Annotated in this window: 49 protein-coding genes and 3 pseudogenes (1 of these 52 cut by a window edge); 21 read left to right on the top strand and 31 right to left on the bottom strand. The window is 71.2% G+C overall.

What is annotated here, in order from left to right; all coding sequences use genetic code 11:
- Nucleotides 1-110: pseudogene (locus ACLBXO_RS20355) on the top strand (IS5/IS1182 family transposase); the annotation flags it as partial.
- A gap of 11 nt (nt 111-121) precedes the next feature.
- Here ACLBXO_RS20355 and ACLBXO_RS20350 read toward each other — a convergent pair.
- From ACLBXO_RS20350 to ACLBXO_RS20340, 3 genes and pseudogenes are all read right to left on the bottom strand, one after another.
- A pseudogene (locus ACLBXO_RS20350) lies at nt 122-703 on the bottom strand (IS3 family transposase); the annotation flags it as partial.
- A 251-nt stretch (nt 704-954) separates the two neighbouring features.
- Entirely contained in the window at nt 955-1,983 is a 1,029-nt protein-coding gene (locus ACLBXO_RS20345) for an IS110 family transposase (RefSeq protein WP_447686486.1), read from the bottom strand.
- Nucleotides 1,984-2,055: 72 nt separating this feature from the next.
- Nucleotides 2,056-2,331, bottom strand: a pseudogene (locus ACLBXO_RS20340) (transposase); the annotation flags it as partial.
- A 235-nt stretch (nt 2,332-2,566) separates the two neighbouring features.
- Between ACLBXO_RS20340 and ACLBXO_RS20335 the strand changes: the two are divergent.
- Nucleotides 2,567-2,848 carry a hypothetical protein gene (locus tag ACLBXO_RS20335; RefSeq protein ID WP_447686485.1) on the top strand — a complete coding sequence of 94 codons (282 nt, stop codon included), beginning with the start codon at nt 2,567-2,569 and terminating at the stop codon, nt 2,846-2,848.
- A 23-nt stretch (nt 2,849-2,871) separates the two neighbouring features.
- On the top strand, nt 2,872-4,296 hold the full coding sequence (locus ACLBXO_RS20330) for a TAXI family TRAP transporter solute-binding subunit (RefSeq protein WP_447686484.1): 1,425 nt from the start codon (nt 2,872-2,874) through the stop codon (nt 4,294-4,296).
- Between the two features lie 31 nt (nt 4,297-4,327).
- Here the strand turns inward: ACLBXO_RS20330 and ACLBXO_RS20325 are convergent, their stop codons facing one another.
- Together ACLBXO_RS20325 and ACLBXO_RS20320 are read right to left on the bottom strand one after the other, a co-directional pair.
- The gene (locus tag ACLBXO_RS20325; protein ID WP_447686483.1) at nt 4,328-4,960 is read right to left on the bottom strand and encodes a hypothetical protein; all 633 of its coding nucleotides are present in this window, start codon (nt 4,958-4,960) and stop codon (nt 4,328-4,330) included.
- A gap of 103 nt (nt 4,961-5,063) precedes the next feature.
- Nucleotides 5,064-5,567, bottom strand: coding sequence for a DUF892 family protein (locus ACLBXO_RS20320; RefSeq protein ID WP_447686482.1), 504 nt, complete (start codon nt 5,565-5,567; stop codon nt 5,064-5,066).
- A 412-nt stretch (nt 5,568-5,979) separates the two neighbouring features.
- Here ACLBXO_RS20320 and ACLBXO_RS20315 point away from each other — a divergent pair, with 412 nt between their 5' ends.
- Complete coding sequence (locus tag ACLBXO_RS20315) at nt 5,980-6,405, top strand: hypothetical protein (protein ID WP_331315803.1); 426 nt, start codon at nt 5,980-5,982, stop codon at nt 6,403-6,405.
- A gap of 115 nt (nt 6,406-6,520) precedes the next feature.
- Nucleotides 6,521-6,916 (top strand): hypothetical protein, encoded by a 396-nt coding sequence (locus tag ACLBXO_RS20310; RefSeq protein ID WP_331315801.1) that lies wholly within the window; start codon nt 6,521-6,523, stop codon nt 6,914-6,916.
- A 117-nt stretch (nt 6,917-7,033) separates the two neighbouring features.
- Here ACLBXO_RS20310 and ACLBXO_RS20305 read toward each other — a convergent pair whose 3' ends face one another.
- From ACLBXO_RS20305 to ACLBXO_RS20275, 7 genes are all read right to left on the bottom strand, one after another.
- A complete protein-coding gene (locus tag ACLBXO_RS20305) occupies nt 7,034-7,387 on the bottom strand; it encodes a GCG_CRPN prefix-to-repeats domain-containing protein (protein ID WP_419539358.1) in 354 nt (117 codons plus the stop codon).
- A gap of 119 nt (nt 7,388-7,506) precedes the next feature.
- Nucleotides 7,507-8,676 carry an AraC family transcriptional regulator ligand-binding domain-containing protein gene (locus ACLBXO_RS20300; protein WP_447686481.1) on the bottom strand — a complete coding sequence of 390 codons (1,170 nt, stop codon included), beginning with the start codon at nt 8,674-8,676 and terminating at the stop codon, nt 7,507-7,509.
- A 369-nt stretch (nt 8,677-9,045) separates the two neighbouring features.
- Complete coding sequence (locus tag ACLBXO_RS20295; RefSeq protein WP_447686480.1) at nt 9,046-9,837, bottom strand: DUF4344 domain-containing metallopeptidase; 792 nt, start codon at nt 9,835-9,837, stop codon at nt 9,046-9,048.
- 57 nt (nt 9,838-9,894) lie between these two features.
- Entirely contained in the window at nt 9,895-10,257 is a 363-nt protein-coding gene (locus tag ACLBXO_RS20290) for a hypothetical protein (RefSeq protein ID WP_447686479.1), read from the bottom strand.
- Between the two features lie 611 nt (nt 10,258-10,868).
- On the bottom strand, nt 10,869-11,429 hold the full coding sequence (locus ACLBXO_RS20285; protein WP_331315794.1) for a hypothetical protein: 561 nt from the start codon (nt 11,427-11,429) through the stop codon (nt 10,869-10,871).
- A 108-nt stretch (nt 11,430-11,537) separates the two neighbouring features.
- A complete protein-coding gene (locus tag ACLBXO_RS20280; protein WP_447686478.1) occupies nt 11,538-11,882 on the bottom strand; it encodes a hypothetical protein in 345 nt (114 codons plus the stop codon).
- Between the two features lie 346 nt (nt 11,883-12,228).
- Nucleotides 12,229-12,390: a hypothetical protein gene (locus ACLBXO_RS20275; protein ID WP_331315791.1), complete on the bottom strand. Its 162-nt coding sequence runs from the start codon at nt 12,388-12,390 to the stop codon at nt 12,229-12,231.
- A gap of 211 nt (nt 12,391-12,601) precedes the next feature.
- Between ACLBXO_RS20275 and ACLBXO_RS20270 the strand changes: the two genes are divergently transcribed.
- The 5 genes from ACLBXO_RS20270 to ACLBXO_RS20250 all read left to right on the top strand — a co-directional run bounded on the left by ACLBXO_RS20270 (nt 12,602) and on the right by ACLBXO_RS20250 (nt 15,758).
- Nucleotides 12,602-12,802 carry a hypothetical protein gene (locus ACLBXO_RS20270; RefSeq protein WP_447686477.1) on the top strand — a complete coding sequence of 67 codons (201 nt, stop codon included), beginning with the start codon at nt 12,602-12,604 and terminating at the stop codon, nt 12,800-12,802.
- 30 nt (nt 12,803-12,832) lie between these two features.
- Nucleotides 12,833-13,477: a BON domain-containing protein gene (locus tag ACLBXO_RS20265; protein WP_331312262.1), complete on the top strand. Its 645-nt coding sequence runs from the start codon at nt 12,833-12,835 to the stop codon at nt 13,475-13,477.
- 260 nt (nt 13,478-13,737) lie between these two features.
- The gene (locus ACLBXO_RS20260) at nt 13,738-14,553 is read left to right on the top strand and encodes a universal stress protein (protein WP_331312261.1); all 816 of its coding nucleotides are present in this window, start codon (nt 13,738-13,740) and stop codon (nt 14,551-14,553) included.
- Nucleotides 14,553-14,885, top strand: coding sequence for a c-type cytochrome (locus ACLBXO_RS20255; RefSeq protein WP_331312260.1), 333 nt, complete (start codon nt 14,553-14,555; stop codon nt 14,883-14,885). The genes ACLBXO_RS20260 and ACLBXO_RS20255 overlap by 1 nt, the downstream gene beginning before the upstream one ends.
- 12 nt (nt 14,886-14,897) lie before the next feature.
- The gene (locus tag ACLBXO_RS20250) at nt 14,898-15,758 is read left to right on the top strand and encodes a universal stress protein (RefSeq protein ID WP_331312259.1); all 861 of its coding nucleotides are present in this window, start codon (nt 14,898-14,900) and stop codon (nt 15,756-15,758) included.
- Between the two features lie 188 nt (nt 15,759-15,946).
- Here ACLBXO_RS20250 and ACLBXO_RS20245 read toward each other — a convergent pair whose 3' ends face one another.
- Both ACLBXO_RS20245 and ACLBXO_RS20240 read right to left on the bottom strand, forming a co-directional pair.
- On the bottom strand, nt 15,947-16,861 hold the full coding sequence (locus ACLBXO_RS20245) for a LysR family transcriptional regulator (RefSeq protein WP_447686476.1): 915 nt from the start codon (nt 16,859-16,861) through the stop codon (nt 15,947-15,949).
- Nucleotides 16,862-17,028: 167 nt separating this feature from the next.
- Nucleotides 17,029-17,928, bottom strand: a complete 900-nt coding sequence (locus ACLBXO_RS20240) for a LysR family transcriptional regulator (protein WP_447686475.1) — start codon at nt 17,926-17,928, stop codon at nt 17,029-17,031.
- A gap of 90 nt (nt 17,929-18,018) precedes the next feature.
- On the opposite strand from ACLBXO_RS20240, the gene ACLBXO_RS20235 reads away from it, so the two are divergent.
- A complete protein-coding gene (locus tag ACLBXO_RS20235; RefSeq protein ID WP_447686474.1) occupies nt 18,019-18,462 on the top strand; it encodes a PACE efflux transporter in 444 nt (147 codons plus the stop codon).
- A 109-nt stretch (nt 18,463-18,571) separates the two neighbouring features.
- Here the strand turns inward: ACLBXO_RS20235 and ACLBXO_RS20230 are convergent, their stop codons facing one another.
- From ACLBXO_RS20230 to ACLBXO_RS20175, 12 genes are all read right to left on the bottom strand, one after another.
- A complete protein-coding gene (locus tag ACLBXO_RS20230) occupies nt 18,572-18,715 on the bottom strand; it encodes a hypothetical protein (RefSeq protein ID WP_447686473.1) in 144 nt (47 codons plus the stop codon).
- A gap of 133 nt (nt 18,716-18,848) precedes the next feature.
- Nucleotides 18,849-19,262 (bottom strand): Rieske (2Fe-2S) protein, encoded by a 414-nt coding sequence (locus ACLBXO_RS20225; protein WP_447686472.1) that lies wholly within the window; start codon nt 19,260-19,262, stop codon nt 18,849-18,851.
- A complete protein-coding gene (locus ACLBXO_RS20220; protein ID WP_447686471.1) occupies nt 19,255-19,959 on the bottom strand; it encodes an ABC transporter ATP-binding protein in 705 nt (234 codons plus the stop codon). The genes ACLBXO_RS20225 and ACLBXO_RS20220 overlap by 8 nt, the downstream gene beginning before the upstream one ends.
- Nucleotides 19,952-20,767 (bottom strand): ABC transporter ATP-binding protein, encoded by an 816-nt coding sequence (locus ACLBXO_RS20215; protein WP_447686470.1) that lies wholly within the window; start codon nt 20,765-20,767, stop codon nt 19,952-19,954. The genes ACLBXO_RS20220 and ACLBXO_RS20215 overlap by 8 nt, the downstream gene beginning before the upstream one ends.
- Nucleotides 20,764-21,801: a branched-chain amino acid ABC transporter permease gene (locus ACLBXO_RS20210; protein ID WP_447686469.1), complete on the bottom strand. Its 1,038-nt coding sequence runs from the start codon at nt 21,799-21,801 to the stop codon at nt 20,764-20,766. Before ACLBXO_RS20210 ends, ACLBXO_RS20215 begins: the two co-directional genes overlap by 4 nt.
- Nucleotides 21,798-22,670, bottom strand: a complete 873-nt coding sequence (locus tag ACLBXO_RS20205) for a branched-chain amino acid ABC transporter permease (RefSeq protein ID WP_331312250.1) — start codon at nt 22,668-22,670, stop codon at nt 21,798-21,800. Before ACLBXO_RS20205 ends, ACLBXO_RS20210 begins: the two co-directional genes overlap by 4 nt.
- Before the next feature lie 324 nt (nt 22,671-22,994).
- The gene (locus ACLBXO_RS20200; protein ID WP_447686468.1) at nt 22,995-24,143 is read right to left on the bottom strand and encodes an ABC transporter substrate-binding protein; all 1,149 of its coding nucleotides are present in this window, start codon (nt 24,141-24,143) and stop codon (nt 22,995-22,997) included.
- 34 nt (nt 24,144-24,177) lie between these two features.
- Nucleotides 24,178-25,383: a xanthine dehydrogenase family Fe-S subunit gene (locus ACLBXO_RS20195; protein WP_447686467.1), complete on the bottom strand. Its 1,206-nt coding sequence runs from the start codon at nt 25,381-25,383 to the stop codon at nt 24,178-24,180.
- Nucleotides 25,380-26,252 (bottom strand): FAD binding domain-containing protein, encoded by an 873-nt coding sequence (locus tag ACLBXO_RS20190; protein WP_447686466.1) that lies wholly within the window; start codon nt 26,250-26,252, stop codon nt 25,380-25,382. The genes ACLBXO_RS20195 and ACLBXO_RS20190 overlap by 4 nt, the downstream gene beginning before the upstream one ends.
- The gene (locus tag ACLBXO_RS20185) at nt 26,249-28,603 is read right to left on the bottom strand and encodes a xanthine dehydrogenase family protein molybdopterin-binding subunit (protein ID WP_447686465.1); all 2,355 of its coding nucleotides are present in this window, start codon (nt 28,601-28,603) and stop codon (nt 26,249-26,251) included. The genes ACLBXO_RS20190 and ACLBXO_RS20185 overlap by 4 nt, the downstream gene beginning before the upstream one ends.
- Nucleotides 28,600-29,469 (bottom strand): alpha/beta hydrolase, encoded by an 870-nt coding sequence (locus ACLBXO_RS20180; RefSeq protein ID WP_447686464.1) that lies wholly within the window; start codon nt 29,467-29,469, stop codon nt 28,600-28,602. The genes ACLBXO_RS20185 and ACLBXO_RS20180 overlap by 4 nt, the downstream gene beginning before the upstream one ends.
- 10 nt (nt 29,470-29,479) lie before the next feature.
- A complete protein-coding gene (locus ACLBXO_RS20175) occupies nt 29,480-30,763 on the bottom strand; it encodes an amidohydrolase/deacetylase family metallohydrolase (protein ID WP_447686463.1) in 1,284 nt (427 codons plus the stop codon).
- Between the two features lie 121 nt (nt 30,764-30,884).
- Between ACLBXO_RS20175 and ACLBXO_RS20170 the strand changes: the two genes are divergently transcribed.
- The 10 genes from ACLBXO_RS20170 (at nt 30,885) to ACLBXO_RS20125 (ending at nt 40,750) form a co-directional block, all read left to right on the top strand.
- Nucleotides 30,885-31,412: a MarR family winged helix-turn-helix transcriptional regulator gene (locus tag ACLBXO_RS20170; RefSeq protein WP_331312244.1), complete on the top strand. Its 528-nt coding sequence runs from the start codon at nt 30,885-30,887 to the stop codon at nt 31,410-31,412.
- 365 nt (nt 31,413-31,777) lie between these two features.
- Nucleotides 31,778-32,542, top strand: coding sequence for a GntR family transcriptional regulator (locus ACLBXO_RS20165; RefSeq protein ID WP_447686462.1), 765 nt, complete (start codon nt 31,778-31,780; stop codon nt 32,540-32,542).
- Nucleotides 32,539-33,309: an ABC transporter ATP-binding protein gene (locus ACLBXO_RS20160; protein ID WP_331312242.1), complete on the top strand. Its 771-nt coding sequence runs from the start codon at nt 32,539-32,541 to the stop codon at nt 33,307-33,309. The genes ACLBXO_RS20165 and ACLBXO_RS20160 overlap by 4 nt, the downstream gene beginning before the upstream one ends.
- Nucleotides 33,300-34,115, top strand: a complete 816-nt coding sequence (locus ACLBXO_RS20155) for an ABC transporter permease (protein WP_447686461.1) — start codon at nt 33,300-33,302, stop codon at nt 34,113-34,115. The genes ACLBXO_RS20160 and ACLBXO_RS20155 overlap by 10 nt, the downstream gene beginning before the upstream one ends.
- A 64-nt stretch (nt 34,116-34,179) precedes the next feature.
- Nucleotides 34,180-35,160 carry an ABC transporter substrate-binding protein gene (locus ACLBXO_RS20150; RefSeq protein WP_331312240.1) on the top strand — a complete coding sequence of 327 codons (981 nt, stop codon included), beginning with the start codon at nt 34,180-34,182 and terminating at the stop codon, nt 35,158-35,160.
- A gap of 33 nt (nt 35,161-35,193) precedes the next feature.
- Nucleotides 35,194-36,210 (top strand): quinone oxidoreductase family protein, encoded by a 1,017-nt coding sequence (locus ACLBXO_RS20145; protein WP_447686460.1) that lies wholly within the window; start codon nt 35,194-35,196, stop codon nt 36,208-36,210.
- A gap of 61 nt (nt 36,211-36,271) precedes the next feature.
- The gene (locus tag ACLBXO_RS20140) at nt 36,272-36,691 is read left to right on the top strand and encodes a PaaI family thioesterase (RefSeq protein ID WP_447686459.1); all 420 of its coding nucleotides are present in this window, start codon (nt 36,272-36,274) and stop codon (nt 36,689-36,691) included.
- Nucleotides 36,688-37,500: a VOC family protein gene (locus tag ACLBXO_RS20135; RefSeq protein ID WP_447686458.1), complete on the top strand. Its 813-nt coding sequence runs from the start codon at nt 36,688-36,690 to the stop codon at nt 37,498-37,500. The genes ACLBXO_RS20140 and ACLBXO_RS20135 overlap by 4 nt, the downstream gene beginning before the upstream one ends.
- Nucleotides 37,497-39,149, top strand: a complete 1,653-nt coding sequence (locus ACLBXO_RS20130; RefSeq protein WP_447686457.1) for a class I adenylate-forming enzyme family protein — start codon at nt 37,497-37,499, stop codon at nt 39,147-39,149. Before ACLBXO_RS20135 ends, ACLBXO_RS20130 begins: the two co-directional genes overlap by 4 nt.
- 5 nt (nt 39,150-39,154) lie before the next feature.
- Nucleotides 39,155-40,750: an ABC transporter substrate-binding protein gene (locus tag ACLBXO_RS20125; protein WP_447686456.1), complete on the top strand. Its 1,596-nt coding sequence runs from the start codon at nt 39,155-39,157 to the stop codon at nt 40,748-40,750.
- Nucleotides 40,751-40,798: 48 nt separating this feature from the next.
- On the opposite strand, the gene ACLBXO_RS20120 is transcribed toward ACLBXO_RS20125, so the two are convergent.
- The 5 genes in view from ACLBXO_RS20120 to ACLBXO_RS20100 are tightly spaced (at most 38 nt apart) and all read right to left on the bottom strand, a layout consistent with a single transcriptional unit that may run on beyond the window.
- Entirely contained in the window at nt 40,799-41,212 is a 414-nt protein-coding gene (locus ACLBXO_RS20120; protein ID WP_331312235.1) for a VOC family protein, read from the bottom strand.
- A gap of 38 nt (nt 41,213-41,250) precedes the next feature.
- Nucleotides 41,251-42,285: a 5-oxoprolinase subunit C family protein gene (locus ACLBXO_RS20115; protein ID WP_447686455.1), complete on the bottom strand. Its 1,035-nt coding sequence runs from the start codon at nt 42,283-42,285 to the stop codon at nt 41,251-41,253.
- The gene (gene pxpB / locus ACLBXO_RS20110; RefSeq protein WP_447686454.1) at nt 42,278-43,012 is read right to left on the bottom strand and encodes a 5-oxoprolinase subunit PxpB; all 735 of its coding nucleotides are present in this window, start codon (nt 43,010-43,012) and stop codon (nt 42,278-42,280) included. Before pxpB ends, ACLBXO_RS20115 begins: the two co-directional genes overlap by 8 nt.
- Nucleotides 43,005-43,778, bottom strand: coding sequence for a LamB/YcsF family protein (locus tag ACLBXO_RS20105; RefSeq protein ID WP_331312232.1), 774 nt, complete (start codon nt 43,776-43,778; stop codon nt 43,005-43,007). Before ACLBXO_RS20105 ends, pxpB begins: the two co-directional genes overlap by 8 nt.
- A 26-nt stretch (nt 43,779-43,804) precedes the next feature.
- Nucleotides 43,805-44,630 carry the 3' portion of a Zn-dependent hydrolase gene (locus tag ACLBXO_RS20100; protein WP_447686453.1) on the bottom strand. It continues 431 nt past the right edge of the window, so only the last 826 of its 1,257 coding nucleotides appear in the window; the start codon falls outside the window, past its right edge; its stop codon occupies nt 43,805-43,807.

The following is a 44,630-nucleotide window of genomic DNA, read 5'->3' as shown; positions in this document are numbered from 1 at the left end:
CCTTCAACCGCCTCAAGGACTTTCGCCGGATCGCCACCCGCTACGACAAGCTCGCACGCAACTACGCCTCGGCCCTCGCTCTGGCCGCCGTCATCGCCTTCTGGTGCTGATCGAGTCCAAACCCTAGTCCGGGCGGTCGGACGACAACGGCACGTCGCAGCGCGGTCAGCGCGAATTCCTTGTGAAGCCGGTCGCCCGCCGCCCAGCCCACGACCCGTCGGGAGTACAGATCGAGGACCACCGCCAGGTACAACCAGCCCTCCCGCGTCCAGATGTAGGAGATGTCGCTTCCCCACTTGCGATCCGGCCCGGCCGCCGTGAAGTCCTGGTCGAGGTGGTTGGGCGCGACTGGAAAGGCGTGGCCGCTGTCCGTCGTGCGCCGGAAGCGGCGCGGCTGGCGGGCTTTGAGCCCGTTCTCCCGCATCAGCCGGGCCACGCGCCGCCGGCCTACCGCCAGGCCCTGCTCGCGCAGCTCGCGCGTCATGCGCGGGCTGCCATATGTCTCGTGCGAGAGCGTGAAGGCGGATCGGACGTGGGCAAGCAGCACCAAATCCTCGCGCTGCCGCGTCGAGGCCGGGCGGTTCTTCCAGGCGAAATAGCCGCTCGGAATGACGTCGAGGACCTTGCACAGGCGCGCGACCGGGAAGTCCTTCTTCGCCGCGTCGATGAGGCGGAACCTCATCGACTTCCCCCCTTGGCGAAACGTATGGCCCGCCCCGTCCGCAAGTGGCTCTGGATCCGCTGGTCTGAGCAGTCTGCATAAACGTATCCGGCCTTCCGGGCGCGCCGTTGGCCAAGATGGAGATCCGCGCGTTCAGGGCCTCATAAAAAGTTCGGCGTCGTACGCCATTTTCGCCAGGAGGCTGCCGGAACACCGGTCGACTGTCAGGCCATCTTCCTCTCACCGCTCGCAGACATCGGAAGGTCGGCGCACGTCTCGCCGGCCGAATTGCATTAAACAGCGACGGCGGCTGCCTCGTAGGTGCGTCCGTGACGCAGCAGGGCCCACACAATGCGCGCCAGCTTGGCTGCTAGCGCGACGACCGCTGTGTTGATGTGCGCCCGCGACAGCAGCCCGCGCAACCACTGACCGAGACGCGTCTCGCTCTGTCGCAGCGTCGGCAGCGCAGCCCGTGCACCCTGAATCAACGACTTGCGCAGATATTTGCTGCCGCGTTTGGTGATGCCGACAAGTTTGGGCCGGCCCCCGGTCGTCAACTGCCGGGGCACGAGGCCGAGCCAAGCTGCAAGGTCACGCCCCCGTGCAAAGGTAGCGACATCGCCGATGGCCGCCACGAGAGCCGTGGCGTTGAGCGCGCCGATCCCGGGGATCGTAGTCAGCCGACGCGCGTGTTCGTCCGATCGAGCCGTTTCGGCAAACTCGGCATCCAGCGCGGCGATGCGCTTGTCGAGATCCTGCCAGCGCTCCCGCACTTCGGCGACGAGAATACGCATGCGTGCTGAAAGCGCAGGCACGGCGGCCTCATCCATCAGAGAGGCAAGACAAGCTGCGAGCTTCGCACGACCTTGCGGCACGATGTGGCCACGCTCCAGGAGAACAGCACGGATCTGGTTCATCAGCGCCGTTCGCTCGCCGACGAGTTGGTCGCGCACCCGGTGCAGGGTCTGCATGTCGAGCTGAGCTTGCGACTTGAGGGTGACGAATCGCATGGTCGGCCGGGTCGCCGCCTCGGCGATGGCCTCGGCATCCCGGTCATCGTTCTTCTGCGCCTTGACGTAAGGCCGGACATACTCGGGCGACATCAGCCGAACGGTGTGACCCTGAGCCGCCAACGTGCGGCCCATGTGATGAGCACCGCAACACGCCTCCATGGCGACTACGCAGGCGGGTAGTTTCTCTCCGAAAGCAAGCACCGTCTCACGACGCATGCGTCGCCGCAGCACGACGCGGCCGTCGAGATCCAGCCCAACCACGCTGCAGCTGTTTTTGCCCAGATCGATACCGAGAACCGCGATGCTCATCGTCTTGCTCCATCCCTCGTGTCGGCGGCACTACAAAACTAGCAGTGCCGCTCGGTGAGGGGCGGGCCATCCATAAAAAGCCGTGGCCCGCTTCAGGATCTCCCGCTCCTGGCGCAGCACCTCGTTCTCGCGGCGCAGACGCTTGAGCTCGGCGGCCATGTCCTCCTGCCGGTCGGTCGGTGGGTTGTCCATCTCCCGCTCACGCCGACCGTCGATCCAGTTGCGCAGCGTCGAGAGCCCGACGCCGAGATCGGCGGCGACCTCCCGGCGGGACCGCCCACTCGTCTGCGCCAATCGCACCGCCTCAGCACGAAACTCAGGGGTAAAGGTCTGCTTCCGGTCTGCAATCGGAACCCTCCTCCTTCAGGAAAAGAGCTCTCCACTTTCTCGAGGCAAGTCCATCTGTCGCCTGTGCTTCATCGCGCGAGACAGCCCGCCGTAAAACGGGCCGTGCGCGGCGCGAGGCTTGCCGCCCTGCGGATCCCGGTGCGGCCCCTCCTGTCCAGTTCGGTCAAGCGGCACGCCGCGTCACCGGCTAGGTTGACAGGCCTCCCTCCGTTTAGCGGCTGCCGCGAAGGCCGTCATGACACGCTCCCGACCTTCCATCGCCGCCCTGATCCTGTCCTTGCTCGCCGGGCTATCAGGCGGGTTCACCAGCCTTGAGGCGCGTGAGCGTCCCGCGCAGGGCACCGTCACCATCCCCAGCGACGCAGAACTCAACCGGCTCGAACGCGAGGCGATCACCATGCCCCCGCTCGACGTGACCGGAACGCCGCCGGGCAGTGGAGACGGGACACGGGAACGGCGCGAGCGCCGCATCAAGCGGACATCGCCGGAGCGCGGCGGCGCCTGCGACGATTGCTGAACGGATTCGGGCGCGAGGCAGGGATGCAGGACGCCGAGCCCCTCATCGCCGATCACGACCTGACGAAGATGCGTGGTCCGGCGAATCCTGCACCGCGGCGCAGACGATGGAGCTGGGCCCTGCCGGCGGTCGGCTTGCTGCTGGTAGCCGCCGCCGGTTTTGCACTTGCCCATCTCTGGTCACCGCACGCCAATCTGCGCATCACGCTCGGGCCCCCCGGCAGCACGGCCGAACGCTTCATCACGGCCTTCGCGGCCGTCTCAAAGGTGCAGCATCCGCGCGTGAACCTCGAACTCGTCCGGGTCGACGATCTCGCGGGCAGCGCCAAGGCGCTGGAAGAGCGACGGACGGACCTTGCCATCGTGCGCAGCGACGCGGCGGTGCCGGCCAACGCCCAGACCATCGTGCTCCTGCGGCGGGACGTCGTCGCCTTTGTCCTGCCCCCGCACAGCCCCGTGACGTCGGTCGCCAATCTGGCGGGCAAGTCCGTCGGCATCGTGGCCGGGCCTCTGCAGGCCGCCAATGCGCGCCTCCTCGACATGGTGCTAAGCTTCTTCAACATCCCCGCAAAGGACGTCGAAAAGGTCGTTCTGCCGGTCGACGGGCTGGCTCAGTCCGTCCGGCAGAAGAAGCTGGCCGCCGTCCTGGCGGTCGGTCCGATGGCGCCCGGCGAGGTCGTCGACGTGGTCGCCGCGGTCGCACGCGCAACGAAGGGCACTCCCGGCGTCCTCGCGCTCGACGAGGCAGAGGCGATCGGCAAGCGGTTCCCCGGCCTCGACTCGATCGACGTGCCCAAGGGCGAGTTTCGGGCACGTCCCGCGACGCCGAGCGACTCCGTCACGACGCTGGCGGTCACTTTCCGGTTCGCTGCCTCGGAGTTGATGCCCAATGTCGTTGCGGCGGCGATCGCCCGGTCGATCCTGACGACCAAAGCCAAGCTCGCAGCGGTGACTCCGCTGGCCGCGCAGATCGAGGCGCCCGATCCGGACGACAAGAGCCCGATCCTGCCGGTCCATCCGGGCGTGGCCGCCTACCTGAGCAACGGAGACCAGAGCTTCTTCGACCAAGTCCAACAGTATTTCTACCTCGGCGGCCTCGTGATCAGCCTCGCCGGATCGCTCCTCGCCGCCGCCTCGGCGGGCTGGAACCGTCGCCGGTCGGAGGCGGAGTGGCGCCCCGTCCGACGGCTCGTGGAGATCGCCGACGCGGCGCCGGGGGTCGATCGCGCCGGGCTCGCCGCGCTGGAGGGCGAATATCGGGCGATCGTGTCGGGCATGCTGGGCTGTTCGTCCGGGGCTGTCAGCACTGACTGCCTGTCGGCCTTCTCGACGGCCCTGGCCCATGCCCGCCACGCCCTCGATCGCCGCGGCGCCAGTATCGATCCCGCAAGCCTCGGTTCGGAGACGGTGGCGGTCCCCCCCGCGCCGACGCTCGTCGTCGGGCGGTGACGGCGGGCGACGAGGGTGCGCCCGGCGCCGGTCAGCCGCTTCCTTCCCGAGCGGCGCCAACCTGTCCCTGCGCACGGAGCAGCAGGTCGCGCAGGCGTCCGGCGCCTAGCACGTGGCCGATCTCCTGGTAGGCGAAGTACGGGAGCAGCACCACGAACATGACCCAGGCGAAGGTTAGCACGCCCCGCGGGCCACCGGCCACCTCTGGCAGGACGGCGCCCGGTGCCTGTCCGTGCCAAGCCCCGAGCAGCACCTCCTCCAGTCCGTAGGCAGCCACCAGGACAGCCGTGAACAGGAGGGCGCGGTACAGCACCACGTAGACGAGGGGCCTGCGGCTGATGCGCCGGCCGAAGCTCAGCGATCCGAGCTTCGTCGCCTCGGCGATCAGCATGAACTTGGCCAGGACCAGGGCATTGATCAGCCCGAGCGCGTAGAAGTGGTAGCCTGGATAGTGCGGTATGTCGCGATCGATCCGGGCGTAGATGTTGATACTGAACACGATCAGGGTGCCGAAGACCACGATCAGGTAGGTGGCGAAGACGAGATATCGCTTCGCTTCGTCGGCAACCCGTTGCCACAGGGATACGGGCGGCTCGTGCGTGTCGGCGCCCGACCTCTCCCCGGGATCAGGAATGGCGGCCTCCCGAGAAGAGGCAGGGGGCATGGCTCGTCCTCCACGGGTTCCGTCCGCGCCATGCGGCACAGGTCCCGATTGCGCCTGTGAGGCCGCGGATCGGTTGACCGATCCGGGGCCTCACAGGGCTGAGTCAGGCCGCCAGCTTGACGGCGTGCTTGCTCTCGATCGTGCGCCGGATCAGGCGGCGGGTCCGCTCCGTGAAGGCGAGCTTGTCCGCCAGGCAGCTCTCCAGCAGGACGCCGACCCCGAAGTGCCCGCTCACGTCGGCCATGGCGACCAGGGCCACGTATTCGGCGATGCGCAGATGCATCAGGTGATTGGCCTTGATCAGAATGAACAGGGCCTTGGCGGCCGGGGCCTGGATCTCGGCCAGTTCGCGCCGAAAATCTTCGAGGAAGACTTCCTGCAATCGGCCGTTCCCCGTTATCGGTTTTTCGCCGATCAGCTGAAAGCAGCGGTCGAGCGACTTGATCATCTTGTCCTGGATAAAGGCGCGTGATTGAAGCGCCTCCTGGATCGCCGGATCCTGCGCGACCTGCCCAAGTTCCTCGTAGATCTTCGTCGCGCGTTCAGCGTGATGCCGCGCATCGCTCAGCATGCGCACGAAAAGCTCCTTCGGTGTCTTGACCGGCATGGCAATCTCCTCACCCTTCATGGCTGTCGATAGAGGCATCTCTCGAATGCCAGGATCGCTTCGTGCGCCATTGGCGCGACCGGAAGCAGCGTTCTGCCGGTCGCCGGGGCGAGCCCCTCGCTCACCGCGCTGAAGCGTGGGGCATTATGCATCCGCGCCGGGTCCCTGCTTGATCGGGCGAGACAGGAGCCGAGCCGGGCATCGGTCGCGCCCGGCGATTCAACCGCAGCAGGGAAAGACTACGCTCCTCAAGCGGGGTGCGCGTCACCGCGGATCAAGCGGCGTTGCCGGCTCGGCCTTACTCTGCGGTCGGTGCGTATCCGAGGCGGTCGGTGCGTATCCGAGGGGCAGAAGGCTTGATGCCGCGTTCAGCCCATCTCGGCAGATCCTTCTCCAGAGCGGAGATCATCCCATGAGGCTTGTACGGATTGCGTCCTTGGCCAGTGCTGCCCTGATCCTGAGCGGTCTGGCCGCCGAGGCGCGTGGTTTCCACGGCGGGGGCGGCTTCCGCGGCGGCGGAGTCCGTGCCGGCGGCTTCCATGGCGTCCGGGTCGGTGGGGTCGGCGGCTATCGCGGGGCGGCGGGTTACCGGGGCCGCTACGGCGCCGTCGGTCGCTATGGCGGGGTCGGTCGCTACGGCGCGGTGGGCCGATACGGTGGCGTCGGCCGTTACGGGTATGGCTATGGCCGCTACGGTTACGGCGCCCGACCCTACGGCTACGGCCTGGGTGCGGCGGCCGTCGGAGCTGCGGCTGCCGCCGGCTACGGCGCCACCTACGGCCGCTGCGGGCCTTACGCATATTACGATGCCTATGCGGGCGTCTGCCGTCCGTATTGAGGCCGTTGAACAAGGCCGGGGCCGTGCGGTCCCGGCTCCCGCTCCTCCGGCCTGAACCGGTGGCCCACTCGGCCCGATCCGGCAGACGGCCTCAGAACAGGTTGGGTCGAATGCCATGACCTTCCGATCTGTCGCCTCCCTCCTCGTAATCTTCTCAGGCGCGCCCGCTCTGGCCCAATCGTACGGCCTGCAGCAGCCGGCAGCCCTGTTTCACGGCAATTACTGCGGCCTCGGCAACAACGCCCCATTGCCGCCCATCGACGCGCTCGATGCCGCCTGCGCCCGCCACGACGCCTGCACCCCCGTGGGCCGGTTGCCGTCGCCGGCGTGCAATGCACGTCTCTATTGGGAAACGGACCGGATCTCGCGCGATCCGCGGCAACCGGACGACATTCGAGCGCTGGCGGGCTTCGTCGCCGCGGGCGCCGCCCTTCTGCCGTTCGACCCGAATGCGCCGGCCGTCGCCGTCAGGATTCCTGTCACCGCTCGCCCGATCTATCATGCCTACTGAAGTTCGCTTCGATGAAGTGGGCAGCGGTTCGAGGCGGGGGAGCGCGTCAGGGGTTCAGGAGCCGTACCCGAGTGCAGCGCGATCGAGTACGGCTCTAGAGCAGGCCTTCCGAGGCGGTCAGCGGCGGAATTTCCCCCGGTACCCGCCGACGTGACGTCCGTAGACGGCCCGGCCGCCATAGGCCCGACCGCCCCGATACACGCGCCCACCGCGGTAAACGGCCCCGCCCCGATAACCATACCGGGCACCGCCGGGGTAACCGTAGATCCCACCGCCCCGGTACCCATAAGCACCCGGCGCTCCGTAGACGTTGGGTCGACAGGCGCCATACGGCCCCCGGTGGAAGCCGGGGCCGCACCCGCCGGCGGCTTGCGCGGCCGCGATGCCGAAGCCGCCCGGTCCGGGCCCGTTCAGGCCCAGCAGTACACCGAGCGCGAGAGCTGAAAGCGATATGATCCGTGTCGAGCGCATGTGTCTCTCCTCCGTCACGATTTGCAACAATATCAAGCTAATTCATAAATTTGTCCGGCAAGAATGGCGAAAAATCTGATAATACTGAAGTTGCTGTCGGATGGTACATATGAATGATATTATAATCTCGGCCGATCTGTACAGCGTTCCAACCGAGGAAGGGCAGGGAGCATCGGGTCGGCGCCCGTCTCGGAAGGCCGGCACGTGAGCCTCCAGATGCTGGGCGTCATGTCGGACCAGCGTCGGAACGCGTGTGTGAACGCAGCCGCTTCGGAGAAGCCCAGACAGGCTGAGATCTGCGCCAACGTCATGTTGGTATCGGCCAGAAGCTGTTTTGCCGTCTCGAACCGGATCTGCGTGGTCACTGACCGGAAGCTCGTGCCCTCGGCCCTCAGACGACGGCTGAGCGTGCGCCTATGAACCGCGAAGTGGCGCGCCGCGGCCTGACTCGACCAAGGGTTCTGGATGAACTCCATGCGCAGAAGCCGCCGAAGCTGGTCAGACATCTGGAGTGGCTCCGTTCCCCCGATCTGTCGGATGCGGTGTTCCGCGATCTCGAGAACCGTCCGATCCGCGCCCGCGATCGGTTGTTCGAGAAGGCGTGAGGGAAACGCGATGGCTGCCCATTCCTGATCAAACCGGACGGGTCCGCGGAAGAAATGCCAATACGGATCTGTCTGGTTCGGCAGCGCACGCGGCAACAGGAGTTCCGACGGCGACCATTGGGCACCCAGCAGGGCGCGCATGATATTGACGATCGTGGCGAGCGCCCCCTCCGATTGGAGGCCCACCGCCGTCGCCCCGGCTTCGTAAGGGAAGTAATGAAGCAGCGCCAAGTCGGCCTCGACACAGAGTCTGACTGCGGAGCCGCACGTCCAGGCCCAGGGCCGTGTCTCTAGGACATGCAGCGCGTCGCCAACCGTTCCCGCATTTCGAACCAGCGCGCCGCTCGGCCCGAGCTTGGCGAGAACGATGCGCTGTCCCACGAGCAGACCGAGATGGCCGCACCCCGTCCGCTTCGCGCCCAGTTGAAGCAGCCGGCCGAGCGCGGCATTTGACGCTGGCGCGCCGTTTTCCCGGTATGCCCGCGAGTCGCAGTCGGCCTCGCAGAGGAGGGCGACGGGATCTGCGCCGAGTTCCGATAGGACCGCACAGGCTGCACTCGCAACGTCGCCATGGAGGTCGCCCAGACCTACCCCGGCGTCGGGGGGCTCGTCCCCGTCCGGCCGCCGATCGGCATCGGGTAAATCGAAAGCGTCTGCGCGCACTGGCGCGAGGCTGTTGGCCATCGCAGGAGACCGTTACTTCCCCGGTTCGGCGAAGTTGGCGCTATCCACGGCATAGACACATTGCGCTGGATCAATATGGCTATTTCCGCAGGATAATTCGTCAGTTTTGATTTATGAATACAATATTAGTTACAGGGCTCCGACCGGATCGCCCTGTGATGAAAACGAAGCTGGAGACGCGCGGCGGCGCGGGCTGACAGTTCGCGCCGACGCGCGTGGGCGGATCGCCTCGGCGGCCGCGTGGGCGTCCTGCCTGCGGGGCCGGCATCGAGGCCTTGTGATCCTGGCCAGGCAGGCCGCAGGGGCGGCCCTCGCGGGCCAAAGCGGGCATGCAAGCCTGTCCGGACGGCTGCCGATCTGGGGTCCGCGTCAGAACATCCCGCGGAATGCGCGGCGGATGCGGGCGCGTCCGATCCGGCCATCGCGCAGATGGGGCCGGAACAGCTTCCTGAGGGCGTAGACCGCAAGAGCGTACTCGGCCCTGCACCGCGCGGCGCGCGCCTTGGGCAGGGTACCGGCCTCGACGAGATAACCGAAGGTTTCGCGATCCGCGCCGTAGGCAAGGCAGAGCAGGTTGTAGAGGCGCTGCCCCGCGAGGCTGTGATCATCGGCCAGCACCGCTTGGTCCGCGGCCTCCTCGGCGGCTTGGCTGCGCAGCAGATGGGCCGTGCCGTCGACCGCGTGCCGCGCCTGGGCGGGCGGCAATTCGAGCAAGATCAGGGCGGCGAACTGGTCGGCCGCGTCCTCCTCTCGGCCGAGCACGGGCACGTCGAGCAGATCGTACAGGGCATGACCGAGTTCGTGGAGGAAGATCTGCGCGACGGCGCCGAAGATCGCGTCGTGCTGGCTCAACCCGGGCTCGGCTGGGCTTCCGGACGCACGATCGCGCACCTCCTGAATATACTCGTAGCAGACCGTGACCGTCCGGTTCTCGGGCGCGTACCACGCGTTGGGCTCGCCGCAGACCGACAGACGCAGGGTCAGCGCGCGCGGCGGACGCACGCCACGGACGATCGCCTGAAGGCCTTCCAGAACACGGCGCGCCCTGAGGTCGCGATGGAGCGCACGCGTCTCTTCGTTCGCGGGGCGTTGATAGACGATCCGGATCGCCGCGCCCCGTGATCGGGCCGCCTGGACCGGCATCGCGCCGATGACGAGCATCAGGCTCGCGGCGAATCCGACGGCGCATCGCATTTAACACTCTCTGGACCGCGCGCCTCACTGCGACAGGACGCGCACGATCCGGTGCGACTCGAGATCGACGATGACGGCCTTCTCGTCCGGTGAGATGAAGTAGCCGTAATAGCCCGACGGGATCAGGCCCGGGATCGACTGATTGCGCAGGGATCCCATCTCGATCCAGGAGGGGACTTCGCTGCCGATCCCGACCCGGCGGCCGATCCCGTTCTCCGTGGTGTACCGCGGTCCTGTCTCGAACAGGGCCGCGACCGTGACCGGGACACCGCCGAGCTCGATCTCCCCGGTCATCCCGCCGCGCGGATTGACCTTCAGGGCAAGCGGCTGCGCCTGAAGCGGCGCGCAGATCGCCATTGCGACGAGGCCGAGGGCGATCTTTGACAATATTCGCGACTCGATTTCAGTCTCTATAGACATGATGACCTCCACGCCGGGTCCGCAGACGCGGGTGCGTGCCTAGATCTCGCGGAACCTTAAATCATCCCAAGGTGCGTGCTTGATCAGAAGCGACAGGGGCCGGCCGTGCCGGTTCCACGGAGACCGACCGGGCGCTTCGTCGTCAGGCCGGGCGGGGCCGCGACGACCGAGGTGGGGTTGAAGCCCGCACACCCGCGATGGAGGCCCGCCGCCGAGCGGCCGGCCTCGGGCTGGATCGGGTCGGGGGCCGCACCGGCGGGTCCGATCGGCGGGGTAGGAGAAGGCAGAGCCCTCGGCAGCCGTGATCCGGACGTCCTCGCACGGAACGAGGCAGCCCTGACACAACTGGGCTGCCTCGAGCGCTTGGTCGTCGTGTTCGGTGCGTCGCCTCTCGTCGAGGACCCCGGCGCCCCTCAGACGATGCGCGGCACGCGGCGTGTTGGTCCCGGACGCGCCTGCCGGCGCACGCGTCCCGACCCGTAACTCTCTGAGGATCGCTCCCGATAGCGGCGGCCCCGAGAGTCTCGATTCGCCGGGCTCCTCGCGCCGAGCCCGTGCTTCCATCGACGGACGGTGTTCTAGCCGCCTGCGACCTTCTCGGGCTCCTCCTCCTCGATCGTCTTCCCGAGACCGAGCCAAGCCTTCATCGCCGCGGGCAGCGAGCGGGCAGTCTTCTTCTTCAGCCGGTCCGGAGCGCGCGCAGCATCCAGCCGGGACGCCGCCACATCCATCCCGAGAGCGTCGGCCTGCCGCCCGATCGCCAGGGCACCCTCGAGGGTGGCGAGCCCCTTGTCGAAGGAGGCCGTATCCCAATGCATCCGGTCGTTTCCGACGCGCCGGTCGATGTACCGGGCGCGCGCCAGCTCGACTGCCCGCGCGTCCGCACACGCCAGGCGGGTCACGAACGGCAGCAAGCGCCGCCGCTCCTCGTCAGTCGCCTCGTCGTTCAGGCGCATGGCCAACTGGCAGATCGGGCGCGAGAAGCAGTTCGGCATCCGGCTGACCGAAGCCACCGGCTGGTACGGGAAGCCGCAGGCGACGATGGCCGCCTCGTTGATACAGGTCCCGCCGTCGGGGCCGGGGAACTGGTGCGAGCCCCGAAGAAGCTTCCAGTTCAGGAGGTGATCGAAGTCGTCCATGGCGGCGAATTCCTTCGACTGCGTTCTGACACCGAATCTGATTTGATCGCACGGGATCTCTTGTCGCCCGTGTTAGATCGTCGGTCGGCTTCGGGAAGTCGGCCGGAGTCACATCATCCGTTCGCTACTGTGGCTCATCCGGCGCGCGACGTGATCGGTCCGGTGCCAGGGCTGGCCGAAGATCAGCCAAGCCAATCCGAAGCCGACACCGCCGGCAGCGAACAGCGCCGTCAGCGCGGCCGGATCCAAGCCGTTGACCATGTGGCGCCTCGACGGGTGTTCATCCTGTCCTGGCGGGATCGCCTGCCGCGACACGTTGGGGTCTTTCGCGACGTTGTGCAGGACCCGTCTGAGATGGTCGGAGATTTGGCCGGCGAGCCGGTCGTCCTCTGGGAGACGCTCGCCCCGTCTGTCCTCGGACTCGATGACGTCGTGGAAATGGCCGCTCGTCATAGCGAATCTCCATGGCTGTCCGCGGATTATTCGGCGGTCGGGCGATCTCTTCTCAGCGGGTCTGAACGCTCGTCTGAGGCGCGGGCGACGACGCGGTCCTCAACGGCGCGGACGCCCGGCACCGACCGGGTCGCGCGCTCCGCCGGGGCCGGCACGGCAACCCGCCAGGATGACCTGATTGCCCGAGACACTGATCGTGATCGCGTCGGCCTCGATCATCCCGCCCGGTCGCAAAGCCACCAGCTCCTGCCCTTCACGGTCATCGCGTCCCTCCTGGCTCTCCTCCGGAGGGTTTCCCACGGAGCCTGCCGCGGACTCTGCGCGCCCGGCGCCGGCGGGCCTTGATCTAGCGCAATGCCGACGCGTCCGGCTCGACGGCGGCTCGCGGCCGCCGGCGAAAGGTCAGACCCGTGCCGTCCCAGAGCACGGTGCCGGTGTGGCCGCGCGGGACCTTGGCGACCCGACCGGTGAGGGCGTCGTTGGCGCCGAAGAGGCGGTCGCACGGCACGCTCGTCGGCCTCAGGCCCGGGGCCCGCCGCGTCGGCGTCGCGCCGCGCCGCGCGGGTGCTCTGCGACTCGCGCCTCACGTCCATGTCGGCCTCCCGATTGCGGATGCGGGGGATCGTGCAGGCGGCCGGGATCGACGGCGTTGAGGTGGATCAAGGCGGCCCGGGACCGCGTCGCCAGGATGCCTCGCGTCAGCAGGACGGGAGCGAACGATGGCCCTGGTGCTCCGAACCACCTTGATCACGACGGTCGGCCGCGCGCGGGGGCCGGCCTCGCTCAGACCGAAGAACGACGCCGGTCGCCGGGTCGTCGCCGATGCGGCCCGCTACCGGTCCATCGGCAGCCTGCAGGCGCTGGGGCTCGCCGTCGCGGGCGCGGCGGTGACGCCGGCGCTCCTGTGGCTGGCCCTCTGAGGGACGCGGCCGAGATCGGGGAGATGGGCGATGGACGACAAGACCGTGCACCAACACGTGCTCGACGAGCTGACCTACGCGCCGATGATCGACGCCGCGCAGATCGGCGTCACCGTCGAGAACGGCATCGTCACCCTCAGCGGGCATGTCCGGAGCTACGCCGAGAAGGGCATCGCCGAGCGCGTCGCGCTGCGGGTCCGCGGCGTCCGGGCCGTGGTCGAGCAGATCGAGGTCCGCTACCCGGACAATCCCGCCATCGGCGACGAGGCCCTGGCCGAGCGCTGCGCCCGGGTCCTCGAATGGGACGTGCAGATCCCGGACGAGGCGGTGACGCTCAAGGTCGAGCGGGGCTGCGTCACGCTCCAGGGATGCGTGCCCCATTACCACCAGAAGGCGGCAGTCGATCAGGCGCTGCGGCGGCTCGCGGGCGTCACCGACATCGTCAACCTCATCGCGGTCAGGCCGTCGGTGCGGCCGTCCGAGATCAAGGACAAGATCTTGGCGGCGCTGAAGCGGAGCGCGCGCGATCCCGACACGATCCGCGTCCACGTCGACGGTGACACGGTGATCCTGGACGGCTGCGTCGACGTCTGGAGCGAGCGCGAGCTGGCCGAGCGCGCCGCGTGGTCAGCCCCCGGCGTGCGCGCCGTCGAGGACCGCCTGACACTCGCGTGAGGTCGGTCCGGTGCGGGCCGTGGTCCACGCGGACGCGGCGGCAGACCCGACACGCGAGCCGGTCCCGGCACGGACGCGCGCACGGATCGGCTCGGCGCCCTCTCCGGGAGCCGCCACGCACGTGCCCCGATCCGCCCGGCCACGCGGGCCGGTCCCGGGCCGGTCCCCAATCCACCCCGTTGAGCTGGATCAAAGCCCGGGCCGCGCGCGCGGGCCAGGGTGCCTCTGCCGGGCCGATCGCCCGGTCACGGGAGGCGATCATGCGGATCTCCAACATCTTGGTCTCGGTCGATCTCGGCGCGGCCGCCGCGGACCGCGTCCGGCTCGCCGCCGACATCGCCGCGCGCTTCGAGGCCACCCTGACCGGCGTCGCCGCGCGGCAGCTCGTCACCATGATCCCGGTCGAGAGCGCCGACGCGTCGGAGCGCGTCTTCGAGATCGAGGAGACGCGGGCGAAGGAGGAGTTGGCCGAGGCGCGGGCGCTGTTCGCCCGCGAGGCGGGCGACCGGGTCAGGACCGCGTGGCGGGGCGTACTGGCCGAGCCCCTGGCCTACCTGGTCGAGCAGGCCCGCGCCGCCGACCTCGTCGTGGTGGGCCGCCTCGGCCCGGCCGACGGCGACCCCGGGTTGATGGGCGTCGCCGCAGGGGGCCTGCTGATGGAGGTGGGGCGGCCGGTCCTCGTCGCACCGCCCGGGATCGAGCGCCTCGCCGCCAAGCGGGTCGTCGTGGCCTGGAAGGATACCCGCGAGGCCCGCCGCGCCGTCCACGACGCCTTGCCGTTCCTGGTCCGGGCCGATCAGGTCCACGTCGCGGTGGCCGGTCAGGACGCGCGACGGGACGGTGCGGCCGACGTCGCCGCGTACCTCGCGAGCCACGGCGTCAGCGCCGCCACCCACCTGCTGCACCAGCCCGCGATCGGCGCCGCGGACGAGATCCTCCGGTTCGCCCGGCGGGAGGACGCGGACCTCATCGTCATGGGTGCCTACGGCCATTCCCGACTGCGCGAGTGGGTCTTCGGGGGCGCCACGCGCGACATGCTCCAGGGCACGTCCCTCTGCTGCCTGATGAGCCACTGATGCGCGCGGCCCCGATCCTGCGCGCCGCCGTCCTGGCACCCGCGCTCGTCCTCCTCGCCGCGCCCGCGGCGGCCTGGGACCGGCAGGTGCGACAGGGCGAAACCCTCGCCCGGACCAGCTGCGCCCGGTGCCACGCGGTGGGGCGTGTCGGGGACAGCCCGCTGCGCGCCGCGCCGCCGTTCCGCGACCTGCACAAGCGCTACCCGGTCGAGGATCTCGCCGAGGCGCTCGTCGAGGGCATCCGGACCGGCCACCCGAGCATGCCCGAGTTCCGCTTCGACCCGGATCAGGCGCAGGACCTGATCGCCTACCTGAAATCCCTGGACCGCTGAGGAAGAACCGCGATGTATCTCCGCTGTCTTCTCGTCCCGACCGGGCCGGGGCTCGACGCCACGCATCGGCTGGACGCCGCGCTGCGGCTCGGCCGGCGCCTGCACGCGCACATCGCCGTCGCCTTCGTGGCGCCGGGCCCCGAGCACGTGCTCGCCGGCATGGCGAGCCTCGCGCACGTGGACGGCACCACCATCGAGGCCATCCGGCAGGGGGTGCGGGAGGCGGCGGCCGACGGCAGGGCGGCCCTGGCGGCGTGGTGTGCCCGGGAGGGCGTACCCCTCGTCGCGGGCTCCGATCGCCTGGACGCCACCTTCGCGACCTGGACCGAGCTGTCGGGGGAGGTCGAGCCGATCCTGACGCTGCGCGGGCGGGTCAACGACCTCGTCATCGTCGACCGGCCCGATCCGGCGCGCGCCTTCACCACCCGGGCGCTCGACACGGCCCTGTTCGCGATCGGGCGACCGACGCTGATGGTCGGCGAGGCGGTCCCGTACGACCTGCTCGATCACGTCGTGGTCGCCTGGAACGGCAGCCTGGAGGCCACGCGTCTGATCTCCCAATCCATCGCGCTGCTGCACGACGCCGCCCGCGTGACAGTCGTCCACGCGCCGACCGAGCGCTTCGAAGAGGCGCGCGCGGCCGACCTCTGCGCCTACCTGCGCTGGCACGGGATCACCGCGGAGGCCGTCAGCCTGCCGGTCGACGACGGGACGCCGGTCGGCGCGGCGATCCTGGCCGAGGCGGAGCGGCGGAACGCCTCCATGCTGGCGCTGGGCGCCTACACCCACAGCCGCGTGCGCGAGTTCCTGCTGGGCGGCGTGACCCGCCACGTGACCGAACACGCGCGCATCCCGGTGCTTATGACGCACTGAGCGCGCGCTTCGCCGCCGATCCTCCCCGGTCCTCGATGCCGCCGCGGGTGTCGGGATACCCCGCGGGCGGGTCGGCCGGCGCGTCTCCGCCGAGGGTGAGTTGCCGGGCAGGGGTCACGGCTACCGATCAGCCCGCGCGTTCGCAGGCGGATCGTTCGACACCCGCGAGGGGGCGGAGGCGAAGGGCGTCACCGCGTCTGGAAGCGCGCGATCAGGCCCGGGGCCGCCTCGCGGATCAGCCCGAGGAAATTGTCGATGACCGGATTTCGCCGCTTGTGATGCAGCGCGTAGACGTCGGCCGACAGGAAGGGCGGCTCGATCGGCAGGACGACGACGTCCGGATGCCTCGGTCGGCCGACGAATTCCGGGATGATGGCGAGGCCGAAGCCCGCCGCGACCAGGTTGATCAGCGACGAAGCCTCGCGGACCTGCTGCGAGATCCGCGGGGTGAACCCCTTCTGAATGCAGCCTTGGTAGATCTCCGCGGCGAAGCGCGAGCTGTCGAGGCCGAGCGAGATCAGCGGCTCGCTGCGGAGGATGTCGACCGGGACGCTCCGATTGTCGGCGAGGGCGTGCTCGCGCGGCACGGCCACGCAGAGCCGTTCCGGCCACGCCATCTGGGCGACAAGGTCCGGGTCCTCGGGGGGACTGCGCAGGAAACTCAGATCCGTCCGGTTCGCCTTGAGGGCCACGATCTGGTCGGCCGGCGCCATCTCGTGGATGCGCACGTCCACCGCCCGGAAGCGCTGCTCGAAGGCCCGGATCAGGCATCCCGCCGGTCCCGCGAGGACGGAACTCGTCATGCCGATGTTGAGGATGCCGGCCGTTCCGGTGCCGATCGTCCGCGCCCGGTCGACGGCGTCGGCCACCTGCGCGAGGACCGCCCGCGCGTTCCCGAGGAAGTCCTCGCCGGCGGCGGTCAGGACGACGCGTCGGCTCGAGCGCTCGAACAGGTTGACGCCGATCTCCACCTCGAGATCGCGGATCTGCTGGCTCAACGGCGGTTGCGACACGCCCAGGCTCTGGGCGGCGGCGGTGAAGCTGAGATGCTCCGCCACGGCAGCGAAGTAGCGAAGATGCCGGAGCTCCATCGGCGAAACCATAGGAATTTCGAATGAATTGGAGCACGGAAGCCATTTTGCGTCTAGACGCTCGCCGGCACGCGGTTCGACCAGCGCGTTCCGTGCCCGCTGGCCCCGTGATAGGGCCGGCCGGCATCCATGACCGTCGCGCGCGGGCCCGCCGCGGGCCGGCACGGCCGTCAGCGCGGTCAAGTCTCGCCGGGGTGGAGTCCGACGCGCTCCGCGGCGAAGCGCTCGCGGAGCCAGGCCGCGGCGGGGCCGCAGGGGCGCTGCTTGTGCCAGACCAGTTCGAGGGCGATCGGCCAGTCGCCCTGATCGAACTGGAGGTCCGGCGTCACGAGGTACGGCGCCGTGAGGGACGCGGCGATGACGTGGTCGGTGACGAAGGCCCAGCCGATCCCGTGCTTCACCATCTCCAGGATGACCCAGTGGCTCTCCACCCACCACACCTCGGCGGCGACCCGCAGGCGGCGCTTCTCCGCCCCGTCGCCGCGGGCGGCCACGAGGATCTGGCGGTGGCGCTTCAGTTCCTCCCACTCCACCCGCGCCTTCGCGAGCGGGTGATCGCGACCGCAGACGAGCTTGAGCGGCACCCAGCCGATGGTCTGGAACCCGAGTTCCGTGGGAAGCTCCTCCTGCCGCCACATGACGCCCAGGTCGGCGGCGCCCGACTGAACCATGCGGCTGACATCCTCCATCAGCGGGAAGAGCAGCTCCAGTTCCACGAAAGGGAAGCGCCGGGCGAAGCTCGCGAAGAGGGCGCCGAGGGCGTGCTCGGGGTAGAGCTCGTCGATGGCGACCACCAGCCGGTTCTCGACCCCCTGCTCCAGGCTGCTCGCGACGCCGATCAGGTGCTCCCGCCGGTCGAGCACCACGCGGGCCTCCAGCAGCAGCCGCTCCCCCGCCGGGGTCAGCACCGGGTTCCGGCCCGCGCGGCTGAACAGCGCCAGCCCCAGATCCGCCTCGAGGTTGGCCACCTGCGTGCTGACGGCCGACTGCGCCTTCCGGAGCACCCGCGCCGCGCCCGAGAAGGATCCGGCCTCCGCCGCGGCCACGAACGCCTGGAGCTGGTCGAGCGACACCGCCATCTATCGGATTCTCAGATAGTTCCTAACTTGCGGATCGCCTTGTCGCAGATGAGAGAGCGGCCGATCAATCCGCCTCTCGAGAGCGAGACCATGCGCACCACCCGCGACCGTATCCGCCACGCCGTCCTGTTCGAGGTGATCGGCCTGCTCCTCATCGTCCCCCTCGGGACCGCGGCCTTCGGCCTGCACACCGCCGACATGGGCGTGATCGGCATCGGCAGCGCCCTCGTCGCGACGAGCTGGAACTACGCCTACAATCTCGGCTTCGATCGGGCGATGCAGCAGCTCGCCGGCCACACCCGCAAGACCCTCGTCCTGCGGGTCGCCCACGCCGTGCTGTTCGAGGCGGGACTGCTCATGATCCTGCTGCCGCCGATCGCGTGGTACCTCGGCATCGGCCTGGTCGAGGCCTTCTTCATGGATCTCGCGATCGCGGCGTTCTACGTGGCCTACGCCTTCGTGTTCAACCTGGCCTACGATCGAACCTTCCCGCTGCCGGGCTGGGCTGACGCGGCCGTCGAGCCGTCCCGCTGACGGGGGCTGACGGAGCCGCGTGGGGAAGCGATCGATCCTCCGCGCGGGCGAGATCGGCCGTCTTCGGGCCGTGTTGAGACTCCGCGCGTGCGGGACCGGCGGCGCGCTGCTACCGCGGCATCAGCGCGGTGAGCGCCTTCTGGAGCAGGTCGGGCCGGACCGGTTCGCGGATCAGAGGGACCCCGCCGTCCAAGGCCTCCCGCAAGCGGACGGGCGCCGTGTCGCCGGTGATGAGGATCGCTTCCTGCGCCACGCCGGATCCTGTCCGGAGTAACCGCACAGGCGCCGTCACCGGGCATAGACCAGTCCATCTGGACTGGTCCACGGAGCCGTCCAGGTCAGCTAAGCTCCTGTCCGAGGAATTCGATCGGCCGATCTCGGTCGCTCTAGCGTCCGGCCTTGCGTCCGGCCGAACTTTCGTGGCCGCCCGGCGGGCGCGGCCCCGGCCGCGCGGCGCCCGGTCCGTGAAGGTCTGATCCGGTGCCGAGCCAGAGCCCGTCCGGGGCGGCCTCGATCGCGAACAGGCGCAGGGCGCGGAACGACCAGCCCGGCGAGACGGCCCCGTCTCGGAGGTCGAACGAGGCCTGGTGCCGGGGGCAGAGCAGCCGGCCCGCGACGCAGCGGCCGAGGGCGAGGTCGGCCCCTTCGTGCGGGCAGGCGCGCTCGGCGGCGACGATCCGGGCCCCGGCCCGGACGAGGAGCAGCCGGTGGCCGCCCGCGGCGACCGGGAGCAGATCCCGGTCGCCGAGAAGGTCGATGGGGCCGAGGCGGATCCGGCCCGCCGGATCCCGCTCAGCCACCGAGATAGGCGTCCCGGACGTGGGGATCGGCGATGAGGTCCTGCCCGCGCCCCTCGAGAACGATCCGGCCGGTCTCGAGCAGGTAGGCGTAGTCGCAGAGTTCGAGGGCCGCGAAGGCGTTCTGCTCGACGAGCAGCACGGTCGTGCCGGCGTCGCGGATCGCCCCGATCACCGCGAACATCCGCTCGACAATGTTGGGGGCGAGCCCCAGGGAGGGCTCGTCGAACAGCACGAGCTTCGGGCGCCCCATCAGCGCGCGGCCGATCGCCAGCATCTGCTGCTCGCCGCCCGACAGCGTGCCGGCCGCTTGGTCGCGGCGCTCCGCGAGGCGCGGGAACTCCCCGTAGATGCGCTTCAGGTCCGCCGCGACCGCCGCCCGGTCGCGGCGCAGATAGGCGCCCATGGCGAGGTTCTCGGCGACCGTCATCTGCGGGAAGACTCGCCGGCCCTCCGGGCAGTGGGCGATGCCCGCCGCCAGGATCCGGCGGGGCTCGGCCCCCGCGATGTCCCGGCCGTCGAACCGGATCGCGCCGGAGCGCGGCGGGACGAGGCCCGAGATCGCCCGGAGCGTCGTGGACTTGCCGGCCCCGTTCGCACCGACGAGGGCCACGAGCTGGCCCTCGCGCACGTCGATCGTCAGCCCCTTCAGCGCCGTGACGTGGCCGTAGCCGCAGACGAGGTCGCGGATCTCAAGCATGGACCGCCTCCTGCGCGGCGGCGGCGGCCTGCCGGGCGGCGCTGCCCTGGCCGAGATAGGCCTCGATCACCGCCGGGTCGGTGCGGATCCGGTCCGGCGGCCCCTCGGCGATCAGGCGCCCGTAGTTGAGGACGACGATGCGGTCGGAGACCTCCATAACCATCGGCATGTCGTGCTCGACCAGCAGGATGGTGACGCCGCGCTCGCGGATCTGCCGGACCAGCCGCACGAAGACCCGCGTCTCGGAGGCGTTCATCCCCGAGACCGGCTCGTCGAGGAGCAGCATGGCGGGCTCGGTGGCGAGCGCCAGCGCCACCCCGACGAGGCGCTGCTCCCCGTAGGCGAGGGCACCGGCCTTCTCGTGTGCCCGGCCGGCGAGCCCGACCCAGTCGAGGAGCGCCGCGGCGCGGGTGCGCAGCTGCCGCTCGCCGGCCCCCGCGCGGCCGAGGAGCGCGTCGAGAACGGGCGCGCGGCCCGCCGCGGCGCCCATCTGGTGCAGGCCGATCATCACGTTGTCGAACACCGTGTCGTCCGGGAAGACGCTGGTGCGCTGGAACGTGCGGGCGAGGCCGAGCCGCGCGATCGCGTGCGGCGGCAGGCCCTTCAGGGACGTGCCGCGGAATCGGACATCGCCCTGGCTGGGCTTGAGGAAGCCGGTCATCACGTTGAAGGCCGTCGTCTTGCCGGCCCCGTTCGGGCCGATCAGGCTGACGATCTCGCCCGCATGGACGTCGAAATGCAGGTCGGCGATGGCGACGAGACCGCCGAAGCGCACGCCGACATGCTCGACCGAGAGGATCGCGCTCATCGCTGCACCGCCGGATTGACCTCGAGGACGGGCGCGGCCGGGGCCGGCCGCCGGCGGCCGAGCAGCGCCGCCAGACCCGGCACGATGCCCCGCGGCATCACGAACAGGATCACGATCAGCACGAGGCCGTAGACGATCCACTGCGCCTCCGGCGCCATGACCGGACGGAGCGCCACCGGCAGCAGGCCGAAGATCAGGCCGCCGACGACCGGGCCCATCAGGGTGCCCTTGCCGCCCGCCACCACCATGATGACCATGCTGACCGTGGTGGCGAACAGGAACACGTCGGGATCGATGATCCGCAGGTAATGGGCGTAGAGGCTGCCGGCCGCGCCGGCCATCGCGGCCGAGATCACCGCCGCCACCGTCAGCGTGCGGGTGGCGTTGATGCCGACCGAGAGCGCCAGCGGCTCGTTCTCCTTGAGGCCCCGCATCGCCCGGCCGAAGCGCCCGCCGACTAGGCGGGCGATCACGGCGTAGCAGAGCGTGCCCACGGCCAGCACGAGGTAGTAGTTCTGGAGCTTGGTCTTGAGGGTCCACATCCCGAGGCCGGGCAGGCCGAGGGTGATGGCCGGGATGTTGGTCAGCGCCAGCGGCCCCTGCGTCAGCTCCACCCAGTTGAGCGCCACGAGCCGCACGACCTCGGCGAACGAGATCGTCACGATCACGAAGTAGGCGCCCCGCACCCGGAAGGAGAGCCGCCCGATCAGGTACCCGCAGCCGCCCGCCGCCACCGTCGCCAGCAGGAGGCCGGCCACCGCCGGCCAGGGCTCGTGGACCGCGCGGATTCCGAAGCCGAGATCCACGTCGAAGCCGAGGCTGGTCAGCGCGCTGACATAGGCGCCGATCCCGAAGAACGCGATGTGGCCGAGACTGAGCTGCCCGGTGAAGCCGAGGAGCAGGTTCAGGCTCATGGCGCCGATCGTCAGGATGCCCGTCACGATCAGCGCGTTGAGGAGGTAGGGGTTGGCGCCGAGCCCAAGGGGCAGGACCACGAGGCCGGCGAGCAGGGCGAGGGGGAGGAGCCGGATCATCCGATGCGCTCCGCCTTGGCGAACAGTCCGGTGGGCCTGCAGAGCAGGACCGCGATGATGATCAGGAAGCCCATCGCGTCCCGGTAGCCGGAGGAGACGTAGCCGGCGCCCAGCTCCTCGGCGAGCGCCAGGATGAAGCCGCCGATCGCCGCGCCGGTGACGTTGCCGAGCCCGCCCAGGATGACGATGGCGAAGGCCTTCAGCTCGGCGAGGCCGCCCATCTGCGGGAACACCACGTAGACGGGCCCGAGCAGGGCGCCGGCGGCCGCGGCGAGCGACGAGCCGAGGGCGAAGGTGGCGGTGTAGATCCGGCGGACATCGACGCCCATCAGCGCCGCCGTGTCGGAATCCTGGAAGGCGGCGCGCATGGCGAGCCCGAGCTTGGTCCGGTTGATCAGCGCGTAGGTGAGCGCGATCAGCGCGAGCGCCGCCCCGAGCACGAACAGCCGCAGCCACGACACCGAGACCGGGCCGACCTGGAGCGGCGCCTCGGGGAAGGGCGAGGGGATCGCCTTGGCGACGCCGCCGAAGGTCCAGAGCGTGCCCGATTGCAGGATGATGCCGGCGCCGATCATCACCAGCATGGTGGTGTCGATGTCCGAGCCCCGGAACGGGCGCAGCAGCACGAGCTCGATCGCGGCCCCGAGCAGGAGCCCCCCGAGGATCGCCACCGGCAGCGCCAGGAAGAAGTTCAGGCCGAGGGCGGCGACAGCCAAGTACATCACGTAGGCGCCGACCGTGTAGAGCGCGCCGTGGGTGAAGTTCACGACGTTCATGATCCCGAAGATCAGCGTCAGGCCGATCCCCAGCAGCGCGTAGGTGCCGCCGAGGATGAGCGCGTTGACGAGGTGCTGGATCAGTTCGGTCATGAGCTTCTCCTGGCAGGTCGCGTGCCGGATGACCGGCGCCTCATGCCCTGCGGGGACACGGGGATTGCCAATTCGGGACCAGGCATCGCGCGTCTCCCTGTCCGGCAGCTACGACGTTCGCGCATTTCTGGTCGCGACGCGCTCTCCTCCCCCTTGTGGGGAGGAGTTGGAGGTGGGGGTGGTGCAGGCTTGGGCGGTGCGGTGCCTTCTGCACCACCCCCACCCCTGGCCCCTCCCCGCAGGGGGGAGGGGAAAAGCGTCTGCCTTTTAATCCCTTGGCGTTCGGCAGAGATGGGGGATGAGGGAGGGCGCGCGGCGGCAGCCCTACAGCGTCGGCACGATCACTTTCCCGTCCTTGATCTCGATGAGGTAGACGTCGGGCTTGCTCTGGCCGCTCTCCTTCCCGGCGGGGCCGGCCTTGGCGAAGCGGATCGGCCCGTTGAGACCGACGAAGTCGACCGACCAGAACGCCTTGGTGATCGCGGCCGGATCGACCGACCCCGCCTTCTCGATGGCGTGGGCAATCGCGCGGATGCCGTCGTAGCCGCGGAAGCTCTCGGTGACGCCGGCGAAATCGAAGCCGCGCTTCTTCCACGCGGCGATGAAGGCCTCGGTGGCCTTCGGGTCCGGCGTCTTGTCGGGCGACCAGGGCAGGAAGGTCGTGAGGTGCATCGTGCCGTCGGCGGCCGCGCCGGCCTGCGCGATGATCTGGTCCGGATTCTGGGATCCGCCGGTGGTGATGACTCGCTTCTTCAGGCCGAGCGCCGCCATCTGCTTGAACAGCAGCACGAGCTGATCGACCGAGCTCGTGATCATGATCGTGTCGGAATCAGACGCCTTCAGCTTGGCGAGCTGGGCGCTCATGTCCTGCGCGCCCTGGTCCATGGTCTCGACGAGGCCGACCGTGACGCCCTTGTCCTTCAGCATCTTGCCGAAATCGGTCGCGGCGCCGCGGCCGAAATCGTTGTTGAGGACGAGGAAGTCGACCTTTTTCATGCCGAGGCGATCGACCATCGGCGCGAAGGTCGCGGCCTCGAGCGACGAGGGCGGCGAGATCCGGAACACGTAGGGGTTGCCGGAGGTCGTGATCTTGCCGGACGAGGAGGTCTCGACCAGCATCGGCGTCTCGTAATCCGCGAGCTTGGGCATCACGGCGAGGGTCAGGCTGGAGCCCCAGGCGCCCATCATCACCGGGGTCTTGTCGCTGGTGATCAGCTTCTCGGCGACCGCGGCGGCCTCGGTCGGGTTGCTCTTGTTGTCCTCGATCACGAGTTCGATTTTCTTTCCGAGGACGCCGCCCTTGGCGTTGATCTCGTCGGCCGCGATCTTGGCGCCGTTGACCACGTAGGTACCCGAGGCCGCGAACGGCCCGGTCAGGGGCTCGTTGACGCCGATGCGGATCGCCTCCGCCCGGGCGCCCGTCGCCGTCAGCGCCAGGAGGATCGCGGTCGTGAGGGTGAACCTGCTGGGCATTCGCGTGTCTCCGGTGGATTGAGGCGGAAGGGGATCAGGCGCGGCCGAACCACGCCGCGAGGCGCGCGCGGGCGAGGCCGAGGAGCAGGCGGAGCGGGTTGAGACCGGCGGGCGCCGGCGCCGCGACGCCGGAGAGCCGGGCCTCGAGGTTGCGGGCGAACTCCGCCGCGATGCGGCCGGCGAGGTCGCGCACGAGGCCGGGGCGGCCGAACTGCGCGAGCGGCCCGGTCAGGGTGTAGCCGACGTCGAGTTCGACCCGGGCGGTGCCGGGCATCGGCCCGGCCTCGACCCGGTAGCGGATCCGGCCCTCGGTCGCCGAGCGGCCGCCCGCGTCGGTGCCGGCGCCGTGGACCGCGCCGGTCCGCGCGGCCTCGTCCCGCCCGATGCGGGCGCGGCCGCGGAACGTCGCGGCGATCGGTCCGATCCGCACCTGCAGGCCGCCCTCGACCGTGTCGGGGGCGGGCCTTGCCGTCAGCACCGCGCCCGGCAGGCAGGCGGCGACCGCCGCGATGTCGCCCAGCAGGGCGAAGACGGCCTCCGGCGGGTGGGTGAAGTCGAGGACCTGCGTGAAGCCGTGGGCCGGCGCGAACGCGTCGGACAGCTCCGCCACCGCGGCGGGCGCCGCCCGGACGACAGGATCCGCCGGCGGGTGCAGGGGCGCGACCGGCGCCGCGCCGATCCGGGCGCCGACCGGGCCGAGGGCGCGCGCCGCGCCGGTCTCCGGGGGGATGCCCCGCCCGCGCCGATCCGCGATCACCGCCATCACGGCCCGGACGATGCCGGCATAGCCGGTGCAGCGGCAGAGATTGCCCGACAGGCCGACGCGGATCCGCCGCTCGTCGGCCTCCGGCAGCCGCAGGACGAGGTCTCGGGCAGCCACCAGCATCCCGGGCGTGCAGTAGCCGCACTGGAGCGCGTGCTCGCGGTTGAAGGCGGCCCGGAGCGCGCCGGTGATCTCGTCCGTATCGAGCCCCTCGATCGTGGTGACGGCGCCGCCCGCGCAGGCGCCCGCGAAGGTCAGGCAGGCGCGGGCCGGCTCGCCGTCGAGGAGCACGGTGCAGGCGCCGCAGACGCCGTGCTCGCAGCCCAGATGCGTGCCGGTGAGGTCGAGCCCGTCGCGCAGCACGTCGCCGAGATGGCTGCGCGGCTCGGCCGTGACCCGCACGGCGCGGCCGTTCACCGTCAGCGCCAGGGCCAGGGCCATGCGGGATGGCCCGGGTTCGGCCAGCGCGGCGCTCATGCGGCCTCCGGAAGGGTGTTGGCTCGGGGATCGGGCGCGGCCGCCGCGGCCACCGCGCGGCCCAGGACGGTGACGTGGATGTGCCGCTCGACCGCGTCGGTCATGCCGGCCTCCCGCAGCGCGAGGTCGGCGGCCCCGGCGTCGAAGCGCGCGGCGAAATCGGGGCCGATGCGGCCGCCGAAGAGCGAGCGGGCATCGGCCAGGACCACGGGCGGCCCCTCGACCGCGCCGATCACGGCCCGGCCGCGGCCGGCGCCGGGCTCGAGGCGCACCGCCCCGATGGCGTGGGCGAACTCGCCGATCTTCGCGCAGTGCTTGACGTAGCCCCAGGCCGCGCCCGCCGGCAGCGCAGGGACGCGCACCGCGACCAGGATCTCGTCCGCACCGAGGGCGACCGCGAGGGCGCCGGTCACGAAGCGCTCCACCGGTAGGGTGCGGCGCCCGTTCGGCCCCGCGATCTCGACCTCGGCGCCGAGGGCCGTCAGGGCGCTCACCCAGTCGGCGGCCGGATCGGCGTGGACGAGGCTGCCGCCGACCGTGCCGCGGTTGCGCACGGGCCGGTAGGCGATCGCGGCCGCGACCCGCCGCAGCGCGCCGCCGGTGAGGTCCGGGACGCGCCCGTCCTCGATGTCGGCATGGGTCACGCAGGCCCCGAGGACGAGCGTGTCGCCCTCGACCCGCGCGGTCCGGAGCTCGGGCACGCCGGTGATGTCGATGACGAGGGCGGGCTCGACGAGGCGCAGGTTCAGCATCGGTCCGAGGGATTGCCCCCCCGCGATCAGCTTCGCGCCCGCGGGGGCCTCGGCGAGGCGCACCAGCAGCGCGGTCAGGCTGTCGGGGCGCTCCCAGGCGAAGGCGGCGGGCTTCATGCGGCCTCCCGCGCGGTCACGGCGGGGGTCTTGGCGGCGAGCACCGCCTCCACGATCCGCCGGGGGGTGACGGGCGCGTGCAGCAGCTCGACACCGAGCGGCGCCAGCGCATCGTTGACCGCGTTGGCGAGCGCCGCCGGGGGCGCGATGGCGCCGCCCTCGCCGATCCCCTTCTGGCCGAAGCGCGTGTAGGGCGAGGGCGTCTCCATGTGGTCGATGCGCGCCATCGGCACGTCAGGGGCGCCCGGCAGGAGGTAGTCGGCCAACGTCGAGGCCAGCGGCTGGCCGCGGCCGTCGAAGCGCATCTCCTCGAACAGGGCCGTGCCGATCCCCTGCGCGAGGCCGCCGTAGATCTGGCCGTCGACCACCAGAGGGTTCACCAGCGTCCCGCCGTCCTCGACGATGACGTAGTCGAGGATCTCGACCGCCCCGAGATCGGGATCGACCGCCACCACGGCCGCGTGCGCCGCGTACGAGAACGTGCCGGAATCGCGCACCGGCTTGTAGCCGGCGGTGACTTCGAGGCCGCCGGGATTGGTGTCGGGCGCGAGGTCCTGCGGCCGCCGGTACCACGTGCGGGCGATCGCTTCGAGCGGGACGTCGCCGGTGGGGCCGACGACGTGGCCGCCCTCGAACCGGCATTCCTCGGGCCGCGCCTGGAGCAGGTGGGCGCCGATCCGCACGGCGCGGTCGCGCAACGCCTCGCAGGCCGCCGCCACGGCGCCGCCCGCCATCACCATGACGCGGGAGCCCCAGGAGCCCGTGGAGTAGGGGGTCATCGCGGTGTCGCCGTGGACGAGACGGGTGCGCGCCACCGGCACGCCCAGGATCTCGTGGGCGACCTGGGCCAGCGTCGTCTCCAGGCCCTGGCCGTGGGAATGGGCGCCGATCCGCAGCTCCAGGCCGCCGTCCGGGGTGAGGCGGGCGCTCGCCTGCTCGTGGCCCGGCACCATCGGGATGCCCCAGCCGGAATAGACCGAGGTGCCGTGCGCGGCCTGCTCGCAGTAGATCGCGAGGCCGAGGCCGATCCGGCGGCCGTCCGGCTCGCCCTGACGCTGGCGGGCGCGGATCGCCTCCACGTCGACGGCCTTCAGCGCCCGGGCCAGCGCCTCCGGGTAGTCGCCGCTATCGAAGTGCTTCTTGGTGATGTTCTCGAACGGCATCTGCTCGGGCCGCACGAGGTTCTTCTCGCGCACCGCCTCGGGCGGGATCCCGGCCGCGCGGGCGACCGCGTCGAGCACGAGTTCCAGGGCGAAGCAGACGCCGGTGCGCGCGACGCCCCGGTAGGGCAGGATCGGGCATTTGTTGGTCGCCACCGACCATGTCCGGCAGCGATAGGCCGGGAAATCGTAGGGGCCGGGCAGGATGCTGGCGACCTGCGCGGCCTCCAGGCAGGCCGAGAACGGGTAGGCCGAGTAGGCGCCGGAATCGACGGTGGCCTCGCAGTCGATGCCGCGCAGGGTCCCGTCCCGCTCCGCGTAGGCGGTGATGCGGTAATGGTGCTCGCGGCAATTGGCGTTGGCGGTCAGGTGCTCGCGCCGGTCCTCAAGCCAGCGGACCGGGTGGCCGCAGCGGAGCGCGAGCCACGCGAGCGCCACGTCCTCGGCGAGCAGGATCGCCTTGTAGCCGAACCCGCCGCCGACATCCGGCGAGACGATGCGGATGCGGCCCTGCTCGATCCCGAGGCATTCGGAGAGGCCGTTGCGCACGATGTGCGGCATCTGGCTCGCGGTGTGGACGACGAGCTGGTCGAGGCGGTGATCGAGCTGCACCACGGTGCCGCGGCCCTCGATCGGCGCCATGCACTGGCGCCCCGTCGAGATGGTGCGGCTCACCTTGATCGGCGCGTCGAGGGCGTCCTCGATGCCGACATCGACCAGGGTCTCCAGGAAGACGTTGTCGCCCCAGTGCTCGTGGACGAGGGCGGAGCCCGGCGCGCGCGCGGCCAGCATGTCGTGGACGGCCGGCAGCTCCTCCAGGTCGAGGACGACGGCGGCGGCGACGTCCTCGGCCTCGGCGCGTGTCGGGGCGAGGCAGATCGCAACCAGTTCGCCCACCTGCCGGACCTTGCCGGCGGCGAGCACCGGCTGCTCGGAGACCTTGAAGCCGGGCAGACCCGAGACCGCCCGGATCGGCAGCACGCCGTCGAGGTCGGCGGCGGTGAAGACGCGGTCGCGGTAGGCGTCCGGGACGTGGATGGCGCGGATCCGGGCATGGGCGAGGGGGCTGCGCACGAAGGCGACGTCCTGCATGCCGGGCAGGCGGAGATCGCCGACATACTGGCCGCGCCCGCGCATCAGGCGGTCGTCCTCCTTGCGGGGCAGGGCGGCCCCGACGCCCTCGCGGCTCATCGGGCGCCTCCGAGAGCATCCTGCGCGGCGCGGACCAGGATGCCGTCGGGCCGGCGGAACCCGTCGAGGATCGAGAAGTGGTCGGCGCCCGGCACCGGCAGCAGGGCGCCCGGCGCGTGGGCGGCGCTGCGCAGGGCGTGGAGATTGCGCGCGTCGCGGACGAGGGCGGGCAGCTCGCGGCTGCCGTAGGCGACCGTCATGGGCTTGGGCGTCACCGCCAGCCGCAGCGGCGACAGGGTCTCGATCTCCGTGTCGGTCAGCCCGAGCTTCTCGTTCAGGTAGGTCCCGCGGATCGGCGCGAGGTCGTAGACGCCGGAGATCGCCAGGACCGCGGACACGGCGGGATGCCCGAGATGGAGCGCGGCGAGCTGCGCCCCCGCGGACCAGCCGGCGAGGACGATCGGTCCGCCGATCCCGCGCGCCGCGCCGTGCGCGGCGAGCCAGTCGAGAGCGGCCCCGATCTCGGCGACGATGCCGGTGAGGCTCGCCTCGGGCGCCAGGGTGTAGCCCGGCATCGCCACAGCCCAGCCGGCGGCGTTCGGCCCCTCCGCGAAGCAGGCGAAATCGGCCCGGGCGTTGCGCTGCCAGTAGCCGCCGTGGACGAAGACGAGGCAGGGCGCCCGCGCGTCCGACGCCGGGTAGAGGTCGAAGGCCGTCCGGTCCCCCGCGGCATACGGGATATCGAGCCCGGCCGGGTGCGCCGCCCGGTACGTCGCCGAGGCGGCGTTGCGGGCCGCGACCTGCGCGGCGCTGTTAGGCACGCCCGCGTTGTTGTCGTAGCAGGCGCCCCGGGCCGCAAAGTCCAGGCTGTCCCAGCGGCGGCGCGGGTCCGGCGGGGTCGGGTCGTCGAGGACGAAGGCGGGCACCGGCGCCACCTCAGGCCGCGATCGCCTGGGGCAGGATCGGCGAGTCCGCCTCGAAGCGCTTCCCCGCGCGGAGGCAGAAGGCCGGGCGCAGCAGGCGGTCGGCGATCACCCGCGTGTCCTCGTTGTCGCGCAGCAGGAAGCGGCCGCGATCGTCGTGCAGCACCGACACGTCGGCCGCGTAGCCGACCTTGAGGGCACCGATCCGGTCGCCCATGCGCAGCATCTCGGCCGGGTGCGACGTCACCATCGGCACCACGTCCTCCAGCGGGATGCCGAGCGCCATCATCGAACTCATCGCCTGGGTGAGGCTGAACCGGGCCTGCCCGAGGAACGGGTGGTTCTCGTCGTCGTGGTGCTCGTCCGGGGTACCGGCGGGCTTCTTCACCTCGGGAACCTCGGTGTTGTAGCCGTGCATGTCGGCGCCGAGCGTGTAGGGGATCACGCCGGCCGGCAGGGACGCGCGGGCCACGCGGTAGGAGAAGTGGCTGCCGTGCCCGACATCGACCTTCAGCCCGGCCTCCATGGCCCGGCGGATGATGTGGTGGACCTCGCCCTGCTCGTTGATGAAGCCGCCCGGGTGGCGGGTGAAGGGGTGGGCCAGGACGTCGCCCGGCCGCAGCAGCGGGATCACCCGCTCGACGATGGTGTCGGCATCCTCGCCGTTGGCGCCCGATTCCGGCAGCCCCCAGAGCTGGCCGAAATGAACGTAGAGCGGCAGGTCGGCGCGCCGGCTGATCTCGGCGGCCATCTCCATCACCTTGATGCCCCAGCGGGCGAAGCCCCCGATCTCGGCGTGGCCCTTGATGCCGCGCACGAGGTCGCGGTTCTCGGTGGCCGACTTCACCGTGGCGTCGATGTCGACGCCGTCCGGGCTGTAGAGGTTCGGGTAGAAATGCCCCTCCAGGCCGCCGACGAGGTAGGCCGACAGGAAGGCGAGGACCTGCGTCTCCGAGCGCTCGGCAATGAAGTGGCGGAAGCCCGGCAGGGTCATGCAGGACGGGCCGCCCTGGTCCACCACCGTGGTCACGCCCGAGCGCACGCCGACCATGTCGGGGTTCAGGCCGAACCGGCCGGTGACGTACTGGTAGACGTGGGCGTGGGTGTCGATCATTCCGGGCAGGACGAGCTTGCCCGCGACGTCGACCACCTCGGCGGCGGCCGAGGGCAGGATCGTCTCCGCCACGGCGGCGATGCGCCCATCCTGCACCGCCACGTCGCGGATGCCGTCGATGCCGGAGGCCGGGCAGATCACCCGCCCGCCCCGCAGAACCAGATCATAGCGGCGATTGTCCATGTCGACCTCGTGGTCCCGGCCGGCGCGCGCCGGCCTCGCCCTTGCTAAAAGCGAAGCATGCTTCGTATTCCGGCTTTGCACACCGCGTGCCAAGGCTGGAACCGTTCTGCGGAGGCGGACGATGGATGAGGTCCCGGACACCGGATTCGCCACGGGATCGGCAGAGGCGGGGGCTTCGGACGCGGCGGCGGACGCGCGGCACTGGCCCCTGGCCGAGCGCCCCGGCTTCCTCGCTCGGCGCATGCACCAGATCCACGTCAGCCTCTTCGCCGAACGCTGTGCCGCGTTTCGCGTCACCCCGCTCCAGTACAGCCTGCTCTCGCTGCTGCGGGATCTGGAGGAGGCCGATCAGACGACGCTCGCGAGCGCGGTCGCCCTCGACCGGACGACGACGACCGGCGCCCTGAAGCGCCTCGCGGCCCGCGGCCTAGTGAGCCGCACGACCTCGCCGCTCGACCGCCGCGCTCAAGTCTGCCGGCTGACGGAGGCGGGGGCCGCGCTCCACGGCGCGATGGAGCCGGCGGCGCGGGCCGCGCACGCGCTGACCGTCGAGGCCCTCACCGCGGCGGAGCGGGACACCCTGACCCGACTCCTGGGCCGCGTCATCGCGGGGCACGAGCACCGGCGCGGCCAGCCCGACATCGTCTAGGGCATCGCCGGAAAGCCTGCGAGCACGCACCCCCTGCTGAAAGAAGACACAGATCGTCCTACGCCGGAGCGCCGCGAAAGGCCCAATCTTCCAACCTCTTCGCGCGAATTGGACGCGTATTTCATTTACACAACGCCGGGCCGTTGCGCATAAATACGGCATGGAATGCCCACAGCGCGCGCTGAGCCGATCACACGCCGCTCCTGAGCTTCCCACCGCACGATGAATGTCGGCAGGCGACAGGTGTTCCGCCCTCCGATGCGCGCCCCGCGCGGCCGGGCCGGCGGGGATTGGCACATGTTCTGCGTGTGGTGGGCTGCTCACAGCGTCCTGTGGGAGCCTCAATGCCCGAACAGCGAGGTGCGATGACGACGCGCGATGACAGGTCCCGGCCCGATCGCCCGACCGCGACGGTGCTCGCCGTCCCCGACGCCACGCGCAAGGGCAACCAGGCCTACGACCTGATGCGGCGCGAGATCGTCGCCTGCCGACTCCTGCCCGGCACGCGCTTCACCGAGGCCGAGGTGATGGAGCGGTTCGAGATCGGCAAGGCGAGCTGCCGGATCGCGCTCCAGCGCCTGGCCCAGGAAGGCTTCGTCAGCTCGATGCCGCGGCACGGCTACCGGGTCAGCCCGGTGACCGTGAAGGACGTCGACGAGGTCTTCGCCCTCCGGATGGAGCTCGAGCCCCTCGCGGCGCGGGGCGCCGCCGGCCGGGTGAACCGGGCGCATCTGGAGCGCCTGGAGCAGGCCTGCCGCCGCAAGATCACGGTGGAGATGGGCAACCAGATCGACTTCTTCCTAGAGGCCAACCGGGGCTTTCACCTCGCGATCGCCGCGGCTTCGGGGAACGGGCGCCTGTACCGGACGCTGTCGGGCCTCCTCGACGAGATGACCCGCCTCGTCGCCCTCGGCTTCGGCGTGCAGGGGGTACGGCCGAACATCGAGAACGACCACACCGCGATGATCGAGCATCTGGTGGCCGGCGACGCCGACAGCGCCGCCCTGGTGGCGCGCCGCCACGTCGAGACCTTCCGGTCCATGACGATGGAGAAGGTCATCGCCAGCCTGCGCGACACCGCGGTGGTGGCGCCGGTGCGGCCGGCCCGGGCCGACGGGGGCGAGCCGTGAACGCCGTCGAGCTCGACCACGTCAGCAAGTGGTTCGACCGGCGCGAGGGCGGGCCGCTCCACGTCCTCGACACCGTCGACATCGCGATCCCGCAGCGCGCGATCGTCGCGATCCTGGGCGCGTCGGGCTGCGGCAAGAGCACCCTCCTCAACATGATCGCCGGGCTGGTGGAGCCCGACCAGGGCGCCGTCCTCCTCAACGGCATCCCGTCGCACGCCTTCCGCGACTGGCGGGCCATGACCTACATGTTTCAGGAGGACCGGCTGCTGCCCTGGCGCACGGCTGCCCAGAACGTCGCCTTCGGCCTCGAGGCCGGGCGCATGGGCCGGGCGGAGCGGGCCCGGCGGGTCGACGAGACCCTGCGTCTCGTCGGGCTGGAGGCCTTCCGCGACGCCTACCCGCACGAATTGTCGGGGGGCATGCGCAGCCGGGTGGCGCTCGCGCGCAGCCTCGTGACCGAGCCCAAGATCCTGCTCCTCGACGAGCCGTTCTCGAAGCTCGATCCCGAGATCCGCGCACAGATGCACGCGGAACTGCTGCGCATCGCCGGCCTGCGGGCGATGACCCTGGTCTTCGTCACGCACGACGTCGAGGAGGCGGTGGTGCTGGCGAGCCAGGTGGTCGTCCTGCACCCGCGGCCGGGCCGGATCGGCGCGGTCCGGGCGATCGATCTGCCGTACCCCCGCGACCCACTCGCGACGGAGGTCGCCGAGGAGGTCCGGCGCCTGCGCATCAGCCTCTCCGCCGCGAGCGCGCGATGCTCGTGAAGACCCCGCCGCGCCTGATCCGGCGGACGCGGACGTCCGGGGCCGGACGCCGGGCCGGCCTGCTCCTGCAGCGGCTCGCCCTGCTCGCGCTCGCGCTGGCCGCGTGGCAGCTCGGATCGCTGCACGCGCCGAGCTTCGTCCTGCCGAGCCCCGCGCGGGTCTGGCACACGTGGCTCGGCCTCGTCGCCACGCCGAGCTTCGCCGCCGATCTCGGCATCACGCTGGGCCGGATCGGCGCCGGCCTCGCCTTCGCGGCCCTCGTGGGGCTGCCGCTCGGCCTGCTGCTCGGCGCGAGCCCGCGCCTCGGCCGGTTCTTCGAGCCGGTGCTGACGGTGACCAACACCGTCTCGTCGGCGATCTGGGCGATCTTCGCGCTGATCTGGTTCGGCCTCTCGAACTGGACCACGATCTTCGTGGTGTTCATGACCGCGATGCCGCTGATCCTGACCAACGTCTGGCAGGGCACGCGCACGGTCAGCGCCGAGCATCTCGAGCTCGCCCGCACCTTCCGCATGCCGCGCCGCAAGGTGCTGACCAAGATCTACCTGCCGACGATCCTGCCCGCCTTCTTCGCGGGCGCGCGCCTCGCCATCGGCTTCGGGGCCCGGGTCGTCCTCGTGGCGGAATCGCTCGGGGCGAGCAGCGGCATCGGCTACCGCCTGCGGCAGGCGGCCGACCTCGTCCAGACCGACCAGGTCTTCGCCTGGACCCTCACCCTCGTCGCCCTGATGATCGGGCTCGAGACGCTCGTCCTGAAGCCGGTCGAGCAGCGCCTGTTCGCCTGGAAGAAGGCGGCGCAGCCGTGACGGCCGCCGCCGCGCGGGGCCATGCCCGCCGAACGCCCTCCCATCCCCCGTCCTGGAGAACGCCTTGAATCGAATCCGCGTCCTCGCCGCCGCCGCGCTCTGCGCGATCGGCCTGCCCGGCCTCGCGCGCGCCGAGTCGGTGCGCATCGGCTACTGGAGCTCCGGCATCAGCCTCGGCTTCGGCGCCGTGCTGGAGGCCGGCAAGTTCATGGAGAAGGAGGGCCTGACGGCCGAGTACGTCAAGTTCCCGGACGTGAACGCGCCGACCAAGGCCATGGCGGCCGGGGCGATCGATTTCGCGATCGCGGCGAGCGCGGGGACGGCGCTGAGCGTGACCGCCGACGGCCTGCCGATGAGCATCGTCCTGGCGACGCAGGTGGCCGACCTCGACTTCGTCGTCCTCGAGGACTCGCCGATCAAGACGATGGCCGACCTCAGGGGCAAGAAGATCGGCACCTCGCCGGCCGGCAGCGGCACCGCCGCCATCGCGGCGGCGATCCTGGAGACCAATCACGGCCTCAAGCCCGCCGATTACCAGGCCGTGCCCGGCAACGACTCCCGGCTCGCGCAATTCCTCGTCCAGAAGGACATCGACGCCGCGGCCCTGCGCACCGTGACCCTCGCGCTCCTCCCCGACGTGAAGCTGCGCCGGCTCGGTACCTTCCGGGAGGAGTGGAAGCGCCTCACCCGGCAGGACGCGCCGCCGGTCCTCGGCGTCGGTCTGATGCGCAACGCCTGGATGACGCAGAATCCGGACGCGCCCGCCAAGGTCGTGGCCGCGATGCGCAAGGCCTTCGCTTTCGGCCGAGCCGACAAGCCCGGCGTGGCCAAGATCCTGAAGGCGGCCGCGAACCTGAGCGACGCCGACGCCGCCGCCTACGCGGGCCTCTGGGACGGCATCTACACGGTCAGCCTGGAGCCCGCCGACATCGCCTCGCTGAAGCGCGAGTTCGACGTGTTCAAGGCGGTCGGCGCCGTTCAGGGCAGCCTGCCGGACACGGCCCTGGTTCCCGGCCCCTACGAGCGGTCGAAGACGATCCCGTAGCTCTCCTCCGACTGGCAGAAGAAGGTTTCCACGATGGCTCAGACCATGAAGGCGCTCGTGCTGGAGGCGCACGGCGACATCGACACGCTGAAGGTGGTGAACGACTATCCGAAGCCGTCCCCCGGCCCGGGCGAGGTCCTGATCCGCGTCGGCGCGTCCTCGTTCAACTACCACGACGTGTTCACCGTGAAGGGCATGCCCGGCATCAAGGTGCCGATGCCGGTGGTGATCGGCCTCGATATGGCCGGACAGGTCGTCGAGCTCGGCGCGGGCGTCACGGAGTGGCGCGTCGGCGACCGGGTGCTGGTCAACCCGCTCAACAAGGCCAAGGGCCTGATGGGCGAGATGCTCGACGGCGGCATGGCCGAGTATTGCCGCGTCTCGACGGGCCAGCTCATCGCGATGCCGCCGGACGTCAGCTACGCGGACGCCGCCTCCCTGCCGGTGGCCTACGGCACGGCCCACCGCATGCTGATCACCCACAACACCGTGAAGGCCGGCGACAGGGTCCTGATTCTCGGCGCCAGCGGCGGCGTCGGCACCGGCTGCGTGATGCTGGCCAAGCAGCTCGGCGCCGAGGTGATCGCCTGCGCGGGCAGCGCGGAGAAGATGGCGGCGCTGACGGCGCTCGGCGCCGACCACGTGGTCAACTACCGCGAGACCGACTTCTCCAAGTGGGCGATCCAGCAGTACGGCAAGCCGCAGCGCCGGACCTACGAGGGCGGCGTCGACGTGGTGATCAACTTCACCGGCGGCGACACCTGGGTGCCCTCGCTCAAGTGCCTGAAGCGCGGCGGCACGCTGCTCGTCTGCGGGGCGACAGCGGGGCACGATCCCAAGGAGGATCTCCGCTACATCTGGAGCTTCGAGCTCAAGGTGATCGGCTCGAACAGCTTCTACGACGACAACCTGTCGGCCCTGATGGACATGATCCAGGCCGGCACGCTGAAGCCGACGATCGACAAGGTCCTGCCCCTGGAAGAGGCCGCCGAGGGCCTGCGGATGATCCGCGACCGCGAGGTCATGGGCAAGATCGTCGTCACGCCCTGAGACCGATCCGGTCGATCGCGCGTCGCCGCCCCCCAATACCGCCCGAGGAGATCCCGAAGCCATGTCCGACACCCCCCTCAGCAAGGAGCAGGTCGAGGCGCTGCTGCTGCGCGGCCCGTTCCACCAGTGGCTCGGCCTCTCGGTCGTCTCGGTCGGCGAGGGCACGATCGAGCTGAAGGCGACGTGGCGGCCGGAATGGGTCGTCAACGCCGAGCGCGGCTACGTGCACGGCGGCATCCTGGCGACGCTCGTGGATCTCACCGCCGACTGGGCGCTGGTCTCCAAGACCGGCCGCGGCGTCCCCACCGTGGACCTGCGCGTCGATTACCACCGGGCCGCGATGCAGGGCGATCTCACCTGCCGCGGCACGGTGGTGAAGTTCGGCACCCAGCTCTCGGTGGCCGAGGCGCAGATCCTCGACGACGCGGGCCGCCTGCTCGCGAGCGGCCGCGGCGTCTACATGACCGCGCCGGCGAAATGACGGGGCCGGCCCCCGGCGCCCCGGCCGACGGGGCCCTCGACCACGTCGTGATCAACGTGCTGCGGCGGATGGACGAGGCGGAGGACCTGTTCGCCGCCCTCGGCTTCCGCCTGACGCCCCGAGGCCACCACTCGCTCGGCTCCATCAACCACCTGATGATGACGGCGGGCCCGTACCTCGAACTCGTGGGCGTGCCCGAGACCGGTCCGCAACGGCAGGACGTCCTGGACAGCCCGTTCGGCCTGAACGCGCTCGTCGTCGCGAGCCGGGACGCCGACGCGACTCACGCGCGGCTGGCCGCTCTGGGTCTGGCGGCCGGACCGCCCGTCGCCTTCTCGCGCCCGGTCACCGTCGACGGCCGCGAGGAGGCGGCCCGGTTCCGCACGGTGCGGGTGCCGGCCCAACTGTTTCCGGCGGGGCGCCTCTACCATTGCGAGCACCTGACCCCGGATCTCGTCTGGCGGCCCGAATGGCTCGACCATCCGAACGGCTTTTTGGGGATCGACGCGCTCACGATCGAGAGCACGACGCAGGAGGCCGACGCCGCCCTCTATGCGGCGGTCTGCGGCGCGCCGGCCGAGGGCGCGGACACGGGCTGGACCATCCGGCTCGGGGACACGCGGATCGCGATCGTGCCGGGGCCGGACGCCCGCTTCGCCGCCCTGGCCCTGCGCTTCCGCGACCTCGACGCCCTCGAGACCCGCGCCGGCGCCCTCCCGGGGGCGTCCTGGGTCCGGCACGGGCCGCACGCGGCCACGCTGACGCTGCCGGCCTTCGACCTCCGCCTCCCGTGCAGGGCAACCTCATGACGCGCGCGGCCACGGGTGCGACCAATCTCGGCGACCTCGTCGACCGGTCCGGACCGCCGGACCGTCCGCTGATCATCGGCGTCGCCCCCGATGGCGCGCCCGCGGTGATTACCCGCGCCGGCCTCGACGCCCGGGCCGACGCCTTCGCGCGCGGCCTCGTGCGCGGCGGGATCGCCCGCGGCGCGCGGATCGCGATCCTCGCGGCCAACCGGCCCGACACGATCGCGGCGCTGCTCGGCGCGATGCGGGCCGGGGTGGTTCCGGTCCCGGTCAATCACAAGTTCCCGCCGGCCACGATCAGCACGGTCCTCGCCGATTGCGGCGCGCGGCTCGTGCTGTGCGACGGCCCGCGCCGGGCGATGCTGGCGGGGCTCGGCCGCGACGTCCGGGTCGCCGAGTTCGACGATGACGGGCCGGAGGGCTTCGCGGCCTGGCTCGATCCCGGGCCGTTCGCGCCGATCGTGCCCGAGCCCGACGAGGCGGCGCTGTTCCTCTACACCTCCGGATCCACGGGCCGGCCGAAGGGCGTGCGGCTGAGCCATGCCAGCCACCTCTGGGTGGCCCGGACCCGCGCCGCGGAGACGGACCTGCGCGACGACCGGCTGCTCGTGGCGGCGCCGCTCTACCACATGAACGCGCTGGCACTGGCGCTCCTCGTCTGCGCGGCCGGCGCCACGATGGTGCTGCTGCCGCAATTCGAGGCGCGGGCCTACATCGCGGCGATCGACCGGCACCGCTGCACGTGGCTCACCGCCGTGCCGCCGATGATCGCCATGATGCTGCGGGAGCCGGATCTCCTGGCGGCGGCCGACCTCACAGGCGTGCGGACGGTGCGGATGGGCTCGGCGCCGGTCAACGACGCCCTCGCCCGGCAGATCCGCGCCCTCCTGCCGAACGCCCGCATCCTCAACGCCTACGGGACCACCGAGGGCGGCCCGGTCGTGTTCGGCGACCATCCGGACGGCCGGCCGACGCCGGTCGCGTCGGTCGGCGCGCCGCACCGCCAGGTCGCGATCCGCCTCGTCGGGCCGGACGCGCCGGAGATCGGAATCCTGCAGATGCGCAGCCCCGCGATCATGCTGGGCTACCACAACCGGCCGGACGTGCCCGTACCGATCACCGCGGACGGGTTCTACGACACCGGCGACGTCTTCCGCCGCGACGCGGACGGGTTCTTCTACTTCCTCGGGCGCACCGACGACATGTTCGTCTCGGGCGGCGAGAACATCTTCCCCGGCGAGGTCGAGCTGGTGCTGGAGCGCCACCCCGCGGTGCTCCAAGCCTGCGTGGTACCCGTGGACGACGCCATCAAGGGCACCAAGCCCGTCGCCTTCGTGGTCCGCCGGCCGGGCAGCGCGGTCGACGAGGCCGCCCTCAAGGCGCACGTGCTCGCCAACGCGCCCGCCTACCAGCATCCGCGCCGGGTCTGGTTCGTCGAGGCGCTGCCGCTCGCCTCGACCGGCAAGATCGACCGCGCGGCCCTGCGCCGGCGCGCCGGAGAGACCGTGCGCGCCGGAGAGACCGGCCCGGGCGGAACGGCGCTTGCAGGTTGTGTTCCCGCGGAATGCGCGCCCGCAGAAGGCAGCCTCCGGAGGAACGCCGCCCAAAGCCCCCGTCCCCGACCGCCTGACCCGGAACGCCAGGAGTGACCCCCATGCTGCGACGAACCTTCCTCGGCGGTGCCGCCGCCGCGGCCGCCGCGCCGTTCCTGCCGGCCCGGCCGGCCCTGGCCCAGGGTGGCCGTGCGAGCGTCCTTCGCTTCGTGCCGCAATCCGACCTCACCATCGTCGATCCGGTGACCACCACGGCCTACGTCACGCGCAACCACGCGTTGATGGTGTTCGACCAGCTCTACGGGCTGGACGCGCAGTTCACGCCACAGCCGCAGATGGTCGAGGGCCACACGGTCGAGGATGACGGGAAGCGCTGGACCTTCCGCCTGCGCGACGGCCTCAAGTTCCACGACGGCGAGCCCGTGCGGAGCCGCGATTGCATCGCGTCGATCCGGCGCTGGGCGCAACGCGACAGCCTCGGGCAGGCCCTGATGGCCCGCACCGACGCCCTGGAGGCGCCGGACGACCGGACCTTCGTCATCCGATTGAAGCGCCCCTACGGACTGATGCTGGAGACCCTGGCGAAGCTCGGTCCGCCGGTCCTCGTCATCATGCCGGAGCGCCTCGCCGCCATCGACCCGGCCCAGCAGATCCCCGAGGTGATCGGCTCCGGCCCGTTCCGGTTCAACACCAAGGAACGCCTCGTCGGGGCCCGCGTGGTCTACGACCGCAACCCGGATTACCGGCCCCGGGCGGACGGCGCCGTGTCCTGGGTGGCGGGGCCGAAGCGCGTCCATTTCGACCGGGTCGAGTGGCAGGTCATGCCGGATCCCGGCACCGCGGCGGCGGCCCTCCAGAACGGCGAGGTCGACTGGTGGGAGAACCCGATCAGTGATCTCGTGCCGACGCTCCAGGCCAGCCCGGAGATCGCCACGCAGCTCGCCTCGCCGCTCGGCAATCTCGGCACCGGCGTCATGAACCACCTCTATCCGCCCTTCGACAAGCCCGCGGTCCGGCGCGTGGTCCTCGAGGCCCTGTCGCAGGCGGATTTCATGGCGGCGGCGGCCGGCGACGATCCCAAGCTGTGGCGCAAGGATGTCGGCCTGTTCACGCCGGGGACCGCGATGGCCACCGATGCCGGCCTCGACGTGCTCACCCGACCGCGCGAACTCGCCAAGGCCAAGCGCGACCTCGTGGCGGCCGGCTACAAGGGCGAGCGCGTCGTGCTCATGTCGACGAGCGAGAACCCCGTTCTCGGCGCCCTCGGCGAGATCATGCACGACCTGCTCCAGCGCCTGGGGATGAACGTGCAGTACGTCGTGTCCGACTGGGGTACCCTGGTCACGCGCCGCGCCAGCAAGGCGCCCCCCGACCAGGGCGGCTGGAACATCTTCAACACGACCTGGACCGGCCTCGACATGGCGAACCCGGTCGTGGAGCAGGTCCTGCGCTGCGGCGGCCCGAAGGGCTTCTTCGGCTGGCCGGACCTGCCCGAACTGGAGAGCCTGCGCGAGGCCTGGATCGAGGCGCCTGACCAGACGGCGCGCAAGGCGATCGCGGCCAAGATGCAGACCCTGGCGATGCGCGACGTGCCCTACCTGCCGACCGGCCAGTACTTCTACCGGACGGCGTTCCGGCGCGATCTCCGGGACGTGGTCGACGGCCAGTTCGTCTTCTGGAACGCGCGCCGCGCCTGACGGGCGGCGTGTCCGGGCCGCCCGTCGCCGGTCGGCGGCGGGCGCGCCTCAGTGGGCGAAGACGCCGGCCAGATCCCGGAAACCCTTGACCTCGATCGGATTGCCGCTCGGGTCGAAGAAGAACATCGTGCGCTGCTCGCCGGGCTCGCCGGCGAAGCGGACGACCGGCGGGATGTCGAAGGCGATGCCGGCCGCCTCGACGCGCCCGGCGAGCGCCTCCCAGGCGTCGAGCGGCAGCACCACGCCCAGATGCGGCATCATCACCGTGTGGTCGCCGACCGTCCCGCTCCGGGTGGTGGCGAAGGGCTCGCCCAGGTGCAGCGACAGCTGATGGCCGAAGAAGTCGAAATCGACCCAGGTCTCGGTGCTGCGACCCTCCCGGCAGCCGAGGACGCCCCCGTAGAAGCGCCGCGCCGCGTCGAGGTCGGTGACGTGGTAGGCGAGGTGGAATGGCGTGAGCATCGACGGTCTCTTGCTGGCTGGGAGGAGGTGCGGCGCCGTCAGGGCGCCGGATCGGGGGCACGCGCCGAGACGACGCCGCCGACGAGGTTGCAGGACAGCAGGAACGCGCTGTCGAGATCGCCGCCACCGGCCGGCACCAGCGCCGCCAGCCGCGCGGCCAGAGCGCTTCGCGCCGCGCGGGCGATGGCCTGGGCCTCCGCGACGGCGACGGCCGCGAACCGGATCGTCTCCCCCGGCCGCACCTGCGCGAGGCGGCCGAGATCCGCCGAGATCACGGTGGCGATCTTCGGGTAGCCGCCGGTGGTGTGGCGGTCGGCCAGCAGGATCAGCGGGCGCCCGTGGCCGGGCACCTGGATCGAGCCGTTCACGATCCCGTCCGAGACGATGTTGAAGCCGTCCGCGTGGGCGATCGGCGGCCCGTCGAGGTGGCAGCCCATCCGGTCCGCCCGCGCCGTGAGGGTGTAGGGTTCGGAGAGGAAGGTCCGCAGGCCGTCCGCGGTGAAGCTGTCGGCCTGCGGCCCGAGAACCACCCGGATCGGGCCGCCGAAGGTCGGCCGGTGGGCCGGCGGCAGGGTCAGCGGTCGGTCGCGGGGCGCGGGCGCGGCGAGGGGCAGCAGGTCGCCCGCGGCCAGGGGATGGCCGTCGAGGCCGCCGAGGCGGGTGCGGGTGTGCGTCGCGACGCTGCCGAGCATCGGCGCGACGGCGAAGCCCCCGGCGACCGCGAGGCAGGCGCGCAGGCCCCGCCGCGGGCCGCCGAGGACGAGCCGGTCGCCCCGCCGCAGGTCGTGGGCGGTGAACGGGTCGAGGGCGCGGCCGTTCAGGCTCATCGCGAAGGGCGCGCCGGCGAGGGCGACGCGGCAGGTCTCCGTCTCGCAGGCGAGGGTCGGACCGACCATCGCCATCTCGATCACCGCGGCGTCGAGCGGGTTGCCGACGAGGCCGTTGGCCAGGGCCAGAAGGTCGGGATCCATCGCGCCCGACCCCGAGATGCCGTAGCGCAGGTAGCCGGGCCGCCCGGCATCCTGCAGGGTCGAGGCCACGCCGGGGGCGATCACGCGCAGGCCCTCAGGCATCGATCCGCTCCAGGGTGGCGACGGTCTCGCCGGCGCGGGCGGCCTCGCTGAGGGTGTCGAACGCGGCGCGGTCGATCGGCTCGAACCGGATCAGGTCGCCGGCCGCGAACAGGAACGGCTCGGCCCGGGCCGGATCGTAGGAGCGCGCGGGCGTGCGGCCGATGAGCTGCCAGCCGCTCGGCAGCTCCAGTGGCGGCGAGACGCCGGTCTGGTTCCCGCCGATCGACACGCTGCCCGCCGGGGTCACGGGCCGGGGATCGGTGCGCCGGCTCGCGTGGAGCCGGGGATCGAGGCCGCCGAGATAGGCGAAGCCGGGGGCGAACCCGATCATGTAGACGCGATAGTCGCGGCCGGCATGGAGCGCGATCACCTCCTCGGGGCTGAGCCCGGCCCGGGCGGCGAGTTCGGCGAGGTCGGCACCGTGCGCGCCGCCGTAATGGACCGGCACCCGCCAGCGACGCAGCGACCCCGTCGCCCCGTCCGGCGGCGGCCAGTGCGCGGCGATCAGGGCGGCGAGGTCGGCGCGGGGGAGAAGGTCCGGGTCGTAGAGGACGAGGAGCGAGCGGTAGGTCGGCACGGTCTCCAGGAGGCCGGGGCGCCCGGCGCCGCGGAGCGCCGCGTCGAGGGCGATGACCCGCGCGTTGACGGCCGGGTCGACCGCGCGGCCGAGTTCCACCGTGAGCGCCCGGTCGCCGGAATCCAGGAGCCGGTAGCCGGGCTCAGACACCGAGCACCTCGGCCATCGGGCGCAGGGCGATCCCCTTGGCGGCGCAGTCGTCGCGCAGGCGGCGCGCCATGGCGACGGCGCCGGGCGTGTCGCCGTGGACGCAGACCGTGTCGATCCGCGTCGGGATGCGCCGCCCGGACAGGCAGGTGATCGCCCCGTCCTCCAGCATCCGCGCGACGCGCTCCGAGACGGTTTCGGGATCGTGCAGCACGGCGCCGGGGAGCTTGCGCGAGACCAGGGTGCCGTCATCCGCGTAGGCGCGGTCTGCGTAGATCTCGCGCGCGATCGGAAGCCCGAGCGTCTCGCCGGCCCGCTCGGTCTCCAGGCCCGGCATGACCACGAAGATCAGGTCGCGGTCGAGGGTGCGGATCGCCCGGGCCACCGCCAGGGCGAGATCGGCATCCTCGTTGGCCATGTTGCCCATCGCCCCGTGGGTCTTCACGTGGCGCACGGGGCAGCCGGCATCCTGCGCCAGCGCCAGGAGGGCGCCGACCTGGTAGAGGACCGCCTTCTCGATGTCGGCGGGGCGCTCGCCGTGGATCGGCCGCCGGCCGAAACCCCAGAGGTCGAGGAAGCTCGGGTGGGCGCCCGCCTGCACGCCGTTCGCGGCGGCGCGGCTCAGGGTCTCGTGCATCACCAGCGGGTCGCCGGCGTGGAAGCCGCAGGCGATGTTGGCCGAGGTCGCCACGGTCAGCATCTCGGCGTCGTCGCCCAGGCGGTAGACGCCGAAGCCCTCGCCCATGTCGCAGTTCAGATCGACGATCATCGGTGCATCCTTTCCTTCGCGCGGGGTCAGGCTTCGGCGACGAGGTGGGCCACCAGGGACGCGGCCGCGCACAGATCAGCGATCCGCATCGCCTCGTCGGGGTTGTGGCTGCCGTTCTGGTTGCGGACGAAGATCATCGTGCTGGGCACGCCCTGGCCGGCCAGCGTCGCGGTGTCGTGTCCCGCCCCGCTCGCCATCGTGCGGAACGGTATTCCGAGCCGGCGCGCGTGGCCCGACAGGGCCTCGACCAGCGCGGCGCTCATCCGCGCCGGCGTGCTGCCGGTGCGCTCCCCCAGCACGAAGCGCACCGAGCGGGCGTCCTCGACGGCGGCGACGCGCTCGGCGAGCGCCGCCTCGACCCGGTCCAGGACGGCAGGCTCGGTGCTGCGCACGTCGAGGCAGAAGCGGACCTCGCCGGGGATCTTGGCGAAGGCGTGCTGGACCGGGTCGGTGGCGACCTCGCCCAGAGTGATCGTGGCCGGGCAGCCCTCCGCCTCCAGCGTGCCCCAGAGCGCGTCCAGGCCGGTGATCAGGTCGGCGAGGGCGAAGACGGCGTCGCTGCGCGCGCCCCGCGCCACGGCGCCGGAATGGCCGTAGCGACCGTAGCAGGCCGCCTTGCGGTATCGGAAGCTGCCGCTGATCGCCGTGACGAAGCCGACCGGGAGCCCGGCCGCCTCCAGCGCCGGACCCTGCTCGATATGCATCTCCACGAAGCCGTGGATCCGCGCCGGGTCGAGGAGCCGCGCGCCCCTGGCCACCGCCTCCGGCCGCAGGCCGAGTTCGGCCATGTGGTCGCGCAGGCTCCGGCCGGTATCGGCGCGGGGGAGATCGAGCACCTCGGGCGGCAGCAGG

The sequence above is a fragment of the Methylobacterium sp. C33D genome, assembly GCF_053345825.1.
Note: the sequence above shows the minus strand (reverse complement) of the source record. Positions and strands in the feature narration are given on the sequence as shown.

Coding starts and splice junctions, on each gene's coding strand:
- ACLBXO_RS20270 (WP_447686477.1), top strand. CDS start 12,602: ATGGCCCTGGTGCTCCGAACCACCTTGATCACGACGGTCGGCCGCGCG.
- ACLBXO_RS20105 (WP_331312232.1), bottom strand. CDS start 43,778: ATGATCGTCGATCTGAACTGCGACATGGGCGAGGGCTTCGGCGTCTAC.
- ACLBXO_RS20235 (WP_447686474.1), top strand. CDS start 18,019: ATGCGCACCACCCGCGACCGTATCCGCCACGCCGTCCTGTTCGAGGTG.
- ACLBXO_RS20120 (WP_331312235.1), bottom strand. CDS start 41,212: ATGCTCACGCCATTCCACCTCGCCTACCACGTCACCGACCTCGACGCG.
- ACLBXO_RS20165 (WP_447686462.1), top strand. CDS start 31,778: ATGACGACGCGCGATGACAGGTCCCGGCCCGATCGCCCGACCGCGACG.
- ACLBXO_RS20205 (WP_331312250.1), bottom strand. CDS start 22,670: ATGACCGAACTGATCCAGCACCTCGTCAACGCGCTCATCCTCGGCGGC.
- ACLBXO_RS20300 (WP_447686481.1), bottom strand. CDS start 8,676: ATGGCCAACAGCCTCGCGCCAGTGCGCGCAGACGCTTTCGATTTACCC.
- ACLBXO_RS20145 (WP_447686460.1), top strand. CDS start 35,194: ATGGCTCAGACCATGAAGGCGCTCGTGCTGGAGGCGCACGGCGACATC.
- ACLBXO_RS20280 (WP_447686478.1), bottom strand. CDS start 11,882: ATGACGAGCGGCCATTTCCACGACGTCATCGAGTCCGAGGACAGACGG.
- ACLBXO_RS20330 (WP_447686484.1), top strand. CDS start 2,872: ATGCAGGACGCCGAGCCCCTCATCGCCGATCACGACCTGACGAAGATG.
- ACLBXO_RS20170 (WP_331312244.1), top strand. CDS start 30,885: ATGGATGAGGTCCCGGACACCGGATTCGCCACGGGATCGGCAGAGGCG.
- ACLBXO_RS20335 (WP_447686485.1), top strand. CDS start 2,567: ATGACACGCTCCCGACCTTCCATCGCCGCCCTGATCCTGTCCTTGCTC.
- ACLBXO_RS20255 (WP_331312260.1), top strand. CDS start 14,553: ATGCGCGCGGCCCCGATCCTGCGCGCCGCCGTCCTGGCACCCGCGCTC.
- ACLBXO_RS20130 (WP_447686457.1), top strand. CDS start 37,497: ATGACGCGCGCGGCCACGGGTGCGACCAATCTCGGCGACCTCGTCGAC.
- ACLBXO_RS20325 (WP_447686483.1), bottom strand. CDS start 4,960: ATGCCCCCTGCCTCTTCTCGGGAGGCCGCCATTCCTGATCCCGGGGAG.
- ACLBXO_RS20260 (WP_331312261.1), top strand. CDS start 13,738: ATGCGGATCTCCAACATCTTGGTCTCGGTCGATCTCGGCGCGGCCGCC.
- ACLBXO_RS20345 (WP_447686486.1), bottom strand. CDS start 1,983: ATGAGCATCGCGGTTCTCGGTATCGATCTGGGCAAAAACAGCTGCAGC.
- ACLBXO_RS20265 (WP_331312262.1), top strand. CDS start 12,833: ATGGACGACAAGACCGTGCACCAACACGTGCTCGACGAGCTGACCTAC.
- ACLBXO_RS20185 (WP_447686465.1), bottom strand. CDS start 28,603: ATGAGCCGCGAGGGCGTCGGGGCCGCCCTGCCCCGCAAGGAGGACGAC.
- ACLBXO_RS20125 (WP_447686456.1), top strand. CDS start 39,155: ATGCTGCGACGAACCTTCCTCGGCGGTGCCGCCGCCGCGGCCGCCGCG.
- ACLBXO_RS20200 (WP_447686468.1), bottom strand. CDS start 24,143: ATGCCCAGCAGGTTCACCCTCACGACCGCGATCCTCCTGGCGCTGACG.
- ACLBXO_RS20155 (WP_447686461.1), top strand. CDS start 33,300: ATGCTCGTGAAGACCCCGCCGCGCCTGATCCGGCGGACGCGGACGTCC.
- ACLBXO_RS20250 (WP_331312259.1), top strand. CDS start 14,898: ATGTATCTCCGCTGTCTTCTCGTCCCGACCGGGCCGGGGCTCGACGCC.
- ACLBXO_RS20285 (WP_331315794.1), bottom strand. CDS start 11,429: ATGGACGACTTCGATCACCTCCTGAACTGGAAGCTTCTTCGGGGCTCG.
- ACLBXO_RS20295 (WP_447686480.1), bottom strand. CDS start 9,837: ATGCTCGTCATCGGCGCGATGCCGGTCCAGGCGGCCCGATCACGGGGC.
- ACLBXO_RS20135 (WP_447686458.1), top strand. CDS start 36,688: ATGACGGGGCCGGCCCCCGGCGCCCCGGCCGACGGGGCCCTCGACCAC.
- ACLBXO_RS20175 (WP_447686463.1), bottom strand. CDS start 30,763: ATGGACAATCGCCGCTATGATCTGGTTCTGCGGGGCGGGCGGGTGATC.
- ACLBXO_RS20115 (WP_447686455.1), bottom strand. CDS start 42,285: ATGCCTGAGGGCCTGCGCGTGATCGCCCCCGGCGTGGCCTCGACCCTG.
- ACLBXO_RS20315 (WP_331315803.1), top strand. CDS start 5,980: ATGAGGCTTGTACGGATTGCGTCCTTGGCCAGTGCTGCCCTGATCCTG.
- ACLBXO_RS20210 (WP_447686469.1), bottom strand. CDS start 21,801: ATGATCCGGCTCCTCCCCCTCGCCCTGCTCGCCGGCCTCGTGGTCCTG.
- ACLBXO_RS20140 (WP_447686459.1), top strand. CDS start 36,272: ATGTCCGACACCCCCCTCAGCAAGGAGCAGGTCGAGGCGCTGCTGCTG.
- ACLBXO_RS20240 (WP_447686475.1), bottom strand. CDS start 17,928: ATGGCGGTGTCGCTCGACCAGCTCCAGGCGTTCGTGGCCGCGGCGGAG.
- ACLBXO_RS20245 (WP_447686476.1), bottom strand. CDS start 16,861: ATGGTTTCGCCGATGGAGCTCCGGCATCTTCGCTACTTCGCTGCCGTG.
- ACLBXO_RS20320 (WP_447686482.1), bottom strand. CDS start 5,567: ATGCCGGTCAAGACACCGAAGGAGCTTTTCGTGCGCATGCTGAGCGAT.
- ACLBXO_RS20310 (WP_331315801.1), top strand. CDS start 6,521: ATGACCTTCCGATCTGTCGCCTCCCTCCTCGTAATCTTCTCAGGCGCG.
- ACLBXO_RS20305 (WP_419539358.1), bottom strand. CDS start 7,387: ATGCGCTCGACACGGATCATATCGCTTTCAGCTCTCGCGCTCGGTGTA.
- ACLBXO_RS20195 (WP_447686467.1), bottom strand. CDS start 25,383: ATGAGCGCCGCGCTGGCCGAACCCGGGCCATCCCGCATGGCCCTGGCC.
- ACLBXO_RS20190 (WP_447686466.1), bottom strand. CDS start 26,252: ATGAAGCCCGCCGCCTTCGCCTGGGAGCGCCCCGACAGCCTGACCGCG.
- ACLBXO_RS20215 (WP_447686470.1), bottom strand. CDS start 20,767: ATGAGCGCGATCCTCTCGGTCGAGCATGTCGGCGTGCGCTTCGGCGGT.
- ACLBXO_RS20220 (WP_447686471.1), bottom strand. CDS start 19,959: ATGCTTGAGATCCGCGACCTCGTCTGCGGCTACGGCCACGTCACGGCG.